The following is a 42,146-nucleotide window of genomic DNA, read 5'->3' as shown; positions in this document are numbered from 1 at the left end:
CAACCCGTTTTGAGACATTTATGAAAATCTTCACAGGTAGTCCATCTGCGGGTATAGGTATCAATAATAGCTACCGCCTCTGCTAAAGTCTTTACCGGCACATTGGTAAGTATCATCCAATGGGCTAAGTCTTGTCCTTTGATAGGTTGAAGTTGCTGCAAGGTGAGTACATAAATAGGTTTAATTAAATCCTGTAAGTCAACTTTTGCAAAAGTAATCTGACACTCACATAGGTGTGCTTTGCCTTTGGCATCTAAGAGCGAACGTTCAACAATCCCACCAGGGGTTAAACTTTGCAAATAGGGCTTCAGGGTTTGAGTACTGTTTTTGAGTTTACGGTCATGTCTGCCATTGATAATAAAGAGTTGTCGATGGGTAAGTGCATAATTGAAGACCTCTGCCACATCAGCTTCTTTATCAGCTACTTGTACAACCGATATACCCGTTTTACGTCCATATTTACGGGCAAAATCAATGGCTTCAATCCATTTAGCACTCTCCTTTTCTTCAAAAGGACGCAGGTGTCTTTGATGACGTTTACCATAATCATCCCTATCTCTTTGTATGAACTCTTGGATGGGTAAGCCTAAAGGTACATAATGGTTGTCTGTCAGAATACCATTATGTATTAATACTCCATTATCGCTTCCGGTTTGAAGGTAGCCTAAATCCATCTGACGGGTAGGATAATTGCCCACTGTACTATCCTGAAACAGATAATAATATTGTTTCTTATCTGGTAAGGACTGTGTCAGAGAATACGCAATCAACCCTTTACGATAAGACTTAATAATATCCGCACAGTTAAGCTCGCTATTATTCACTAAACGATAGAGTCCTTTCAAGGCATATTGATTTTTGAAAACATGAGGAAAACTCAAGCTACTATCTGTCTTAAATAGTTCAGATTGGCAAAAAAACACCTTTTATTCAGACGTTTATCGCCAAAACGATAATGTTGCATCTGATAAGAAATCACCGATTCTATTACCATATAATATTCTGTTTTGGTCTCTATGTCAAAGAACGTAATTTTTTGCAAAAATACCCAACTTATGGGTAAGACACACCTCCCTCGGGAGAGGGGTTGGGGCGGCCGCCGCGCGGTGAGGAAAAATTCCAAACGGTTCGCCGTAGCGATATTATTTGGCACAAAAAACTTTTGAGACAGCCCCGTTTTTTCATTCATAGCCCTTTCCTACCACTATCTCCCCTCCTTGCCTCGCCTCATCTTTGAAGCAATTGGCCAATGGTATTTTGCGATATTTGTGCGGAGGGTAGTTGTGAGGAAAAAGGTTATGAGGGTGAGTTGTTTCATAGTGAGTTGTTTAGTCATTAACCACCTTCCCCATCCCAAACTGGTCGCCGGTTTTTATGGGTTTCTTGCCGCTGAAATGGATTTCTACCATTTTTTCGCTTTGTACACTGTTATAGTTTTTGTCTTCCAGACTGGCAATGATTTTACGGGTTTTTACATCAATAATATCTCCGGTTGCCGAAAAAGCGTGTTTACCATCGAGACTAAAACTAATCCAGCCCGGCATATCTTTCACCGTAATGGTGTTTACCTGTCTGGGTGGCATTACGGTATTGTCAAATATATGCAAACGGTTGTTGGCACCATCACATATCCACACCTCTTTCTCGTCAGGGGTTAAGGCAATGCCATGTGTCGGGCAACCGTGACGTTTTACTTCACCCTTGTTAAAGCCCTGTACTTCTATTCTGTACAGTTTTTTACCTGTTTTTATGTCTCCTATCTCAAAACCTAATAAATTATTGATATTAACATAGGCTAATGTTTCTGCCCCGTTAATAGTAAACGGACGCACCTCTGCATTGAATGGTCCAATCTGTTTGGCAATGGTATGTGTTTTAGCATCGGCTACTGCCAGATAAGGAGATTTGAGTCCGGCCAGATATACATACTTGCCTGATAGTCCATAGAGCGTATTATGCGAACCCGAATTAGTAACAATTTTTGTAATAATATCCCCTGTTTTAGCATCAATTACATTCCAGAATTCTTTTTCCAATGAGGGCAGGTAGATGGTTTTGCCATCGGGTGAAACCGCCATTCTATCAGCACCGCCTTCAAATGGCTTTTCCCAAACCAGTTTTTCGGTAGTCAGGTCAATACATTGCAAGCCTTCAAGCGTACTGATATAAATACAATTGGTAGCCAGGCTCACACAAACGCCCTTCACATTTGATGGCTTCCCATCAGGATGAAAGCCCGAGGTCGGGATAAACTTTACAAATTTGTAGTGATTATCCATATCGAACACCTGAATGCCATGCCCGCCGTAGCCCAGATAATCGCGCACACCGGGGGTAGCCACATACAAATACCGCTTGATTTTAGGGTTTTGCCGATTCTCTTCTACCACAGGTTTCCAGGCAGCTATTAAAATTGTTATGAGGAGTACAAACCCCCGGCCCCTGAAGGGGAGTTTATTTAACAATAGTGAGAAAGATTTCATAATTTATGTTTATCAAAGGTTGAGATTTAAGGTAAGGCAAAGGCTATGTATTTATCGCTCGATTTGCTTTTAAGTTTCCCCCCGCCACAGGCAATGACTACATATTGTTTTCCATTCACAGCATACACGCTTGGTGAGGCATATCCGGCGGCAGGTAGTTTAAACTGCCACAATATTTTTCCGGTTTTACGATCAAATGCTCGGAACTGCTCATCTTTAGCAGCTGCAATAAACAACAGTCCTCCGGCAGTAACGGCTGCACTGCCATAATTATCGGTTCCGGTGGGTGCAATACCTCTGGCGGTTAGTTCGGGATACTCGCCCAAGGGTACCTGCCACTGGCGTTTGCCTGTATTCATATCAATGGCTGTGAGTGTTCCCCAGGGAGGTGTACTGACAGGATACCCATCGGTATCGTACCAGCGGTTATAGCCTGTGTGGGTATAAGGCACTTTTGACAGTTTCGATGCTGTATTAGCTTGCGTTGAGGTATTTTTGCCTGCTAAAAAATCAATAATGGCTTGTTTATCTGCGGCTTTTATATGCGTAAGTGCGGGCATCATACCTCTGCCTTTCGCCATTATCTGCAAAATAGCCGCTTGGTTATACTTAGTGGTTATATTCAGTAAACCCGGTATGGTACCATCATGATTCCCCTCACGGTCAGCACCATGACAAGAGGCACAATAGGTCTGATACAATTGTTTTCCTGTTACAGACGCCTTACCGGCCGCATAATCAGGGGCATCTATCAATGAACTAAATACAGGATTCTCTTTAGCAGGCACATACATGATACTGTTTTCGTCAACGGCTGCCCCACCCCATTGTGCCCCACCATCGCTACCCGGAAAAAAGAGTGTACGTTCACGACCTAAAGGAATAAAAGGTCTTCCGGTATTTGATTTTTTCAGTATCTCTCTGATTTCTTCTTTATTAGAAGCCAACGGGTTCACGTCATTTACAGTAAAACTTTGTCGGGTAAATGGCTCCGGCAATACCGGAATGGGTTGTGTCGGTGCCGCTTTTTCTCCCGGAATTTCTGATGCCGGAAACGGACGTTCTTCAATCGGAAAAACAGGTTTACCTGTTACCCGGTTAAACACAAAAGTAAAGCCCTGTTTACTCACCAACGATACCACATCTGTTTTCTTTCCGTTCTGGGTGATGGTAAACAAATTCGGCGGTGCCGGAATATCTCTGTCCCAGATGTCGTGATGTACGGTCTGAAAATGCCAGAGCCGTTTACCTGTGGCAGCATCGAGCGCAAGCAGGCAATTGGCAAAAAGGTTATCACCTTTGCGGTTTCCGCCATAAAAATCAAAAGCGGCCGAGCCTGTTGGTACATAAACAATCCCTCTTTGTCGGTCAATAGCCATGCCCATCCAGCTATTAGCTCCACCTGTATTCTGGTAATTCTGTTTTTCCCAGGTATTGTATCCATATTCACCCGGACGTGGAATGGTATGAAAAGTCCAGATTTTCTTCCCTGTTTTTACATCATAGGCTCGAATATCCCCCAATAAAGCCGAGGCGCTTTCAGATACTCTTGTGCCTACTATCAGCACGTTTTTATAGACTGTGGCAGGGGTATTGCCCACCACATATTCATCAGCACCCGGGCGAGTGATGCCGTCTTTAAGGTTTATTTTTCCATTTGTGCCAAAACTGGTAATTGGTTGACCATCTTTAGCATTCAGGGCATACATCAAAGCCCCGTAAGCAAAGAAAATACGAGCTTCTTTGCCGTCTGTCCAGTAGGTTACGCCCCTGCTGGTCATATTAAAGGTATCATCATTCAATCGGGTTTTCCAGATTTCCTTACCCGTGGCGGCCTCTAATGCAAAAGCCTGAGACCCTGCCGAAACCCCATACAGTACGCCATTAATGATAATAGGGTTACACTGCATCTGCGTGGTATTCTTTACCGTATCTGCACCACCGGAGGCATATTGCCACACAGGTTTCAGCCCTGCTACATTTGCTGTATTGATTTGCGTAAGCGGCGAAAAATGGTTTTTATCAGCCCCTCCGTTATATTCTGTCCAGTCAGTATCCGGTACATTAGTATTTGTCGCACTCAGGGTAATACAGGTAATGCCTACAACGGCTGTGAGAAGTTTGAAAGAAAAAGGAAGTTGTTGGTCAGGTTTCATTGTTTTAATCAGGGTAATAGACATATCATGCAAAATACAAAACGGCTCTAAGAGCTACCTGAACTCTGCGCTTGTTTTATAGTTGAATAGCGTTCTCAAAAGTAGTAAAATTTAGTTCAATTTGGTAAACCAATTGCTTAATCTGACCATCGAAATTTAAAAAATCAGCAAACAAAAATTTAAAATTCCCTCCGCAAACGATGGTATCTTTTTGTTGATAGGCAGTATTGTACATGTGAGTAGAATGTAATCAATTACGCCATACAAAAACTATAAACTATTGGAAAAAGACTTTATATAAAATATAAAGCCCGTAAACCAATGGGCAAACAAATCTAAATACTTATGAATATAGGGGTTGACTTGGGAGGAACTAAAATTAAAGCGGGTGTCGAACTAAACGGCACTGTTATCAAGCAGGAAACTATTTTGCTGAAACAAAAAGATTCTCTATCATCTACACTACAACAATTAATTGGTTTAATCAGGCCTTTAATGGCTTATTCAGCAAGTAGCATCGGCATTGGCGTACCATCAGTAGTAGATACTCAGAAGGGTATCGTGTATGACGTGGCGAATATTCCATCGTGGAAAAAAGTAGAATTAAAAGCCATTCTTCAGGAAGAATTCAATGTGCCTGTGTTTGTTAATAACGATGTCAACTGTTTTGCTTTGGGAGAATGTCGTTTCGGAGTAGCTAAAGGCTTTCATTCTGTGGTGGGCGTAACAACGGGTACAGGCCTGGGTTCAGGAATTATTATCAATGACGAACTTTATACAGGCAATAACTGCGGTGCCGGAGAAATTGGTTTACTGCCTTATCTCGACAAAAATTTCGAGTATTATGCCAGTAACAATTTTTTTGAGGCTATTCACGGTACTACCGCTTTAGCAGCCAATCAGGCCGCAGTGGCCGGAGATAAACACGCCATTGCGCTCTGGGAGAAATTCGGCATTCACCTCGGGGCGGCATTAAAAGCCATCATGTATATTTATGACCCCGAAGCCATTGTGCTGGGCGGTTCGTTAGCCAAAGCCTATCCATTTTTTGAAACAGGCATGTATCAGGAGCTAAACGACTTTTCGTTTCCTCAATCTCTAAAACGGCTTAAAATATTTCAGTCAACAGACGAAAACATTGCGCTGTTAGGCGCTGCCGCCCTGATTCCGCAAGAATTGAAAAATTATGTATTGAAAGATTAAAAAAGCTATTGTAGCCATATTATACATCATCTGTCTGAGGTTATCCCTTATCTGATTTTTGATTTTATCTGCAAATACCTTACCTTTAAAACACTCAACCCAACAAACCAAGGCTCTCTATGAAAAGTAATACTTTTATTGTTATTCTTATTCTGTTTATCTTCTTTGTTATTTCTTTTCTGAGTAATATTCTTGGGCCGATTATACCTGATATATCCAATAGTTTCGATTTAAGTCTGGGTTGGGCGGGTTTCTTACCCTTTGCTTTTTTTGTATCTTATGCCTTTGCCTCTATTCCATCGGGGGTAATGGTTGAAAAATACCGTGAGAAACGAGTATTGCTGTGGGCATTTATGCTGGCCTTTGCAGGTGCTTTGTTATTTGCTGTGGTACCTACTTTTTCGGTGGCTCTTATTTCGCTGTTTATTATTGGCTTGGGCATGGCTATGTTACAGGTGGTGATTAACCCATTGCTGCGAGTAGCAGGGGGGGAAGAAAACTTCGCTTTTAATTCGGTGATGGGACAATTGTTTTTTGGTGGTGCTTCTTTTCTGAGTCCTAAATTGTATAGTTATCTGGTGCTGAATGTGCATACCAATCCAAATCCGAATTTCGTTGTTTCGACCCTTAATGATTTAGTGCCTGCGGCCTTAAAATGGGTATCGGTTTACTGGATATTTGCCGTAATTGCTCTGCTGATGGTTGCCATTATCTGGTTTGTGCGTTTTCCGGAGGTTGTACTGAAAGACGATGAAAGAATAGATACAGGTAAGGCATTTAAAGAATTATTAGCCAATAAATATGTATGGTTGTTTTTTCTGGGCATTTTCTGCTATGTAGGCACCGAACAAGGGCTTGCCAACTGGATATCAAAGTTCTTGCAGATTTATCATAACGTTGACCCTACTACTTTAGGGGCTGATGTTATTTCTTATTTCTGGGGCTTACTGACTATCGGCTGTTTTTTAGGACTGATACTATTGAAGTTTTTCGATAGCCGGAGGGTATTAATACTATTTACCGTTGGGGCAATTGTCTCACTACTATCCGGCTTATTCGGACCGCTTGATGTAGCTATCTATGCTTTCCCTGCTGCCGGATTTTTTGCTTCGGTTATGTGGTCAATTGTGGTTTCATTGGCACTTAATTCTGTGCCTTATCATCATGGTACTTTCTCAGGTATTTTGTGTACAGGTATTGCCGGAGGTGCTGTAGTACCTTTAATTATCGGTGGTTTAGGCGAATTGTTTGAACTGCGTTATGCCATGCTGTTTTTGTTGCTTACCTTAGGCTACATTCTGAGCATAGGTATCTGGGCAAAACCGCTGGTAAATAATGCTACGCTGAATAGTTGGAAAGATTTGTTGAAGTAGCAGAAAAAAAATCGTGAATTGTGAATGGTGAATTAGCGAATAGCAATTTGAAGATAAGTCTAATTAGGAAATATGTATAAAATTATTCTTTTGATTGACTTTGCTGAGGAATATAGCAAGGCTCTTTTGAAAGGCATTGCTAAATATTCAAAAGAACATGGCCCCTGGATTTTCTGCCGGATGCCGCTGTTTCAACGTGAAACAATTGGGATGGAAGGTATTTTAGAATGGGCTTTGGAATGGGGAGCCGATGGGATTATCGGGCAGTTGTATAATGACCCGGCTGTAGAGAAATTTGTGGAGGCGGGTATTCCGGTAATTGCGCAGGATTTTAAAGAACGATTCAGGGATATTCCGAATATTACGGGAGCACACAAGGAAGCAGGCGAAATGGGCGCAGAATATTTTCTGCGCAAAGGCTTCAAAAACTTTGCTTTTTATGGGTTTAAAGACATTGTATGGTCGAGAGAGCGTGCCGAGGGTTTTGAAGAACGTATCAGCAAGGCAGGGTATAAAGTGCATTATTTTGAGCACGTAATGGCTCGCTCGACAGAAATATGGTACTACAAGCCCAGTTCCTTAAGCCAATGGCTTAAATCATTGCCAAAACCTATTGCGCTGATGGCTTGCGACGATAATCAGGGGCAACACATCACAGAAGCCTGCCGACATTCGCAAATCCGTATTCCTGAAGAAGTGGCGGTATTGGGGGTTGATAATGATGAAATGATTTGCGAGTTTTCTGACCCTCCACTATCAAGTATCGGGCAAGATGCTGAAAAAGGAGGCTATGATGCCGCCCGATTACTCGAACACATGATTAAACATGGCACTGCTGATTATTACGACATTGTAGTGAAACCCACACAGGTAGTTACCCGTCATTCTACCGATATTTATGCTACCAACGACGATTATATTGCCGCTTCGCTCAAATACATTCACCAGAATATTGATAAAAATCTGCAAGTAGATGATGTGGTGAAACAGGTACCGCTTTCAAGACGTGCACTGGAAAAACGCTTCCAGTACATTACAGGTTTGCCTATCTACAAGTATATTTTCAATCTGCGTATCGAAAAACTTACTCAAAAGCTACGTGAAACCGATATGACTGTCTTTGAAATTGCCTTGGATATGGGACTGACTGATAGCAAGAATATCGCCCGGCAGTTCAGACAAGTTAAAGGTTGCACGCCTATTGAGTACCGGAACAGATATCTGGCAGGGAAGTAAGGCTATGTTGTTAAAAATAGAAAGAATTATAATAATTGTGCCACAATTTTATCGCCTATAAATTCAAACCAATTCCTCTTCCAAAACCACTACCCGCTCTATCAGTTTATCAGCTATTGCTTCATGAATCGAATCAAAAGGCAATAAAGAAGCCCTCACGCCCGGAGTTTCATAAATCCCCTGACGATGCAGTAAACGTTTAAAAAAATGAATGGAAATAGCTAAATGCTGATTAGAAAAAGCCAATACAGGCAAAAGCTGATGAAATAACTGCTCGGCTTTTACAAATTCTCCTGCTTTGAAATACCGATAAATAGTACAATAGGTTTTGTGCATACCCGTAGGCATAAAAGCGTGTACACCTCTTTTCAGCCCCTCTATCATCTGGGTAACCGCCCAGCCTCCACTCAAATGCAATTTGCCGTCCGTCAATGCCAATAATCGGCTATATTTTACGCCTGCCGGAACAGTCTCTACTTTCAGGCAGCGAAACGCTTCTACTTCTTGAAATAATTCTACAATCAAATCATCGGGCAAGCCATATCCATTGGCGCTCCAATCCTGTAGCATGATGGTTTCTACCCCCAGACTAGCTAATTCATAAAACTGACTTTTGAATTGTATCTCATCCTCAAAAGGTATATTGAACAGAATATGCCTACAACCCATTGCCAGATATTCCTTTACTATCTGCTTACGCTTTTCTATATCGGGCTCTCCTGCTCCGGCAAAGACCGGTACTTTTCCTGCTACTTCCTCAGTTACTATTTCCACCATCTGCAAACGCTCTGCAATACTCAAAGTTGCTACCTCTGAGGCTAATGCAGGCACTAAAAAACCTGCTACGCCTGCCTGCAAAGCATATTGCACGTTTCTCCTGAGCGACTGTAAGTCAATATTTCCTTTTGTGTCAAACGGTGTGTTCAGCACAGTTACAATGCCTGCCAATGGAAACAGTTCTTTCATGGCTTTATTGTTTCAAAAGCCATACATCCGAAACCTTCGAGTGTTTACGCCAGTTCAAATGCGACTCTTCGGGTTCATCAAAAGTAACCTTAATCTGTCCGTCCTGACTTACATTCAAAGGCACTATCCATTCTTTGAAAGTTTCGTTTTCACGATTATATACAATCGGGCTCAATCGCTTGCCATCGACCCGTAAAAGTGCTTCACCCATACCAGCTACTCTGATAATGTAACGGGCATCAGCCTGCAGATTGTCATAAACCAACTCGGGATTATTCTGAAAAGTCTGTGTCGATAATCTGGCACGGCTGAAACCATTATCCCACCAGGCAATGTCGGTAGCATCATCAACAATAGTTTTTACTCTTGGCCCTTTGCTGGTGCTTGAAACATCATCATAAAAACTCCCTGCTCCCGGATTCTCCCAGGTACTAATCACTTTCAGTCTCGCCATTACTTTGGCATTGCTATCAGCTACTATCGGTTTCAGTTTTTTAAATTCATCCTCCAGCCACCAGCGGTTATTCAATGGATAATCTACAAAATCAAGCAAGCAACCACGTTCATATCCTTTAGCTTTGTGTTTAGGCACACTGGTTTGCAAGCCGATAGAATTATATAAAGTCTGGCACAATTGCTCTATTTTCTTTCTTAACTCATAGCCTATCGGCATTTTTTCAGCTTTTTCTAAGACTTCCCAGGCCAAAATCATTGCCTTATCTGCTCCCGTTTGTGGTGCTTTTGCTAAAATACTATTGGCTTGTTTTTCAAGGTCCTGCTCGTAAATTAATCTCCGGCGAGTATAAGTGTCGTAATACGCTCTTAACAATAAAATCTGCCAACGCCAGTTTTCATTAAGTTGCGGCGTGGCTTTGGTTTCCATACCCTTCCAGAAGGCAAACGTAGCTTCTACGCCTCCGTTTTGTGCCAAAGGACCTTTCCAGTTATTTTCAAGGGCGGCTATACCATCGGCCATATTATCGGCTAAATCTTTCCCGAAGAAAAAGTTGCTGTAATCAACCATTATTTCTCTTACATCCATTTGCGTATCCCATGCCCGCATGCTCCATACTACTTTGTTCATATCATCATGGCAACCATCTGAGTAAGACACAAAACCATCAGTAAAAGCCGCATAAGTCTGGTGGATAGCCGCAAACTCATACGGACGTGGATTACAAGCCTCTCTACCTAACGTAAGGGCATAAGCCTGGTCCCATTGGCGAACCGGAAATTCACACCTGACATTGTGCGTAAGGTCAGGGTACTCTCTATGCTGATAATTTTTAGGCAATCGGTAACGGGTTTCGGCCATTGGCGGACTACTTGGGCCTGATACTACCCCTTGCAACCAGGTTGGTTTGTTCTCTCTGAGGTATTGATAAAAATAATCTACCTGCTCTACACTAAAGCCTTGCAACGAAAGCCAGATTTTACCTTTCGGGTGATATTTTACCAGACGGTCGTGTAACTCTTTCAAAAAAGGTAAAACCTCTCTTGGGTGATTATCACCCGGGTCGCCGCCCGGCACAAAAATATGGTCAAGGCGAGGGCATCTTTTATAAAGGTCTTCGTGCAGGTTCAGTTCATCAGTCCGTTTTTTGGTATCAGTTAACTCAAATGTCACTGGCGTCCATACCCAGTAATCCTGGTCATACGCCTGACATATTTCGCTCAGTTTTACATTCATTTCACGTGCCGGAATCTTAAAATGCGGGCTTGGATTTTCATCTTCATGAAAAGGGATTCCTTCTACGGCATTAGAACCAAAAATAGCTAACTCTCTGATATACTGGTCGAATTGTGCCACTGTCCAGGCATCATAAGAATTGGCCGTATGCCGATACCCTAATTGATGCCCTCTTATCGGATATTCAGGCGAGGTAGCCACATTGGTTTTAGACTCTAACTGTATTATTTTAGGCAACAAAGTAGCTTTACGTAAGAGCCAACCTGCGCCAAACAAAACCCCTCGGGCATTTGCCCCTATTACCCATACTATCCCCCCTTTATCTGTCAGTTCTGTTACAATTCTGTACCCCTCTGCCTTAAATTCAGGCTCGTTTTTATCAGTGCTGACAGGGATAGCTTTACCTACCAATTCCTTATCGCTTGATAACACCAGCGCAATGGTATATTCATTACTTTTAGGTTGTGTAGTAATAGGCTTTAATACAATGGAAGTGCGTTTTTGAATCTCCTCTGTCAGCATCTTTACCGTCGTTTCTTTTACAGGCGATGGAATGGCATTCGAGGCAATAATATTAGCACTTTTAATGGTAATGGGTTGTGCGATGGCTATACCAAAGCATAGCCATAACAGGGCAGTGAGGTGAATAGATTTTCTGCGCATGGTTTATAAAGTCATCGGTTTTAATAGATTATAGCCTTGTATTCTGATAGCCGGAGTACCGCTTTTCAGGTCTTTTTTGAAATACCTCACTTTGATTTCTTTAACATCATTGGGCAGGATAGACACATAATTATCAGACCAGAAAACAGGAGTAATGGCAGCACCATTGGCTCCGTCTGCCAGTTCGGCTTCAACAAAGAAAGCCAACTTGTCGGAGGTATTTCTGAGTAACAAACTTAATTCGTACTCGTCTTTACTGATTTCTTTGATACTCTTCTCTGCCTTAATTTCTACTTTCGGCAAAGTATTCAACCCGCTGAAATCAGCGTATTGCTTTTGTGGCGTATAGAACCAGAAATACTTCGACCAGTCTAACTGGTCTTTTTGCGTAGCCAGCCAGTAGAAATTATTAGCATACTCTTGTTCTCCGTCTATATCCATCAGCGCAAGGTCAACAAAATATATTTCATTTTTACCCTTTAATTCAGGTAGATTTTTCCATTTCTTTATTGTATTTGGACCCAGGTTTAAAAGTTCTGTTTCATCTGCTATCTCTTTAGAGTTCTTATCAAAAGCCCTGATTAATACTCTTAAATTCTTCCATTCTTCTTGAGTATCATTACTTATATAGATGCCGTTATCATGATAATTATAGATGATATTTAAGGGTTGAGCAGCTTTTTTGGTACCATAGTAAGCCCCTGTCGGCATCAGGTAATAATCATACAACTGCCAGTAAAACTCAGGCCACGGCGAGTTAAGCATCCACTGCACTACGCCCGTTGCCACAGGTCTGTTAATCACAAACGCTTCAAACATCGGGCGGATGGCTTCATAGTTCATCAACTGAGATTTTAAAGCTAATTCTTCCAAGTTCTTTGGGGTGCCATATCTTTTATTCAAAGCATTCAGATACACCCCCATCGTATTAAAATCTTTACGGCCTGAATGGTAATTCCACATCTTGTTATCAGGTGGCCATAAGTCTGCTTCGGGAATCATTTTTCTGATACTACCAATAGGCGGTATCTGCGGCCCCGGCCCTGTTTCGCTGTTAAAACCAAAAGCACCGCCTAATTTCTTATCCTCAAACCAATATACAGGTGGCACATACTCATAAGGGCCGTTCATCTTCATACCCGATTTACCTGTTAGTTCACTGGTAAAATCTCCCGACGAAACCAGAAAAGGACGTGTAGGGTCATATTGTTTCAGCGTAGCCTGATACCGTTTTTCAAGCGAGGGTTTAGGCATGGCATCGCTGCCACCTGCCCATGTAAAAATACTTGGGTGATTGCGCAACCATTTTACCTGGTCTCTTAAATAATTCGATAGTAAGGTTTCTTCATCTGGTGTCAGCTTGACGGCATACAAATCAACTCCTTCATTAATCGGCAGGTTTTCATCACCGGGCTTCATTTTCAGTTCCATGCCCAGGTAATCCGGCCATTCCCATTGGCAACTCCAACCTACCATCAGCAGAATACCGTTTTCATCGCACAAATCATAAATATGGTGGTTATTACCCCATACACCCTCAAACCTCAATGAATTCAGATTCATTTCTTTCACGTAGCGAATCTGTGCTGCGTCTTTTTCGGGCATATAGCGTAAAAACAAATCATCTACCCAGCCCGCACTCTTTATCAGCACCTCTCTGCCATTTACTTTGTATCCTCTTACGTTTTTATCGTTCAGGTAAGTTTCAATCTTGCGTATCCCAAACCGGGTGCTTTGTTTATCAAGCAGGTTGGTATTTTCTCTTACTTCTAAATTCAACGTATATAGTTCAGGGTCTCCCAAGCCATTAGGCCACCACAAACGAGGATTTTTTATCAGTAACTCTTTAGTATCGGCAGGCGTAAATCTTACTTCTTTCCGTTCATTTGGGGCTAAAGTAAAGGTTTTCTTAAACTCAAGACTTTCAATATAACCTGTTACCTCTACTATTTTGGATACATCACTGTGGTTGGTTAGTTCTGTGCTTATGGTCAGAGAAGCCTGTTTCAGGTCTTTCGGGTCAAGGTCGGGTGCCACAAAAGTAGCATTTATGGATACTTTACCTGAGCGTTTCAGTCTGATGTCCCGATAAATGCCCATATAATGGTCGGGCGGTGTAGGTGCCCAATCTACAAAACCCATATAGAAATCTCTTACCTGTGGCGGAAATACCTCTATCAATAACACATTCTCGCCACTTCTGGCGGCTTTGGTAATATCTGCTTCAAACTGTCTGAATGCCCCGAATAAAGTATCCTGTGAAGCTACCTGTACCCCATTGAGCCAGAAATTAGCCCGGTAATTCACGCCATCAATCAGTAAGGTCAATTGCTCTTCTTTAGCGTTTAAATCTTCTATCTGAAAGGTGTTTCTGAACCACCACGAGTTCTCGAAAGGTGCACGGGGGATACTCTCTAAGTTTTTACCCATAAAAGGGTCTTTATATACGCCTGCCTCAACCAATGCCCCTAACACAGTAGTCGGAACAGTAGCTTTTACCCATTTTCCGGGATTTATTAATTGCGTTGAAAGGGTCTTGGCATCTGTATTGGTCTCTTTGGTAGAGGCAATTGTCCAGTTATCGCTTAGGGTTCGTTCTTCCACTTTTACTTTTGTGCCGCAACTCATCATCAGATAACTGCCGAGCAGACCCAAGAGTAAACACCATCTTTTATTCATGTCTGTTTGTGCTTGATTTATGTTATACTATTACTCGTAAAAATATATTTTGGACTATTGCCAAGCAAAATATATGAGGGTTAATAGTCTTTTTTTCAATGATAAAAGTATTCTAATGTGAGTCCGATAGAACAAGTCCCAGAGGGACTGTAAATACCTTACAGGTAGCCATTTATCTATCTCACTCGTGTTATTCTAAGAAACTCTATTCAGCCTTAACTATTTTACCTGAACAAATGAAAGACCGACAATTACACCTCAGCATGTTAGTAGTTGCCCTATCGCTCGGAACAGCATGGGCTATTCGTGGACAATTCGGGCATGAACATGGGGCTGCCTGGGCAGGGGGCATTGGTTGCCTGAGCTTACTATTGGTTGCGAAACGTAGCGACTGGTACACGAAGTTTTTTAGTGCTACAATGGCCGGGGCATTAGGCTGGGGTCTTGGGGGTATTATGAGTTATGGTATCGTAGTTGGCTACGGACGAGCCGATGATTTTGTGAATGCCTATTATGGACTGATGATGTTGTTTGTGATTGGGGGCTTGTATGGGTATATCGGTGGCGGTTTGTTTGGACTGGCCTTAGCAGACACCGCTAAAAATCCGGTGAAATGGGCTAACCTAATGGTAGAAATGATTGCAGGGGCTACCCTGTTTTATTTTTTCATGATAATTGAATTTGAGTGGTTTATGACCCCTCCCCGCTCTGAAATGTGGGCGACCTGTTTTGGAGCCGCTGTTGCCCTGACCTGGTTTATGATTCGGCATCAGCAAAACTCGGCTTTGAGAGTAGCTGTTTTTTCAGGTTTAGGGGGTGGTTTTGGTTTTGCCTTTGGTAATTTCCTTCAGATTTTAGGTAGTATCTCGGGAGTTAAATTCAACTTTTGGAATGTAATGGAATATACACTGGGCTTTTTTGGTGGCTTGGGTATGTCATACGGCACCCTGACTTCTTCGTGGGAAAAATCGGAGAGCTCTCAGAAGAAAAGCTCGGTTTTATTTCCACTGTTAATGATTGTGCTGATTATTCCGTTTATCATGTGGCAACAAAACTTTGAAACCAAGCGTATTTATGACATGCTGATTAAAATCAATGTATTAGATGGCAGCCCTCTATTTGCTTTAAGCGAGTGGAGTGGTCTGGTACTTATTGTAGTATTTGCCCTTATCTGGTTCTATAAGTATTATATCAGCCAACCGGGTAATGTAATTTATAGCTACAAAGAGGTACATACTTTTTTTGTGGCTCATCTGAGTCTGTACATCATTCTGAGCTGGATTATTACAGGTGCGCTCATCAGCACTTACCGCCCCGAACAATACTTATATGCTATTAATCTGGTGGTAATACTTATTCTAATCAATAAAACTCAGCCATCTTTTGCAAGCCACACCATAGGCCTCAGAAAATGGTCTTTAAATATGGCTGGCATAGTTGTGTTTATTGCTTTACTGGCACTTATTGCCATTAGTGCCCATGATGAACTGAAAGGCGCACAAAAAAGATTCGGGGTTGAGCCTGTGGAAGAAGTTGCTAAATAAGTATTTAGGCAGGTCGAACAAGAAAATAATTCTACTTGTTTTGACCATAATCAGCCCTGAACATGATTTTACTCATAGCTGATGCTTTTCATAAGCAGGTACTTTGCAAAAAATACTTGTTTATGAAATCTGTTCTTAGTAAAATTGCCTATATACTCTTGTTATTTAATGGTTTCGGTGCCTTATATGGCGGTGTAAGATTGATAACACAACCCGATGGCAGTAGTCTGGGGCTACCCCTGAGTTTATTAGCCAACAGTCCTTTTCATGATTTTCTTATACCGGGTATACTCTTATTGCTCAGTAATGGCGTAGCCAGTATAGGGGCTTCTATCAGTTTTACACTTAAACCCCGAAAATTGGCCTGGGTCATATGGGCGCAAGGCGTTATTCTGCTTATATGGCTGATAGTTCAGGTGATTATGATAAAAACACTGCACCCCCTGCAATTTATTTTAGGAGCCGTAGGCGTGGCACTTATCTGGTTAGGTCGTGAAATAGCAAGTAAACAAACACCTTAATTGCTTTCTAAAAGCGTCTGGTAAACTTTTCTTACATAATCGGTCTGAATCAAATCAACACCCATAGTAGTCGCTTTTTTGTAGTTGGTAGTGGTATCTAAGACTCCTAAAACATCAGTGAATACCTTTACTTTGTGCTTATGTATTTCGGCCACCAATTCTGCATTCAGAATAGTCCATCGTACATCAAAAGCATAAGGCTGTAGCTTTGCTATTTTAGCCGCCATCTCCTGCGGTTTATTCAATGAGGGCATTAGTCTGGCTTTCGGGTAAACCTTTTTCAAGTCCAAGAGAAAATCATCAGATCCATAAAAAACCGCATTTTTGAGTAGCTTATCAGCTTTCAATGCCTGCACTAAAGGTTCAGGAGCTACCTCTTTGCAATCAACATACAAATTTGTCTGGTACTTATGCGCCTTATTCCATTGGGCTATTAATTGTGTGGTTTCCTGTAAGGCTGGAATACGTTCTTCCTTAAAAGTTTCACCGTAGCCTTTTCCGGCAGATAATTGTTTTAGTTCTGTGAGTGTAAAATTTTTCATCGATCCTTCGCCATTGGTAGTGCGGTTCAGGGTACCATCATGCAAAATAACTAACTGATTGTCTTTGGTAGTGCGTACATCTATTTCAATATAATCTACGCCCATTTCTAACACAGTTCTGAATGTAGCGAGGGTATTTTCGGGGGCTATCATAGAGCTACCTCTGTGAGCCGATAGACTTAAATGATATTTTTCTTTTAAAGCCTTTGAAGAATCTATTCCCGACTGTGTTTTTTTGGTAAAATTATGGGGTGTAAAAGCACTTGTGTAGAGAATACTACTGATGGCAATAAAAAATGAGAGAGATTTCATTAGTAGATTTATTGGTCTTGCGCAGACTCTATATTTTTATCCGGGTGGGCTTCTGCTAAAAGCTGGTTAAAGTAGCCTTCAAGAATGGTCGAGTACTCGGGAGACATTTCAGTTTCTCCTATATCGGCCAATAGCTCTGCCAGTTCTTCTCTGGAGAGTTGATTGTTGATGAGTCTGCTCATCAAATAATCAGGACGAGAGCTTTCCATGCGTTTTATAGGTTGAGTACTGAATAGTTATCTTTCTCTCAATTGTGGGTATTTAACCACGGAACACCAAGAATTTTGTATGACTCCGTGGTTAAATTTTACTCATTATAACACCTTATTCCCATCAGTAACAAATACCCTTGTGCTTACAGTATAAGTGCCGCCGTTAGGGTCTTTGTATTTTAAATCAACATAAAAGGCAGCAAATCCTTTAGCCGGGTACGGAACTGTTACTTTTACTACAGGCTCTTTGGTTAATTTCAGGTTATGGCTTAACCATAAATTATTACGAAAATCACGGTCTGATGAAGTGGTATGCCACACAGTTGCGCCTACCAGGTCAGTTTGTTGGGCATTAATAGCTAATTCTACCCCCTCTTTAGTATTGGTGGTTGTCCAGGTATTAGCCGGATATTCTTTGTTCATCAGCGTTAAACCGAAAAAGGCTGTCAGTGATTCAAACGCCTGTTTACCGCCTCCCAAATCATGACCTGCATTGGGAGTATAGTGTATCATATTTTTACCCGGAATCTGGTCATAATAATGCTTGATGGCATCAACCGTCCAGTATTCATCATTCGTACCTATGAAAATAATTTTCGGAATATTCATTTTAGCTCTATACGAAAAAGGGTCTATCATGGTTGTAAGCGTTCTCCCTTCTTTTGTATCAGTGCTTTGCGGAATACCTAATTTAGTATAGTCTTCAATCTGAATGCTGTACTCTCCATAGGTTTTAAACTGATAATCAAGTGTAGCTGGCATATTCAGCATATCAATGACCATTGGCCCGATAGCCACTACCCGTCTGTCGTCAATAGCACTTGATAACCAGGTTGTCCAGCCACGTTTAGAAGCGCCAGAAATCACAAATCTGTTTACGGCAAAATTGTTATTTTTCTTCGCAAACTCCTGCACGGCATCCATAGCTCTTACAGCCGATTTCACCATCGGGAAAAGCAAAGGCCACGAATAATCATTGTCTTTTTTGAAATTGTGCAACGTATAAGAAATGAGTGCATCTTCGGTCAGGTTATCATAAAAAGGCTGGTTAGGCACTTGTTTAATGAGGGCAACCAGGGCTTTGGTTTTCTCTGCCATACCTGCCAGCGACGGCCAGAGTTTATCGTCTTTGCTCCAGTTTGGTTGCTCGTCTTTGTTCGAACCACCTGTTACAAATAACAAAGCACCATCATATTGTTTGTTTTTAGGCACAAAGATAGTTAGTTGATGTCTCCATGTAAATTGTCTCCATTTCTGCGACGTCAACACCAGGTTATACATGGTTACATTATCTTTGGTTAGTGAGTCTTTTACTTCCCATTTAAAAGACTTATCGCCGTTATTGATATAACTTTTAAGTGCCGTTTCGGGCGTAATTGAATGCTGTGCATAAATACTAACCGATGTAATGACATAGGCCGTACAAAGCGTAAACAATCTGATTAGCGTACTTTTCATAGATGAGGTTTTTATAGGAGGGAAAATCCGGTTGGATAATCAGGTTAGAAATTCCCGTCGATGATGAATAAATTATTGTGGTTTTGGACTATCCTTTACTAATTTAAGGGCTTGTTCTATATAAATTTCTCCGGTCATTTCGCCTAAACTGGTTCGGCTTACGTAATCATACCGTTTAAAACTATTGAAATCTACTTTGGTAAGCATATACCCGAAGGCATCGTTGGTAAGCCCGAATAAAAACGGCATTTTGGTAGGCATATTACGTTTTACATAATATCCGATATTCGGCAAGGCTTCTCCGGGTATAGTCAGTATCTGGGCAGGGCCTATATTCAGCAGATTCAGTTGCGTACTTACCACATTCTCTTTATTCAGTTCATGCTTCAAGGGAGAGTTTTTCAGTATATAACGCATTACTTCCGAATCGACCGGAAACTCTATTTTACGGGCTACACAATACAGGTTCGGGTTTTCTAATACAGGTGCTTTTTCTACAATCCGCAAGGCTTCGTCAGCCAATAGCTCACCAATCCTGATACATTCTTCCCAGGTATTGGCTTCTTTTTGACCTGCCCCTTCTTTGCCATATTCTAAACGAGTATCGGCCGTTACCATTCCCCCTTGTGCGCCATTCATAAATAGGGCGATTCCGCCTGCTTTAGATTCAATGCGGTCATATAAAGGTCCGCAAAGGTCTGGGCTTAAAATACCACGACCCGACCCTAAAACCTCGGGATGCACTGCATAATTTACCAGCGTAGCAATGGGCTTGCCTTGTTTGCCGCCAGTAGTGGCAATGGCCTGAATAACCCCACAACGAGGGTCATATAAGGCAGGTGCATAATAGTTATAAGCTATTTTGCCTTTGGCTTCATCAACCGCAATTTTCAACGAAGCAGGCTCTAATTTGCTGACGGCTTCGTTTACAGCATCAGCAATCTGTTGCACGCACCAATCCAGGTATTTTAAATCGGCAGACGATTTTCCGGTAGCATCAGGGAACGCATACGCATCAGGCCCGCTATGGGTATGTGTAGCACCAATAAGAATATTTTCCGGTGGAATACCTTTGATTAAGGCTCTTGATTTATTACCTAAAATAGAGGTCCAACCCAGATTATCTACGTTTACAATCGCAATGCGTGTGCCGCCTTTTTCAAAAACCATCGCTCTGGCAAACAAGTCTCCTTTCTTCTCTTTAGCTGGTTTAGGCGTACCAATCCCACCGGAAACAGGTAAAAGCGGATCAGGTGTAATAACCCGAATGGCTGCCCCTACTTTCAGGGTCTGTGCATTGCTGAAAGAAACATTAAAAAGGCAGTAAATAAGAAGAGTAATAATAAAAGAACACTTTTTCATTGGGTTTGTAGGTAGTTTGAATAGTCAATTGTTGCCTTAAAGGGCAAAATCAGGTTAGTTTCTGATTAAATCATTTTCACCGAATGATTAGGTTTCAAGAAATAAACGGTTCATTCGTAGAGACGTAATGCTTTACGTCTCCATTGGACTTTGCAATCCAATAAATGCTATTTAAAGATAAAAAACAATAGGTCGTTTTAAGGTGTTAATAGCCCCTTGGAGACGCATGCAATGCGTCTCTACAAAAGAACGCTTATTTCTTGAATCTCAATTATTCATTAAACCTTGCATTTCTTTATACTACCTATTCTTAAGAAAGTACTATTGAATATAGGAAGATTTTTTGGGTAGATAGGATGCAAATAATAAACAACAAACTATTGATGAATGTATAAGTGAGAACTGTTTAGAAGTCAGAAAAGAAGGACACTGTTATTGATTTATTTTCTGAGATTGTAATGTAGTAAGATAAGACTGGCTTAGAGAGCAGAAAGGTTCTTAAATAAATATGCCATTACATATAATCTTTTAAGTCATCTAACGGTTCGTTAAAATCATCAGAAACCTTTATAGTACCTTTTAGTGTACCAAAAGGGCGTTTTTTAAAAGAGGTTTTATCGCTTATCTCTTCTACAAAAGTAATAAGTACTTTTGATTTTCTGCGTAGAGGAGGATTCTCCTTAAAAACTACCTGCCCATTCTCATAAATTCCTTCAACAGTTATAAGCATAATTCATTGGTTTGTTAACCAAATATACAGAAAATATTTATGATGCTATAAAAAAAGGGATAAGAGTTCTCTCCTATCCCTGCTGTAATTTTTCCTAACAACCTCAATTCTTCTCCGGTGTTTTAGGAATTTTATTCACTAAAAGATTTGGCTTGCCGGGTTGTTTCTGTAAATCAAAGGCATCATATAGTTCTCCGGTAGCTGTAAAAGCTTTATAAGAGAGTACATTGTCTTTGACGGTAAGCAACTGAAACAACTGGGTATTACTTGCTTTGCGGCTCATCCAGGGGTCGTTAGATATGTCATACATCTTCGGTCCTGAAACAGATACTACATACACCGTACCTGATGCCTGGTTTTTGTTCCCTTGTACATTTACCGTATTACTCACCATGCCACGTCCGTAGGCGTGGTCGTGGCCTTGTAAGACAATATCCACTTTGTGTTTATCTACAATCGGCTTAAAGCGGTTGCGTAATTCTATATTATCACGATTAGGTTTGGTTGAATAAAACGGGTAATGAAGTGTAATAGCGGTCCATTTACGTGGGTTATGTGTCAATACCGAGTCTAACCATTTAGCCTGTGCCGAGGCAAAATGCTCTGATTCGTCAATTTCTTCGGCATTTAATGAAATCACTTTCAGGTCTGAATAATTTATCTCATAGCAGGTTTCTTCCAGTCCTTTCGGGCCATTGGTCGGTAAAGTAAACTGTGGTCTCCATTGCGGAGATAACTTGCCTTTGCCGTATTCATGGTTACCGGGGGTCATTACACTGGGTACAGTAGCATGAATGTGTGAGCCAGCATAAAACCACTCACCCCACTCTACATCATGGTCGTTGCGGTTAATCAGGTCTCCGGCATGTAGCATAAAAGATACTTCAGGCATGGTTTTATATGCTTCTCTGATAACCCTCGACCACAATGATTTTACATCATTCTGGGCATCGCCGAAATACAGAAACGAAATCGGACGGTTAGGTTTGTTTGAAGGCATCCGAAACTGAAACCATTCGCTCCAGTGCTTGTCATAGCCAACTCTATACACATATAAGCCACCGGGTTCCAGGTTTTCTATCACACCCGAGTGATACCAGGATTTCACTTCCGGCTCCTGTTGGTATTTTACTTTGAGGTACTCAGAAGTAGCATAAATAGTACGGACGTTTTTCAAAAACTGTGTTCCGTCGGTAGCAATGGCTACCTGTATTTCTCCTTTGGTAATAGTGGTATCTGTACGCCAGTTCACTCCGATAGAAGTTTCAGGCGTTGGTGTCAGATTTAGTATGATGCGGTCGGGTGTGGCTGAGGGAAACAGAACTTTTACGTCCATGTTTAACGATACAGCCTGCTCATGCGGATGTGTATGCGATTGAGAAAAAGTTGTGTGGAAACTACTACTACAAATAAAAAAACAAAAAATTCTGTATATCTTTTTTCTGATAAAATTCATAATTCAGAGGTTTGGGTCTCTTAATAAATCAGAGGGCTGTCTCAAAAGTTTTTTACGCCAAATAATCTTCGGGATTCTTCCTCACCGCGCGGCGGCCGCCCCAACCCCTCTCCCTCGGGAGAGGGGCTAAAAGTCTCCCTCCGTGCGACGTCCGCTCCTTGTTCAGGAGAGGGAGATTTAGAGCGGACGCCGCACGGGGTGAGGTGAGGCTGGGCCAAATAATATTTGGCTTGGTAAACTTTTGAGACGCCCTCCCTGATTTTTACTTCAAAACAATCTACTTTTACCAAGGTTTTCCGGTTCCCTGAATTACCCAGGGTTTCGACCATGCACTATTTTTTCCGTCAGCCTGCGAGAAATTAGTTACTTCTAATTTCTCCAAAGCGGCATTGGTGTTAGCTTTGTTAATGTTCAGTTCGTCTTGCATATAATAGAATCTAACCGGTAATGCCTGACGTTTTGCTGCAGGGCCTGCTTTTAATGCAGGGAAGCCAGTTCTTCTGAAATCAAACCATGCTTCGGTAGCAGCTGTCCAGCTGGCAATCCATTTTTGTTCTATTACCTGTTTCAAAGTACCTTCGTAGGCAACGCCCGGCGTAGTTAAATAGGCATCTGCTTTGCTGCCTACTGTCCAGGTATTTAAAGAAGCTCTTACACCTGCTTCATAACGTGCCTTGGCGTCTCCTGCGTTCCAGCCTTTCAGGGCTGCTTCTGCCAAGATAAAGTTTACTTCAGCCGCCGAAATCAAACGGGCTCTTAATAATGGGCCGGTAGCTGCTTTGTAAATATCGTTCAGGAACGAAACGTGCGGATTGAAAGAGGTCTGACCTGGCGTTGGATTCAGGTTAAAAGCTGATGGTAAAGCTGAGAAACTGGTAGGAATACCTACATACTCAGGGTCAGTATCAACTACGGTGTTACCCACTTTATCAGGCGATAAATATCTTTTACCACCTTCAATTTTATCGGTACCTGCCGGAAGCGACGCATCAACCACTAAAGGAACCTCAACTTTGTTTGCCCAGATTCCTAAACGCGGGTCTTTTAATGCCTGTAACGTTTCTACGAAAGTTCCTGCCATTTTGATACGGCGGTAGTTGCTACCACTCACATCAAAAACTGTATTTGCCGGCCATGCAGTGCCATCACTTGTACCCGGAAAGCCCATAGTAGCATCTTCTGAGTTTACGGTCATGATTGGATATTGTGCGGCATTACCCACAATTTTCTCAATACCTGCTTTGGCAACATCTGGTTTTTTGGCAGAAATACGCATATAATAACGTAGCGCTAACGAGTTAGCCATTTTTCTCCATTTGGCAGGGTCGCCTGAAAAGTAAACATCTACGTTATCTACTATACTTGAGTACTCAGCTTTTGATTTAGATAAAAGCGTATTAGCTTTTTCAAGGTCAGCTAAAATACCTGTATAAATTACCTCCTGGCTATCAAAAGCCGGAAGTATATCTTCTGGTTTACCCAATTCACCTTTCAATCCGGTGTTATACGGTGCATCGCCCCACAAGTCGGTAATTAAACCAAACATGAACGATTTCATGACTAATGATACCCCTTGGTGAAACTCTAATTTCTCGGCTACTGCTCTGTCGTACACCAATTGGTTGTTACGCAAAATATCGTAGTATCCGCTCCAGCTTTGGTTGCCACCCCAGTCGTAATCGTTATGACCCGACGACCACGCATCTTTTTGTGTATGCTGTACAACCCCTGCAATATCCTGATAGCCAAGGTTCACATAAAGTTTTGCAGCTTCAGTCAATACAGTTGGCAATACCAGATTAGGGTTCACGAGGTCAGGCTGTATCCCATTGGGATTATTGTTCACTTCTGTCAGGTCTTTGCAAGAGAAAAGCCCTGTAAACAGAAAAGCTAATGCAATAATTTTTTTATAATTCCTTTTCATTGATTTCGTGTTTAAAGATTTTTAGAATGTTAAACCAAGTTTAAATCCAACCGGAACTACCCAAGGAGTAACGTTGTATCTTTCGATACCTTGTTTAAACTGCGTACCTGCCTGTGTACCTGCTTGTGGCTGGAATGCCATCTCCGGGTCGATACCGATTTTAGCGGCTGTCCATAGCATGATATTACGGCTATAAACTGATACGTTAGCACTTTGCATACCCAATCTTTTCACGAAAGAACTTGGTATTTCGTAGCCTAATGAAATTTCTCTCAGTTTGATATAAGAAGCATCAAACAAAGCAGCTCTTGTGAAATCCCACGGATAGTTGTCGCCATAAGGAATAATTTTGGTTCCGGCACCACCCAGGTTTTCTTTATAACCGATAATCTGACCTGCCTCGTTGTATTGCGCAATAACACCAGGGTTAAATACACCATACATATAAGTATTACCGCCGTATTCAAAAGGATACCCCCCGTAAGCAGCAGTAGGACCACCTACAATATTGAATTTGTTTCCGGTTACTCTTACAAGGTCATTATCAATCAGGTAGTTACGAAGGGCATCGCCTGTTAAACCATTCGGATTAATCAGGTTATCAAGGAAACGTTGCGATTTCAAATCAGACTCACCATAACGATAGGTTTGTGAAACAAAATCGCCGCCTTGTCTCCAGTCAAATGTAGCATTCAGACTGAAGTTTTTATAAGTCAACGAAGCCTGGAAGCCCAAGATGAAATCAGGGTTGAAGTTACCGATTTTGTTACGGGTATTGCTGGCGGCAACTGCTTGCCAAGAACCGTTTTCGTCTAAGATAGGATAACCGAAGTAGGGCGAATTAGGGTCTTTTACCGTAACCAATTCTGCATCATAAATATCACCGATTGTCTCACCTACGTAAGTCCATGCACCACCTTTGGCATCTGTCCATAAAGTATAGAAATCAAGACCTGGACTTAACTCTTTGATAACTGTTCTGTTTCTGTAGAAGTTAGCTGTCAAATCCAATCTCCAGCCATTATTTTCAAATGGCGTACCACCTACTGTAATTTCAGTTCCTTTACTTACTAACAAACCTGCGTTGATGTTTTTAGAGGTAAAGCCTGTTGATGGAGGTAATTTGGTTGGGATAATCTGGTTTCTGTTTTCAACCATGTAGTAAGTACCCGATACTCTCAATTTGTTTTTGAACATGGTTAAATCGGCACCTACTTCATACGAAGTCGAGATTTCAGGTTTCAAATCAGGCAATAAAATCGTACCCGATTTCGACAAACGGGTAAGACCTCCCCACGCTTCGTTGTTAGCCAGGGTGTTTATCAAAGCATACGGGTTTGTATCATTACCTACCTGTGCTACACCTGCTCTTAGTTTCAGCATATTCAGATTAGGCGACGAAGTAGCAAACATTTCATTAACTAATACGCTCAATGAAGCAGATGGGTAGAAATAAGAACGGTTGGCCGCAGGCAAAGTACTTGACCAGTCGTTTCTGGCGGTCAGGTCTAAGAATACCATATCCTTATAGCCCAAATTTGCCATTCCATAAGCACTATAAACCACTTTTCTTGAAAGTGTACTGATGTACTCAAGGTTGGCAGGCGCAATATTCTGTAAAGTAAACAAGCCCGGAATAATCAAACCGGTACCGTTACGGCTTCTGTTGGTAACATCTCTGTATTCGGTATTACGTGAGTTGGCACCTCCTGATATAGAAACTGAGAAGTCTTTCAGGTTTTTGTTATAGGTCAATAACATATCGGCGTTACTTTCAAAACGTTTCAGGTTAATGACACCATAAGCACCACGAGGCTCTGCTGTGTAGCTACTGCTGATTTTAGTTTCACGGTTTTCGCCATAAGTATCTACTGAGTATCTACCCATTAAACTTAATTCAGGGGTAATCTGGTAGTCAGCTTTGATATTACCAAACAAACGATTCCTTTCAAAGCCATTTCTTACTTCATGCGCCAGGAACCAAGGGTTGTTATAGTTTCCTTTTGCCTGAGACAATTGTTGTAATCCTTCTTGTCCAGGAACCCAGTAGTTTTTCAACTCATTGATGTCGATATGCGGAGATACGGCATAAGCCCATTGCAATGGGTTAGCCCCTCTTTCACCCGCAGGGCGGTTGTTAGAGTTATTACGGCTTAAATCAATATTGGTACTTACTCTTAATTTATTGCTTAATTTTAATGACGTAGCAATAGCCAATGAGTTTTTGAATAAATCAGAACCCGGAATAATACCACGGTTAGTCATGTTTGAATAAGCTACACGATAGTTTACAAAATCATTGCTGTTGGCAATGGATATACCATTGGTAGTAGTGATACCTGTCTGTACAAAGTCTCTGATATTGTTAGGGTGAGAAACCAGTTCTGTCGGAATTGGTTTGCCATTTGCATCTTTAGGGCTATTCCATTGAACGGCTTTGTAACCTTTATCTAATTCAGGACCTACACCACCTGCCGAACCTTCATCAATAATTAATACACCACCCGGATAAGGGTTGTTATCTGGTGTGAAAGGAAGAATACCTGTAGCGTATTTAGAGTGTAAATCAAGGAAACGATAAGGATTATCAAATACTGTATTGGTAATCAGGTTTACAGTCATTTTCTTTGCTTTCGAGCCATTTTTGGTAGTAATAATTACCACCCCATTACCTGCTCTTGAACCATACAGGGCTGCTGCACTTGGTCCTTTCAGCACCGAAATGCTTTCAACGTTTTCAGGGTTTAAGTCAGAGATTGCATTACCGTAGTCAACACGGTTATCGCCACCCACCTGGCTTACGTTGTTTAAAGTATTAATGATAGGTACACCATCAATTACAAATAATGGCTGGTTATCGTTGCTCAACGATTTAGCCCCACGGATAACCATACTTACTGACGAACCTGTGGCCCCTGTAGAGTTAATAGCCACCCCTGCTACTTTACCCGACATGGCATTTAATACGTTTTCGTTAGAAATACGGCTCAGGTCTTTGCCGTCAACCTTACCAACCGAGTACCCCAATGATTTTTCTTCACGTTTGATACCTAAGGCTGTAACCACTACTTCTTTCAGGCTTTCAGCACTTAAATCCATTGCCAGATCAATCGTGCTTCTGTTACCTACCGGAATTTCAGTAGCTTCATACCCAACAAAAGAAAAAACTAATACTGCATCGCTACCGCTTACCTCAATTGAGTAATTTCCGGTGGCATTAGTACTTGTTCCTTTCTGAGTACCTTTCAATAAAATGTTTACGCCGGGCATAGCCGCACCGTCCTCTTTAGAGGTTACCTTACCTGTTACAGTCCGGCTCTGGGCCCAGACTGTAGGAGCCGCTCCTAACAGGATTCCGAAAAAAACCAGCCCCCTAAGCATGCTTCGGAGAGTAAAGTTTAACTTCATAATATGTTTTTTTTAAGTGAAGATAGAATTGTAACTCAAGTGTATTGTTGAATTTAACTGAATTACTGTTTAAGTGGTAAAATGTACTACTGGGTTTATATAATGATTATATAAATTTCATATGGAAGAATTTTCTTACAGAGCCATAGCTAAATCTATACTGCCACGGAGATACTGCTTTGCCTTAACTAACTGATTTTTAACGGTGTTTTTAGAAATACGCATCATTTCAGCAATCTCCTGATACGATTTTCCGTCTTCTACGTTCAGTTTCAGAATCATCTTACGTTTAGCCGGAAGGCTGTTCATCGCATTGCGGAGCAAAACAATTTTTGCCTCTTCGGCCTCTGAATTGCGGTGGTGGTCTTCTTCCATCATTTGCAGATATTGATGTTGAAGTGTCTGGCTCCTTTCTATTTTTTTCAGGTAATCGAAAGCGAGGTTGCGCAGGCAGGTAAAGATGTAAGAATTGAAATTCAGTTCGGGATTAATCTGTTCGCGGCGATTCCAGATTTTGATAAAAACTTCATGCAGCATATTCTCCGCTTCTTCTTCATCTTTCACAATAGCCATCGAAAATCGGATACCGGGTTCTTTGTAGTGGTTATATAACTTAGTAAACGCCGTACTATCTCCCGCGGCGACTTTCATAATGATGTGATCGAGTGCTTCCATGAGTAAGCTAAATTAAAGGATAGGTGTTAAAATTATACTGATAAAAAGAGGGTTCAGATCAACGTAAATAAATACAAAATATTCGCCTAATAATGCTAATTTAAAATTACCATACAATACTCACTGCATCTGAATGCCAAACTTTAAAAAGCTACAAAACACAATGATTATTTATAAAGAGACACCTTATATGGTAGTTGAGACTCCGTACAGATTTATAATAAACTAATGGCTGAATAATTATGAAATAAATATACAAGGATTTTTATAGACCATATTCGCATATTACGTAAAATAATCCTCAAAATGCGCACACCTGCCATTTATTAACTTTCAGCTAAAATTAGAGGTTATTTTGGTAATGGTTTGATAAAACTAAGGCCACCTGATAAGAGGATTTCAGGTTTTTCCGGCAGAAAATTCACTTTCAGGTATAAAGAAATTACCTCATCAAAATGCTTAAAAGTAATTCTATAAGGCTCTTTTTAATGATGCGCTGAACTACCCGTTTTCTTTAAAGATTTCCCGTAAAGAAAAACCATAATCTTTTTTGTAACATCAGACTATTTCGGCAAACAAAACCTCCCTGACTGTAGTTATATTATCTCAGAAATCTGTTTCTCTGTATCACCTTTTTCTGAATCACTCTCCTAAAAAACGCAATAATTTCCGGGTATTTTTTGCACGGCTGATGCAAACAAGCTATCCGTATTTAAACAATCTACCAAAAAGCCCCTAAGAATCAGAAAAGAAAGCTAAATCAAAGGGTCAACCTTTCAGGAAAGCCCATACGCTGCTCTTAGGGTAGTTTTTAGCCTTTAAAAACTGATAAACCTCTTCCTTTAAAAATAAATTTAAAGTCAATGAAACACATCTTTACTTTTAAAAAATACATCGTTCCGGTTTTGAGTATCTTATTATCTGACCTGACTTTTGCACAACCCACTCAACTCCTTACCGAAACACAAACCCCTGAGGGGGTTACCAATAATAGCCTGTCTGTGGCCGAAATGTCAATCATACCTAAGTATAATCCGGAATCATCTATTGCCGGGCATACGCCAGAAAAAACACCTGATACTGGCTTGGTTAATACAGGTGTACATACTGCTACACTTAAAAAACAGGTAATTGATGCACCTATGTATGTATTTGCCAGTTCGGAGAATGTTTGCAGTGGCGATAGTATCTATTTATGGGCTACCTGCAATACCGGAAATCTGGTATGGTATTTATCTACTACTGCTACCAATCCTCTGGGTACGGGTGCCCCTTTCACGCTATTTCCGATAAGTAATGCTACTTATTATGCCGCCTGTGAAACTGAATTTGAAGCAAGTACAAGAGTGGCTACCAATCAGGTAGTAGTATCGGCCAAGCCCAGTATGCCCGGTAATGTGCTTGTTAATAAAACAACTACTTGTCGGGGTACAGATGTTATTGTATCTGCCACTTGTACTGACGGTACCCTGAAATGGTTTAACAATGAATTTGATGCCGATAGCGTTGGTAGTGGCACTAATCTGAGCGTAACCCCAATGGAAACAAAGAGGTATTATGCTGCGTGTAAAAGCGGAAATTGTATCAGCAACCGGATAGCTACTAATGAAATAACTGTGCTTGATGTGCCTGATGCCCCCACACAGGTATTAATTGACAGATCGGAGATATGTAGCGGAACCAATGTCAGCCTGACAAGCAACTGCTCATCAGGGTCATCTTCATGGTACAATACATCGGTTGGTGGAGCCATACTTGATGGCGGTATTCAGACCCCCTTAGAAAATACTACCTATTACGGTGCCTGTATCAACAACGGTTGCGAAAGCCCAAGAAATGACTCTGTTAGTGTGGTAGTTATACGCCAACCCACCGTGCCAACCGATTTAAGAGTTAGTAAAATCTCTATCTGCAAAGGCGAAAGTGTTATTTTATCGGGCACTTGCGACATAGGCATTATTCGCTGGTATAGTTACCCGAAAGGTATCAGTACTTTTCAGGGTTCGGGTAATAACCTTAGTGTAACCCCCGACACTACTACTAATTATTACGCTGCCTGCGAAAACGGGAACTGTGTAAGCGAAAGAACATATACCGAAGATGTGGTAGTAAATGAACATCCGGCTACGCCAACCAATGTGGCTGTTAACTATACAGAGGTTTGTAGTGGAAGTGCCGTGCTATTATCGGCTAATTTCAATGCAGGAACACTGAAATGGTACACAACTGCCTCTGGCGGCACAGCCATTGGCACAGGTACAAACCTGAGCCATAACCCTACTGCGGCTACCATCTATTATGCTGCCTGTGAAAACGGCGGTTGTACCAGTACCCGGGTAGCCACGAGCCAGTTAAATATCCGGCCCAAACCTGCCAAACCTGTCATTGCAGGCAAAACAACTATCTGTAGCGGCGAACACATCAGTTTAACGGCTGACATACCCAACCCCGGTGCGGACTGTTACTGGTCAAGTGGTTTAACAGGTCTTTCTGTTGATGTGTCGCCAACTTCTAACAGGAGTTACAGAGTTTCTATTACTGATAACAATTGCCAGAGTGATTCTTCTGATGCATTTAGTATCATAGTAAACCCCAGACCTGTGCCTCCGGCTATTACTACTAATAATCCTGCTATCTGCAAAGGTGGTTCCACCGTAATCACCGGACAATCAGCCAATACTTCAGATAACTTTTACTGGAGTACGCCACAATCCGGTTCTGGTCGGATAAATGCAGCAATCGGGTCCGACAGGAGTACAAGAGTTGTAACTGAACCCGGTATTTATAAAGGCTGGAGCGAATCGGTTTTTGGCTGTGTGAGTGCCGAAAACAGTATTACTATTCTACAGGCCGCCAACTGTAACGGGCAGAATTTCATTACCATTATGCCCATAAAACCTACTATCTGCCCCAATACTACGGTTACACTAACTGCCAGCGGCTGTAATGGCACTATCACATGGTCAGACGGACATTCGACCTATGTCGGAACATTTATAAAAGTAAGTCCATCGGTTACTACTCCTTATGTGGCACAATGTAGCTCAGGTGGCAGTTCAGGCACCGATGTAGTAGTGGCCAATACAAATGTGGTAGTAGCCAATAATGTTTCTACGGGTGTTGAGCATGTTAAAGCCATTCTCACCTTACAATCGTCCAGAAAAATAGGTGAACCCGACTTTACCCCGGCTCCTAATGTTACCTTTGAAGCAGGTAAATCAATTCTGTTGAAACCGGGATTTGTAGCCGAGCGGCATACTACTTTTACAGCAGAAATCAAGACCTGTTATTAGTTGTCTTGAAAAGGGTAATTTGATTTGAAAAACAAAAAAGCCATCATTATTTAGGTATTCGTAAGGCAAAGCCTTATTTTGATACTTTTTGTAACCTAAGCCATTTTACCCATGAAAAAACTCCTATTCCTGCTTTGTTTGGTTTCTTTACAGCTTATGGCACAAAAACCACGTGCAAGGGGTTTAGGTATCCCGTTCAATGGAACAACTGGTATAAATAATGCCATTACTGATGTGCCGGGTGTTGAAGTAGGTTATAAAACGCTTATCAGTGGTGCGGGTGCATTGCAGGTAGGCAAAGGGCCTGTGAGAACGGGTGTAACGGTTATTCTTCCCAAAGGCAAAACAGATGCGAGCTATCCGGCCGCCTGGTTTTCGTTGAATGGTGATGGCGAACTGACAGGCTTGCCCTACATCGATGATTTTGGCACAGGCTATGGGCCAATCGGTATTACCAATACCAATAGTGTGGGTATTGTAAAAGATGCCATTGGCGAATGGAGTTATAAAAAATTCTCGAAAGGCGATTTCGTCGATTTTTCTTTTGGGCTTCCGACCGTAGGTGAAACATGGGATGGTGTATTGAACGACATCAATGGGTTTCATGTAAAAAAAGAACACGTTTTTGAAGCCTTAGACCAATCTAAAGGCGGAAAAATAGCCGAAGGCAATGTAGGTGGCGGTACGGGCATGGCACTCTATAGTTTCAAAGGCGGTAGTGGTACTGCTTCAAGGGTATTTACCATTGATTCGGTAGCCTATACTTTAGGGGTATTCGTACAAGCTAATTTCGGCCGACGAGATGAATTAACCATTGCAGGTGTACCTGTGGGCAAAGAGATTCAGGATTTAACACCTGTTGTTAATCGTGAAAAACGCAAAGATGGGTCTATCATTGCCATTGTCGCCACTAATGCGCCTCTGTTATCAAATCAGTTAAAACTGATAGCCAAAAGAGTAACGCATGGCATTGCCCGTACAGGCACTTTTTCGCATCATGGTTCAGGCGAAATTTTTCTGGCTTTTTCTACAGCTTCGCCTATATATAATAAGGAATATACAGAAGAGACCTGGAAAGTACTACCCAAGTGGCAACTTGACCCGGTTTTTGAAGCCACGGTACAAGCAACAGAAGAAGCTATCATCAATGCTTTAGTAGCCGCCGAAGACATGGAAGGCATTAACGGCAACAAATATTTCAGCATCCCCCACGACAGGCTGAAAACTATTATGAAAAAGTATAACAGGTTGGAGGAGAAGAAATAAAAATCAAGAATAAACACCCAATTTGTAGAGACGCACGGTTCGCCGCGCGATTGCATGCACCTCCAAAGGTGTTTCCAATGCAATAAATGTAATTTGAGCAATAAAAATCATATATCTATCCTGGTATTCATAGACCCGTGAAGACGCAGGCACTGCGTCTCTACAAAACGATTATTTGCGATATGCACCTTTCTATCCTATTTCGCAGGATACACCTGCTGTAACCATACACCCAATTTGGTATAAATACTAAACAGGCTTTTTCTCATTTCATGGGTTTCACCGGGGTATAACTCTAATTGTGATCGGATACCCAAAGCCTGTAATTTCTTATACAATTCTTTCGACTGACTCACATGGACTAATTCATCACTTTCGCCATGAAAAATAATAGTAGGCACACCGGTTTCTTTTTTCAGGTGGTAAATAGGACTGGCCTCAAGAGCAATAGGTGCCTGCGGACTCACATCGCCTAAAAACTGATTGATAATCCCACTAGCCGTAGGATTATCTCTGAAAACCTTATCCGTCAAATCTGTTGGCCCTACTATATCTATTACCGTTTTTATCTGCTTTTTGGCATCGTGCTTATAAGTATATAATAAGGATAAGTGCGCTCCGGCACTTACGCCTAATAAAGCAAACTCATTACCATTATACCCATAAGTACTGGCCTGAGCTGTAAGGAAAGCAATGACATTTTTTAAATCCTCAATTTGCGCAGGAAACCGATTTTTGCCCTCACGCAATAAACGATAATTGATAGCGGCTACGCCATATCCTTTGGCAGTAAGGTTATTAATCAGTATTTTCGGAAAATCGTTCTTGCTCCCCCATTTCCATGAACCTCCATGCACATAAATAATCAGCCTTGTATTGGCTGAATGAGTAAGGGGCAGATATAAGTCTAATAAATTGCCATTCCCTTCCGCCGGACCATATCGGAGGTTAAGGTGTTGCTGATACGTGGAATCCTGTCCGAAATGCTGCGCAAAGTTTTTGCTCCATACTTGTGTAGAAGCCAGAAAAGCCACAGCAAGGCTTAAAAATGTTTGATTCATCAGTTTAATAATCATAGCTGAAATTTTGAAATCTATAAAGTCGATATCTTTTGAGTCCCTGCAATAGTAAAGAATAGGTTTACTAATCACTCACCCAATTACCTTCTTACAAACTAAAAAAAGCCTGAAATATTGTTTTTTTTTCTTTAAACAATAGTCTTGAATGGGTGTATTGAAGTAATTACTTGTATAAAGACAAATATCTACCATGCTGGTTTCCCGACTCGATACTTACAAGAAAACTATCTTTTACTTTATACTAAGTATAGGAGCAGTTCTTTTTATGTATGCCTGTAAATCATCAGAGAAGCAAAGCGTGGCAACCACCTACAAAGACGAACCATTCTGGCAGGAATACCATGAAGCCTATCCTATAAGCACTCATGCAGAAGAAAACGATGTAAGAAGCATAGCAGTTGATAAGGCAAAAAATATCTGGGTAGCTACTGCCTCGGGTATATTCATGAAAAAGCCTGACGAACTAAAATGGACATCTATCCAGACCGGAGCAGACAAAGGTCCTGCTTTTTCAGTGGCTACTGATACCAATGGAAATGTATGGGTAGGCACTTGGAATGGCGTTTACCGTTATCAAAACAATCAGTTAGAAAAACTAACCGGAGTTGTTGCGCCTATATCGGCTATCTGTACTGCACCAGAAGGAGTATATGCCATAGGGCCAAATGGTATCTGGTTATTTGATGGTAAAACCTTTACAAAACCAAAATCAGATAAAGAGGGCTATCAATTACCCCGTTCTATCAGAGACGTAATTTCTGATAATCAGGGGGGGCTGTGGATTGCCAGCGATGTAGGCTTATACCATACCTCTGCCAAAGAAACCAGTTATTATCGCAATAAAGATAAAGTTATCAGCGGCTATATTAAAGGTGTAGCAATCGATAGCAATCAGCACCTGTGGGCAGGTGGCTTAGGAGGTGTAAGCATTCTTGAGAACGGAAATAAGCTGAGAGAAATTACCCCACAGCAAGGCTTGCCTACTGTTTTTGTTACCTGTGTAGATAATGCGCCTGATGGCACCCTGTGGGTAGGTACAGAGCAGGGCGTGGTACGCTATAAACCGCATAGTGATAAGGCAGATAGTACTTATTCGATGCTTTTCAGTCGCCGATGGTTGTTAGACGACCATGTAAATGATATTGCTTTTGATGCTACTGGCAATGCCTGGATAGCTACGCCTAAAGGGGTAAGTGCCATTAAAAAAAGCCCCATGACATTGGCACAGAAAAATGACTTTTTTATGGACTTGCTGATGAAACGGCACATACGTGAACCCTGGATTGCCGGACAGTGCCATTTACGAATACCCGGAGACACCACCTCTTGGCAACCCGAAGATGACGACAATGATGGTGAATATACAGGCAACTATCTGGCAATGGAAGCATTCAGATATGCTGCCACCAAAAGCCCCGAAGCTAAGGAAAATGCCCGTAAAGCATTTGGATTCTTAAAATTGTTGCAGGAAGTAACCGATACCGAGGGCTTTTTTGCCCGTACAATCGTACCGTCGTCTTGGAATTTTGTACATGATGGCAACCGTACTTTTACCCCACATCAATTAGCTGATGAATTGGTGAAAGAACCTCGTTTTAAACCTGTGGAAGTGCGTTGGAGAAAATCAAAAGATGGCAAATGGCTCTGGAAAGGAGATACAAGCAGTGACGAAATGTGCGGGCACATGTTTGGGTATTTCTTTTATTATGAATTAGTAGCCGATGAAACCGAAAAAGCTATTATCAGAAAACACGTAAGCCGTATTGTTGACTATCTGATAAAACATAACTTCAACTTTGTTGATATTGATGGCAAACCTACCCGTTGGTCGGTATGGTCGCCTGACCAGTTGAATCGTGACCCTGAATGGGCACCCGATAAGGCTCAGAACTCAATGGAAATGTTAGCTTTTCTGAAATTTGCGCATTATATCACCCAAGATGAAAAGTATCAGCAACAGTATTTAAGATTGATTAAGGACGAACATTACCTTGATAACATGGCCGAAGTGCCAAACCAGAACCGGGCGTGGTTTATTTATTTCGATACCATTCTGCAAGCCTATCTGTATCCTATTCTGTTAAAATGTGAAACAGACCCTGAACGTCTATCTTTTTACAAAAAGCACCTTGATGAATGGTTTGAAAGACGTAAAGCCGACCATAATCCACTCATTAATTTTATCTATTGTTACGCACGGAATAAACAGGCCGAAATTAATAATTCAGTTGATTTTCTGAAAGATACACCGTTGGATATGGTTGACTGGCATATTGACCATACCAGACGGGAAGACATTCAACTGGTACGCAGTATTGTATTAGACGAGTTACAGGTTTCAAAACTTCCGCCTGCCAGTATCAGAAAAACTGTCCGTTGGGACAAAAATCCTTGGGATGCCCGAGGCGGCGACCCACAGGTTGAAAGAGAACCTGTTTTCTGGCTCTTGCCTTACTGGATGGGCAGATATTTACATATGATTCAATAAACAAACCTTATAATGATGAACAAACCAGGCTTACTTATATTATGCTGTTTTCTGTGGACATCGGTCATTTCTGTGAAAGCACAGGAAACCTATGCCGAGAAATTGGGTTTTCCGAAAGGTAAAAAAGTAGTGATTTTCCATGTTGACGATTGTGGTATGTCATACTCCTCCAATCAGGGAGCCATCAAATCTATCGAAAAAGGAGTAGCTACTTCTTGTAGTATCATGATGCCTTGTGCCTGGGCACCCAGCTTTATCAAAAATTATATTCAGAAAAATAACCCCAATCTCGATGCAGGACTTCACCTGACACTTACGTCTGAATGGAAAGATTACCGATGGGCTCCGGTGGCAGGGTTTCAGCATGCACCCGGTCTGGTAGATGACGAAGCCTGTATGTGGCATACTGTAGAGCAGGTAGTAAAAAATGCCTCAGCCGATGAAGTAGAAAAAGAAATCAGGGCACAAGTTGAAAGAGCCTTGAAGATTGGGCTGAAACCCACGCATCTCGATTCACACATGGGTACGCTCTTTGCCAGTCAGGCTTTTTTAGAGCGATACATTAAAGTAGGTGTAGAATATGGGATTCCGGTGATGTTTCCGGGAGGGAATAATAAATTACTGATTGAATGTCAGAATGCCCCATTAATCAAAAGTCTGAAAGCCAAAGGGCAATGGAAAGAAGGCATGGAACTGCCTGTGCCTGCCCTGCTTAAACAAACCAAATCGGTTGGCGAAATGATATGGAAAGCAGGTTTACCTGTTTTAGACGACCTGCATACCATCAGCGGCGACTGGAAACCTGAAGGTACTACCACACCCGAAGAATGGGGTAAATACAAAGCGCAGAAGTTTATTGAAACCCTGAAAAATATGCAACCGGGTGTAGCCATGCTGATTGTGCATAGCAGCGATATAACCGATGCCTTTAAATACATCAGTGGTTCGGGAGGTTCAAGGTATGCCGATATGCTATCAATGATGAGTCCGGAATTAAAGGCATATATTGAATCAGAAGGAATTATTATGACAACCTTCCGGGAGTTGATGGAGAGAAGGAAGAAGGTGAGATAATATTATATCAATCCATTTTGTAGAGCCGACATGCTGCGGTAGGTCGCTACCTCGGCTCCGATGATATATCAATATCAGTTTATTTTAATCGAGAAGGGATTTTTGAAAATAGAATATGGATTTTTTCTATTTATTGCCCCTTGGAGACGCCAGCATGTCGTCTCTACAAAAATGGTTTATTTTTAATAGTATGATATTTTAATGAAAAAACCATACCTATTCACTCTATTTATATGCCTAACTGCCCATCAATTATGGGCACAAAACCCTGCGGTTGTTAATGCTATGCTGATTTTTCCGACACAGGAAAAACACGTGCATGGAAGCAGTATAGTGAGTTTGCCGAACGGAGATTTTCTAACAGTATGGTTTCAGGGAAGTGGCGAGCGCACAGCCGATGATGTAAGAATTATGGGAGCAAGATTAAAGAAAGGGGAGAAAACATGGAGTGAACCTTTTCTGATGGCCGATACGCCCAATATTCCCGATTGTAACCCTGTACTGTTCTTAAATCAGGAGAATAAACTCTTTCTGGTCTGGATTGCCGTACAAGCCAATAAATGGGAGCAATCAATTCTGCGTTTTAAAACCTCAACCGATTATAACCAAAGCGGTGCGCCGGTATGGAACTGGCAGGACAATATCCTGCTGAAACCCAACGATGATTTTGCCAGAGAAGTAGCCGCCAAACTCAAAAGTTTGCCTGATACACATCATGGCTGGGCCGGATATGCCCCCGAATACGATGAAATGATAACGGAGGCCAGCAAAGATGCCACTAAACGAAGCATTGGCTGGATGACAAGAATCAAACCACTTTTGATGCCAAACGGGCGCATTGTACTTCCATTATACTCTGATGGTTTTAACCTGTCGATGATGGCGATTTCAGAAGACAACGGTACTACCTGGCGACCGAGCCTGCCTTTGGTGGGTCGTGGCCCTATTCAACCTGCGGTAGTGCAGAAGAAAAACGGTAATCTGATAGCCTATATGCGTGATAGTGGCGATAGTCCTCCACGGGTACATTACAGCGAATCAACCGATAAAGGGGAAACTTGGTCAGCTTCAGTTAAAATGGACATTCCGAATACGGCCAGTGTTGAATTGCTGGTATTGAACGACGGCAGATGGGCATTTTTAGGCAACGATATTTATAATGGTCGCTATCAGTTGAGCTTATACCTGTCAGACGATGAGGGCAAAACCTGGAAATGGAAGACACGCATGGAAGACCATGACCCAAAGAAAGGAGGGTTTTCATACCCCTCGCTCATTCAGACAAAAGATGGGTTGTTACACATGACCTATTCGTATCATCTGGATAAAGACAAAAAATCAATTAAATACGTGGTGGTTGACCCACAGAAAATTAAGTAAAACCCAACACACAAAAATATTAATCAATTACCTTACATTTTATGAGATTATCTCCTTACATTTTCATTTGCCTGGCTTTGATAGGCATGGCCTCTTATGCGCAAAAGCCCACTACTAAAACACAACCCGTGTATCATGACAAACCCTTCTGGCAGGAATATAGCATCAAGTATTATCTGAAATCAAATAATACCAGACTGATTGAAGCCGCCAGTGATAGAAATGGGACGATTAAAATCTTTTCTTCCGAAGGAATTCTGCAACCGCACGATGGGCAATTCTTGTATCCGGGTTCTATTGTGCCTGATAAAACCTACCGCACTATCGGAGATAAAAAAATACAAGGCTTGGGAAGCTATCAGCATCAGTTTGTCTTGCTTGACGACAAAACCGTATTAAGCAATGCCTGGGCAGGGAAACTATTCAGCAAGCACGATTTAAGCAAAGCCAACCTGTTTACAGGTGGCAAAGACTTTGCTTTTCTAATATCAGATGGTAAATCTTTGCAATTAATCAAAGGTGCAACTACCCTTTGGAAAGGCAGTTTAGATGGCGACGAAATTGTTAGTATCCGTTACCAGGCGGGTACAGATACTTTCTGGATTTTAGGCAAAAAATCTTTATCTTCCCTATCAGGCTCAAAACTGACTAAAGTGTTTGATGGTACAGGCTTCACTGCTTTTGATACCAATGGCAAAAAAATCATCATTGGCACAACCGACGGTATCATTACCCTTGATGCCGCTACCGGAAAGCAGACAGGCAGCAAAAATCAGAAATTACCTGCCACAGAAATAACAGCCGTAAAAGCCATAGGTGATAAATTCTGGTTCGGGTCAGGCAATGGTGCTTTTGCTCTGCGTACTGATGGCAAGTTTGACTATTACAATGGCGAGCGTTGGCTACCGGGCAATGCAGTAACCCATATTGCCGAAGGCCCAGAAAACTCGGTATTGATACTGACTACTGAAGGCTTAGGACAACTATGTTTCAAGCAAATGACCCTGCACGATAAGGCGATGTTCTACGATAAACAAATACGTAGCCGTCATATCCGCAATGGGTTTAATGCCTCTCTCAGCCGTATGGAAAAAGGGAATTTGAGTACAGGCTATTTGTCTGATTCTGACAATGATGGTTTGTGGACATCGATGTATCTGGGTGGAGAAATATTCAGATATGCGGTTACTAAAGACCCTGAAGCTCTTCAGAACTGTGTGGAATCGTTAGATGCGATGGAACGCTTATTTACTATTAATGGTATTCCGGGCTTCCCGTCACGCTCTTTTGAAAGGAAAGGCTATATCAATCAGCTTTCTGACCCTGAGCGTTGGCAACATTCAGCCGACCCTGAGTGGGACTGGAAAGCCACTACCAGTAGTGATGAAGCCATCGGGCATATTTTTGCCTATGGTGCGATGGCTGAACTGATACAGGAGCCAACCCTCAAAAAACGTGCGATTACACTGATTGATACCCTGATGAGCCATATCATCAAAAACAATATGTATATGATTGACTACAACGGCCAACCTACGCAATGGGGTCGTTGGAATCCTGAGTATGTCAATTCTTTTCCTATCAATGTAGGAGACAGAAAACTCAATTCATCGAATATTGTGGCGATGCTCCAAACAGCCTACCATTTCACCAAAAAGGAGAAATATAAACAAAAGGCTTTTGAACTGATGAAAAAACATGGTTACTACGAAAACCTGATGCGCCCGATGAGTATCATTGGCAGAGCCGCAGAAGATGCCGACGCTCACGCCAAAAATATGTCAGATGGTTGGAATCACTCCGATGACGAAATGTATTTTGTGGGGTACTGGGGCTTGTACCGCTATGCCTTTAATGATACGCTGAAAGCCGCCTACAAAAGAGCTATTATAGACCACTGGCAAGCTGAACGTCCTGAAAAAGAAGGGGCATGGAATATATTTACGGCATTGACAGGCACAAAAGATTTTGACCTGAACGAAGCAACCTGGTATTTAAGAGAATATCCATTAGATTTGATAGACTGGGTAATTATCAACAGCAACCGTAAGGACATTGAGAAAATAGCCCCTAATTTCCGTAACCAGACTATTAAAGAAGTGTTACCTCCTGACGAAAGCCCGATTCAGCGCCACAATGGCAATACGTTCAACCTCGACCGTAAAGGCGGCAACGGAACATCAGAACACAGTGCCGGAGATATATGGACTTTACCATATTGGTTAGGCCGTTATTTAGGGGTAATTAGTGCACCGGAAAAGTAAGTTTAAAAAACTTTAATCATAACCCTATGAAATATGTATTTTTAAGCCTTATCTTTTCACTATCAGCCTGCAACACAACTATGGAATATATGACCGAGAAACAAATTACTGATGATGCCACTTACCATCACGATTTAGATAATAACGATAATTTCTCGCCTGATAACCAATGGCTGGTGTATGATACCCGAACAGATGAGGGAGGCATTGCGGCTTCTGCCCGCATTGAAAAAGTACATATTTCAACGGGTGAAAAGAAAATTGTTTACGAATTACCCGGCAATCAGGCATGGGGGCCGGGTGCAGGTGCAGTCAGCTACTCTCCTGTCGAAAATGCAGTAGTCTTTATTCATGGTTTACCGAGTGTTACCGAAGCCAATCCTTATCAGCAATGGCGACGCACAGGCGTAATTATTGATGAAACCCTTGCCGGAAAACGCATCTTTATGGATGCCCGGGACATAACCCCGCCTTATACCAAAGGTGCTTTAAGAGGCGGTACGCACCGCCACGAATGGAGTGGCAACGGCCAGTGGATTGGCTACACCTATAACGATGCGGTGATGAAAGCCCTCGAAGACTCGACCCACGAAAAACATAACCTACGTACCATAGGCGTATCCAAAAAAATCAATCCGGTAGTTTTAGAAAAAGATGCCAACGGAGAAAATATATCGGGCGAATGGTATAGTGTGCTGGTGGTAAAAGT

The 42,146-nt window shown here is 41.7% G+C and carries 29 protein-coding genes (1 of these 29 only partly in view); 12 read left to right on the top strand and 17 right to left on the bottom strand.

The genetic code is table 11. From position 1 onward, the window contains the following. The 4 genes from EWM59_RS12370 to EWM59_RS12360 form a co-directional block, all read right to left on the bottom strand. The coding region (locus EWM59_RS12370) for a hypothetical protein (RefSeq protein WP_130021289.1) at positions 1–881 on the bottom strand (881 nt) is incomplete at its 3' end. Next, a complete protein-coding gene (locus tag EWM59_RS27615) occupies positions 878–1,042 on the bottom strand; it encodes a hypothetical protein (protein WP_165372164.1) in 165 nt (54 codons plus the stop codon). The genes EWM59_RS27615 and EWM59_RS12370, both read right to left, overlap by 4 nt. Before the next feature lie 286 nt (positions 1,043–1,328). After that, a complete protein-coding gene (locus EWM59_RS12365; RefSeq protein WP_130021288.1) occupies positions 1,329–2,483 on the bottom strand; it encodes a YncE family protein in 1,155 nt (384 codons plus the stop codon). 26 nt (positions 2,484–2,509) lie between these two features. After that, positions 2,510–4,639: an outer membrane protein assembly factor BamB family protein gene (locus EWM59_RS12360; RefSeq protein ID WP_130021287.1), complete on the bottom strand. Its 2,130-nt coding sequence runs from the start codon at positions 4,637–4,639 to the stop codon at positions 2,510–2,512. 345 nt (positions 4,640–4,984) lie between these two features. Between EWM59_RS12360 and EWM59_RS12355 the strand changes: the two genes are divergently transcribed. The 3 genes from EWM59_RS12355 (at position 4,985) to EWM59_RS12345 (ending at position 8,451) form a co-directional block, all read left to right on the top strand. Continuing rightward, positions 4,985–5,842 carry an ROK family protein gene (locus tag EWM59_RS12355; protein ID WP_130021286.1) on the top strand — a complete coding sequence of 286 codons (858 nt, stop codon included), beginning with the start codon at positions 4,985–4,987 and terminating at the stop codon, positions 5,840–5,842. Positions 5,843–5,961: 119 nt separating this feature from the next. Then, positions 5,962–7,215 carry an MFS transporter gene (locus tag EWM59_RS12350; RefSeq protein ID WP_130021285.1) on the top strand — a complete coding sequence of 418 codons (1,254 nt, stop codon included), beginning with the start codon at positions 5,962–5,964 and terminating at the stop codon, positions 7,213–7,215. Between the two features lie 72 nt (positions 7,216–7,287). Beyond that, positions 7,288–8,451: an AraC family transcriptional regulator gene (locus EWM59_RS12345; protein WP_130021284.1), complete on the top strand. Its 1,164-nt coding sequence runs from the start codon at positions 7,288–7,290 to the stop codon at positions 8,449–8,451. Between the two features lie 63 nt (positions 8,452–8,514). Here the strand turns inward: EWM59_RS12345 and EWM59_RS12340 are convergent, their stop codons facing one another. From EWM59_RS12340 to EWM59_RS12330, 3 genes are read right to left on the bottom strand one after another with little or no spacing between them, the layout of a single operon-like run. Further along, complete coding sequence (locus EWM59_RS12340; RefSeq protein ID WP_130021283.1) at positions 8,515–9,417, bottom strand: dihydrodipicolinate synthase family protein; 903 nt, start codon at positions 9,415–9,417, stop codon at positions 8,515–8,517. Between the two features lie 4 nt (positions 9,418–9,421). Next, positions 9,422–11,770 carry a hypothetical protein gene (locus EWM59_RS12335; RefSeq protein ID WP_130021282.1) on the bottom strand — a complete coding sequence of 783 codons (2,349 nt, stop codon included), beginning with the start codon at positions 11,768–11,770 and terminating at the stop codon, positions 9,422–9,424. Positions 11,771–11,773: 3 nt separating this feature from the next. Continuing rightward, a complete protein-coding gene (locus EWM59_RS12330) occupies positions 11,774–14,449 on the bottom strand; it encodes a glycoside hydrolase family 2 protein (RefSeq protein WP_130021281.1) in 2,676 nt (891 codons plus the stop codon). A 236-nt stretch (positions 14,450–14,685) separates the two neighbouring features. Between EWM59_RS12330 and EWM59_RS12325 the strand changes: the two genes are divergently transcribed. Together EWM59_RS12325 and EWM59_RS12320 are read left to right on the top strand one after the other, a co-directional pair. Beyond that, on the top strand, positions 14,686–15,993 hold the full coding sequence (locus EWM59_RS12325; protein ID WP_130021280.1) for a photosystem II biosynthesis protein: 1,308 nt from the start codon (positions 14,686–14,688) through the stop codon (positions 15,991–15,993). A gap of 62 nt (positions 15,994–16,055) precedes the next feature. Then, a complete protein-coding gene (locus EWM59_RS12320) occupies positions 16,056–16,514 on the top strand; it encodes a hypothetical protein (protein ID WP_130021279.1) in 459 nt (152 codons plus the stop codon). Here EWM59_RS12320 and EWM59_RS12315 read toward each other — a convergent pair. The 9 genes from EWM59_RS12315 to EWM59_RS12275 form a co-directional block, all read right to left on the bottom strand. Next, on the bottom strand, positions 16,511–17,368 hold the full coding sequence (locus EWM59_RS12315) for a glycerophosphodiester phosphodiesterase (RefSeq protein ID WP_130021278.1): 858 nt from the start codon (positions 17,366–17,368) through the stop codon (positions 16,511–16,513). The genes EWM59_RS12320 and EWM59_RS12315 overlap by 4 nt on opposite strands. Before the next feature lie 8 nt (positions 17,369–17,376). Continuing rightward, positions 17,377–17,577 (bottom strand): hypothetical protein, encoded by a 201-nt coding sequence (locus EWM59_RS12310; protein WP_130021277.1) that lies wholly within the window; start codon positions 17,575–17,577, stop codon positions 17,377–17,379. A gap of 105 nt (positions 17,578–17,682) precedes the next feature. Further along, positions 17,683–19,038 carry a PhoPQ-activated pathogenicity-related family protein gene (locus EWM59_RS12305; protein WP_130021276.1) on the bottom strand — a complete coding sequence of 452 codons (1,356 nt, stop codon included), beginning with the start codon at positions 19,036–19,038 and terminating at the stop codon, positions 17,683–17,685. 72 nt (positions 19,039–19,110) lie between these two features. Next, positions 19,111–20,400 (bottom strand): neutral/alkaline ceramidase family protein, encoded by a 1,290-nt coding sequence (locus EWM59_RS12300; RefSeq protein ID WP_130021275.1) that lies wholly within the window; start codon positions 20,398–20,400, stop codon positions 19,111–19,113. A gap of 514 nt (positions 20,401–20,914) precedes the next feature. Next, positions 20,915–21,130 (bottom strand): DUF2281 domain-containing protein, encoded by a 216-nt coding sequence (locus tag EWM59_RS12295; RefSeq protein ID WP_130021274.1) that lies wholly within the window; start codon positions 21,128–21,130, stop codon positions 20,915–20,917. A gap of 103 nt (positions 21,131–21,233) precedes the next feature. Further along, entirely contained in the window at positions 21,234–22,586 is a 1,353-nt protein-coding gene (locus tag EWM59_RS12290; protein WP_130021273.1) for a purple acid phosphatase family protein, read from the bottom strand. Between the two features lie 283 nt (positions 22,587–22,869). Then, on the bottom strand, positions 22,870–24,510 hold the full coding sequence (locus EWM59_RS12285; protein ID WP_130021272.1) for a SusD/RagB family nutrient-binding outer membrane lipoprotein: 1,641 nt from the start codon (positions 24,508–24,510) through the stop codon (positions 22,870–22,872). A 21-nt stretch (positions 24,511–24,531) separates the two neighbouring features. After that, positions 24,532–27,918 carry a SusC/RagA family TonB-linked outer membrane protein gene (locus EWM59_RS12280; RefSeq protein ID WP_130021271.1) on the bottom strand — a complete coding sequence of 1,129 codons (3,387 nt, stop codon included), beginning with the start codon at positions 27,916–27,918 and terminating at the stop codon, positions 24,532–24,534. A 135-nt stretch (positions 27,919–28,053) separates the two neighbouring features. Further along, a complete protein-coding gene (locus tag EWM59_RS12275) occupies positions 28,054–28,593 on the bottom strand; it encodes an RNA polymerase sigma factor (RefSeq protein ID WP_130021270.1) in 540 nt (179 codons plus the stop codon). Positions 28,594–29,456: 863 nt separating this feature from the next. On the opposite strand from EWM59_RS12275, the gene EWM59_RS12270 reads away from it, so the two are divergent. Continuing rightward, the gene (locus EWM59_RS12270) at positions 29,457–31,886 is read left to right on the top strand and encodes an Ig-like domain-containing protein (RefSeq protein WP_130021269.1); all 2,430 of its coding nucleotides are present in this window, start codon (positions 29,457–29,459) and stop codon (positions 31,884–31,886) included. A 111-nt stretch (positions 31,887–31,997) separates the two neighbouring features. Then, complete coding sequence (locus EWM59_RS12265; protein WP_130021268.1) at positions 31,998–33,152, top strand: DmpA family aminopeptidase; 1,155 nt, start codon at positions 31,998–32,000, stop codon at positions 33,150–33,152. A gap of 197 nt (positions 33,153–33,349) precedes the next feature. On the opposite strand, the gene EWM59_RS12260 is transcribed toward EWM59_RS12265, so the two are convergent. Continuing rightward, entirely contained in the window at positions 33,350–34,213 is an 864-nt protein-coding gene (locus EWM59_RS12260) for an alpha/beta hydrolase (RefSeq protein ID WP_165372163.1), read from the bottom strand. Positions 34,214–34,421: 208 nt separating this feature from the next. Between EWM59_RS12260 and EWM59_RS12255 the strand changes: the two genes are divergently transcribed. From EWM59_RS12255 to EWM59_RS12235, 5 genes are all read left to right on the top strand, one after another. Next, entirely contained in the window at positions 34,422–36,719 is a 2,298-nt protein-coding gene (locus EWM59_RS12255; protein WP_229239346.1) for a ligand-binding sensor domain-containing protein, read from the top strand. 15 nt (positions 36,720–36,734) lie between these two features. Next, positions 36,735–37,793 carry a polysaccharide deacetylase family protein gene (locus tag EWM59_RS12250; protein WP_130021293.1) on the top strand — a complete coding sequence of 353 codons (1,059 nt, stop codon included), beginning with the start codon at positions 36,735–36,737 and terminating at the stop codon, positions 37,791–37,793. A gap of 201 nt (positions 37,794–37,994) precedes the next feature. Beyond that, on the top strand, positions 37,995–39,173 hold the full coding sequence (locus EWM59_RS12245) for a sialidase family protein (RefSeq protein ID WP_130021266.1): 1,179 nt from the start codon (positions 37,995–37,997) through the stop codon (positions 39,171–39,173). A 41-nt stretch (positions 39,174–39,214) separates the two neighbouring features. After that, positions 39,215–41,437, top strand: coding sequence for a hypothetical protein (locus tag EWM59_RS12240; protein ID WP_207219975.1), 2,223 nt, complete (start codon positions 39,215–39,217; stop codon positions 41,435–41,437). 26 nt (positions 41,438–41,463) lie between these two features. Then, positions 41,464–42,146: the 5' portion of a DUF3748 domain-containing protein gene (locus EWM59_RS12235; RefSeq protein ID WP_130021265.1), read on the top strand. The gene runs 670 nt beyond the window's last position; only the first 683 of its 1,353 coding nucleotides appear in the window; its start codon is at positions 41,464–41,466; the stop codon falls past the right edge of the window.

It is taken from the genome of Emticicia agri (assembly GCF_004168285.1).
GTDB lineage: Bacteria > Bacteroidota > Bacteroidia > Cytophagales > Spirosomataceae > Emticicia > Emticicia agri.
Note: the sequence above shows the minus strand (reverse complement) of the source record. Positions and strands in the feature narration are given on the sequence as shown.

Excerpts from the sequence above, each read along its gene's own strand:
- EWM59_RS12365 (WP_130021288.1), bottom strand. The coding sequence starts at position 2,483 with ATGAAATCTTTCTCACTATTGTTAAATAAACTCCCCTTCAGGGGCCGG.
- EWM59_RS12360 (WP_130021287.1), bottom strand. The coding sequence starts at position 4,639 with ATGAAACCTGACCAACAACTTCCTTTTTCTTTCAAACTTCTCACAGCC.
- EWM59_RS12355 (WP_130021286.1), top strand. The coding sequence starts at position 4,985 with ATGAATATAGGGGTTGACTTGGGAGGAACTAAAATTAAAGCGGGTGTC.
- EWM59_RS12350 (WP_130021285.1), top strand. The coding sequence starts at position 5,962 with ATGAAAAGTAATACTTTTATTGTTATTCTTATTCTGTTTATCTTCTTT.
- EWM59_RS12345 (WP_130021284.1), top strand. The coding sequence starts at position 7,288 with ATGTATAAAATTATTCTTTTGATTGACTTTGCTGAGGAATATAGCAAG.
- EWM59_RS12340 (WP_130021283.1), bottom strand. The coding sequence starts at position 9,417 with ATGAAAGAACTGTTTCCATTGGCAGGCATTGTAACTGTGCTGAACACA.
- EWM59_RS12335 (WP_130021282.1), bottom strand. The coding sequence starts at position 11,770 with ATGCGCAGAAAATCTATTCACCTCACTGCCCTGTTATGGCTATGCTTT.
- EWM59_RS12330 (WP_130021281.1), bottom strand. The coding sequence starts at position 14,449 with ATGAATAAAAGATGGTGTTTACTCTTGGGTCTGCTCGGCAGTTATCTG.
- EWM59_RS12325 (WP_130021280.1), top strand. The coding sequence starts at position 14,686 with ATGAAAGACCGACAATTACACCTCAGCATGTTAGTAGTTGCCCTATCG.
- EWM59_RS12320 (WP_130021279.1), top strand. The coding sequence starts at position 16,056 with ATGATTTTACTCATAGCTGATGCTTTTCATAAGCAGGTACTTTGCAAA.
- EWM59_RS12315 (WP_130021278.1), bottom strand. The coding sequence starts at position 17,368 with ATGAAATCTCTCTCATTTTTTATTGCCATCAGTAGTATTCTCTACACA.
- EWM59_RS12310 (WP_130021277.1), bottom strand. The coding sequence starts at position 17,577 with ATGGAAAGCTCTCGTCCTGATTATTTGATGAGCAGACTCATCAACAAT.
- EWM59_RS12305 (WP_130021276.1), bottom strand. The coding sequence starts at position 19,038 with ATGAAAAGTACGCTAATCAGATTGTTTACGCTTTGTACGGCCTATGTC.
- EWM59_RS12300 (WP_130021275.1), bottom strand. The coding sequence starts at position 20,400 with ATGAAAAAGTGTTCTTTTATTATTACTCTTCTTATTTACTGCCTTTTT.
- EWM59_RS12295 (WP_130021274.1), bottom strand. The coding sequence starts at position 21,130 with ATGCTTATAACTGTTGAAGGAATTTATGAGAATGGGCAGGTAGTTTTT.
- EWM59_RS12290 (WP_130021273.1), bottom strand. The coding sequence starts at position 22,586 with ATGAATTTTATCAGAAAAAAGATATACAGAATTTTTTGTTTTTTTATT.
- EWM59_RS12285 (WP_130021272.1), bottom strand. The coding sequence starts at position 24,510 with ATGAAAAGGAATTATAAAAAAATTATTGCATTAGCTTTTCTGTTTACA.
- EWM59_RS12280 (WP_130021271.1), bottom strand. The coding sequence starts at position 27,918 with ATGAAGTTAAACTTTACTCTCCGAAGCATGCTTAGGGGGCTGGTTTTT.
- EWM59_RS12275 (WP_130021270.1), bottom strand. The coding sequence starts at position 28,593 with ATGGAAGCACTCGATCACATCATTATGAAAGTCGCCGCGGGAGATAGT.
- EWM59_RS12270 (WP_130021269.1), top strand. The coding sequence starts at position 29,457 with ATGAAACACATCTTTACTTTTAAAAAATACATCGTTCCGGTTTTGAGT.
- EWM59_RS12265 (WP_130021268.1), top strand. The coding sequence starts at position 31,998 with ATGAAAAAACTCCTATTCCTGCTTTGTTTGGTTTCTTTACAGCTTATG.
- EWM59_RS12260 (WP_165372163.1), bottom strand. The coding sequence starts at position 34,213 with ATGAATCAAACATTTTTAAGCCTTGCTGTGGCTTTTCTGGCTTCTACA.
- EWM59_RS12255 (WP_229239346.1), top strand. The coding sequence starts at position 34,422 with ATGCTGGTTTCCCGACTCGATACTTACAAGAAAACTATCTTTTACTTT.
- EWM59_RS12250 (WP_130021293.1), top strand. The coding sequence starts at position 36,735 with ATGAACAAACCAGGCTTACTTATATTATGCTGTTTTCTGTGGACATCG.
- EWM59_RS12245 (WP_130021266.1), top strand. The coding sequence starts at position 37,995 with ATGAAAAAACCATACCTATTCACTCTATTTATATGCCTAACTGCCCAT.
- EWM59_RS12240 (WP_207219975.1), top strand. The coding sequence starts at position 39,215 with ATGAGATTATCTCCTTACATTTTCATTTGCCTGGCTTTGATAGGCATG.